Here is a 57,671-nt window from a genome sequence, read left to right on the forward strand (position 1 = left end):
AAACAACCCACCAACGGGCCGCCATCCGGGGCACCACACCCGACCACAACCGCACCGGGCACTTTTACTACGTTACCTCACCGTCTGGGGCGAGTCAAACCGGATTGTCCCGGTCCGTCACGCTTCAGGTGGTTCGGCACCCGTGATCGAGCGCAGCGGTCGCCCGCCTGACTCGGTCATCGGATTTGGCAGGCCGGCCGCTGCGGTCTCCCGCACGCTCGCCCGGTGCCCTGCCGGTCGTAAACCTTACCCGGTCGGTTCCGCCCCACCAAATCGGCCCCTCTGGCCGCTCGGTCGAGCACCACCCGGCCGCGTCCACAGAGGAGATATCCCCTCCACGAACCCGGTGCCTAGCGAACCTGGGCCTCAGGGTTTTCGCCCTGTTTGCCCCCGTTCCGCGTTGGCAGAGAGAAAGTTACGCGTCCGGTGGATTGATCGTCAAATCGGCGCGACGCGGTCCCGGTCACACTCTTGGGATCGGGGGTGTGACCGCCCGGCAGGCCCAGGTCAGACCAGCTGAGCCACTCCGGACGGTGACTCAACGCGTACCGCGTCGGGATGCCCGCCACCCACGGAGGCCGAGCAGCCCCACGGCCGTGCCGACGACCAACGACGCGGCGATGAGCAGCGCGTGCACCCACAGGAAGCCGGTCGCCGGCCAGTCCCCGACGTTCCCACTCGCCCACGACCTCGGGTCGTTCCAGATGGCCACCGCGAACCTCGGCCAGATCACCCAGGTCCACACCCCGACCCCGGTGAGGAAGACGGCCCAGCCGCGTGACAACACCATGGTCGGCGAGTATGCCAGCGGGCCGCACCGGGACGTCGGCGGAAGCATCCGATCGGTACGGTGGGTCGCATGAGCCCCCTGCTGAGCCGCACCAATGCGGAGGCACATCTCTACATGGATCTACACCCGTGCACCTGCGGTGAGACACGTTTCCCCCGGCAGAGTGCGGTCGTGGCGCTTGCCGACGGCGAACTGGCCAGCCGGTACACGGGCGCCTGCGCGGGGTGTGGGCAGGAACGGGAGTTCGTGTTCAGGCTGCCGCCCGAGCCGACTTCCACCGCCGGTGGGTTCCGCTACGGCGAAGACGAGCCCTCACAGCTGCTCGACCCAGGGGAGTGGCTGCTGGTCTCCGACGCGTACGCCGGGCAGGTGCCGGCCGACCCCGGGAGCGGCGAGGCCGCGCAGCGCGCTCGCGCCGTGCTGACCCGGGCCATGGCCGCGCTCGACGAGGTCGGCAAGTTCATCCCGCCGGACGCGGCCGTCGTCCCGGCGAACGCCTTCACCTCGGACCGGGGACGGCAGCTGCACCAGCGCGAGCCCGGTCGGTTCCGGCGGGACCGTCTCACGGCCGTGCACGACGCGTACGCCGAGATGCTAACGCGGCTCGCCTGATCCGTTACCTCGGCCCGTCCGCGTCGGTGCCGGGCTCCGTGATGGTTCCCGGCGGCACCAGCTGCGCCGGAGGCAGGTGGTCCAGCGCCATCGGGGTCAACCGGCCGACGAGGTGCCCGATCGAGTCAGCGACCACCCGCAGCGCCCGCTCTCGCGCTGCCGCGGCAGGTGAGCCGGGAGGCCCGACGAGATCCATCTCGTGCACGAAGTAGATGCTCTCGTCGCTCGGCTGTGCCGAGATGACCAGGAGGCCACCCGAGGGGTTGGCGATCACCAGCCAGTCCGGCGACAGCCAGGGATCCCGGTGTACGCGCTGCGCGTGCACCAGGTCGAACGGCGGGTACTCCGGATGCGCCCCGAGCAACGGACGTTCCGGCAACAGACTGAACGGCACGCCGGGAATGTGGTGCTCCACCTCGGGCTGCGCCCCGTTGTTCTGGCGCAGCCAGTCACGGTAGCTCGGCGACAGCCGCACCCCGAGGGAGGCTTCCAGCGACTGAAGTCGCGCCTCGTCGAGTTGCCCGTACGGGCGCAGCCGGGCCGGCTGCCAGAGCCGGCCGCTCGGCGGTTCCGCCACCTCGTCGGCGTCCACCCGCCGGAGCGTCACCTGCCACTCGTCCGCACTGGCCATGTCCAGGTCCGCGAAGCGCCAGGTTTCGTCGCCCACGGCGAAGGTCTCGCCGAGCGTCACCTCGTGGACGACATCCTCGTCGCTCCCGAGGGGCATCACGATGATCTCGGCACGGACCGGTGGCCCCACGTCGACCCACCGCGCCCCGAACCGGACCGGCCCGACGTTCGTTGTCGTGGTGTTCCGGACGGCGGCCACACGAGTAAACGAGCGCACCAGTCCCCTCCCGCCTCCTTCAGACACGACGAGGTGTCAGCATGTCGTACCGCCCCGACCTCAGTCGGACCTACCGGCTCATAGTTGCCCGTTCTCGTAGTTCCGGGGATCGGTGAACGTGCCGGCCGGGTGGATCTGAGCCGGTGGGAGGTGGTCCAGCTCCATCGGGGTCAGCCGACCGATGAACTCGTACATCGACCAGGCCACCGCCTTCAGCTTCCGTTCCCTAGCGGCCGTGGCGGCCGGGCCGGGTGGGCCGACCAGGTCGAACTCGTTGATGAAGTAGACGCTGTCGTTGCTCGCCTGCGCCGCGACGACCAGCAGGCCATTGACCGTGTTCGCGATGACGAGCCATTCCGGTGACAGCCAACGGTCCCGGTACTGCTGCTGGGCGTGCACCAGGTCGAACGGCGGATATTCCGGGTGTACGCCGAACAGCGGCCCCGACGGAAGCAGCGCGACCGGCATCCCGGGAATGTGGTGCGGCACCTCGGGCTGCGCACCGTTGTTGCGGCTCAACCAAGTGCGATAGCCCCACGGTAGTTGAACCCCGAGCGCGGCCTCCAGGGACTGGAGCTGGGCCTCGTCGAGCTGCCCGTAGGGGCGCAGTCTCGCCCGTTTCCACAGCCGGCCGGTCGGCGGCTCCATCACCTCGTCCGCGTCCACCCGACGGACGGTGACCTTCCAGTCGTTCGCACTAGTCATGTCGAGATCGGCGAAGCGCCAGGTCTCCCCGGCCACCGGAAAGGTCTCGCCGAGGGTGACCTCGTGGGCGAAGCTCTCGTCGCTCTGGAAGGGCATCACGATGATCTCGGCACGCACCGGTGGCCCCACATCGACCCAGCGCACCCCGAACCGGGCCAGCCCGACGGTCGTCGTGGTGTTGTTTCGGACGGCGGCCACATGAGTAAACGAGCGCAAGTGTCCTCTCCCGGCTCCCTCAGGCACGATCAGGTGTCCAGCATGTCGTACAGCGCCGGCTCGGCGGGAAGTGGGAAGCCGAGCACATCACGCGCGATCCGCTCGGCCTCCGCGCGCTCCACCGGCGCCGGTGTCGCCTGCCCCGGCGTCGTGCCCCCGGCCGTCCAGTGCAGTGAGCGTCCCTGGCCACCGATCTCCGACACCATCAGGCCGATCACCGTACCGTCAGCGGCGATCAACGCGAAGTACCCAATCCCATACCGATCGTCATCGAGATAGCGGCGACCGAGGGTGCGCGGTGGCGAGGCAGGCGCTGCCGGCGGACTGGGTTCGGCTATCGGAGCGCCCGGGGCTGGCACGACCAGCGGACGATGGACGACTCGCTCGGGTGACGATCGGGGCGACGGTACGGCCGGTTGGAGGTTCGCCGGGGGTCCGCCGCTCGTCGGCGGCTGCGCCGTTGCGGCGGCCGGTGACGGCTCCAGGTGCGCGCACATGGGCTGCATCAGATCGAGGAATGCGCGCACCGGCATCGAGGACGGATGCTGCCTGTTCCAGGGATTACGTAGCTGCACCTGGCCGTCCTGCACCGCAACGATTTCGTACACATGCTGCGCCTCGAGGCCGTAAGGCAAGGTGGTGCGCCCCGGATACAAGTCCATCGGCCGGGTGGCGATGGTGATCGGACTTCCGGCGGTGAGCAGAGCCGCCAGCTGCCGCTCGACCGCCGCCTCCCGACCCGGCGTGGCGTCGAGAAGCGTCTGGCGAGCCGGTAGGCCAGTGAGCTGGGTGAGCAACTCGGCCTGCAACAGGGGGGTACTGCCGACGTTGAGCCGTGCGTAGCCCATCGGCGCGGCACGGTGCGGATCGCCCTTGCCCTCCCATGCGCGCCACTCACGCTGCCACTGTTCGTGCCGCTCCTTGGTCCAGGTCCTGTCGACCGCAGCGAGCGCCTTCTCCAACACCGACGCCCATCCGACACCCACTGCTGACTGGTCGGCATACGCGGCCCAGGAACTGCCGGTGTGTACCGGGACATCGGGACGCACGTTGATCCGGATGCGCCGTCCAGTCGCCACCGACTCGTCGCCGCGCAGCACGGTCTCGTGCAGCAGGACATCCACCGTGCCGTCCGGTTTCGGCTGGAACAGCTGCGGAATGCGCTCCGGCCGGTGCCCGGCGAGGGCCGCCATCGTGGCCAGCATCCCGCAGTCACCCAGCATGCCCTGCTGCACCTGCGTCCGTAGGGGTGGGCCGTCGAAGAGCGGTGCCGGTTGGCCCGTTGCCGAGAGCAGCGAGCGGCCGTACTCGACCGGATTCTCGGGGTCTGGGTCGGGCAGGGTCACCCGGTCGGCGACCACCGAGACCTCGCCCGCGGTCACGGTCGGCGTGACCTCGGCTTCGACGTCCGGAGGCGGCGGCATCATCGCCTGCAGCGCCTGGGTGAGCGCCGTCGGCACCAGCCCCATCCGCCGTGCGCCCGCCAGATAGTGGAAGCTGTGCGTGGTGAGCACCGCCACGGCGGCGGGATTCGACCCGTACTCGGCGTTGAACGCGGCGTAGGCCCGCGTCCGGTCCTCCATCAGCAGCGCGTTCCGGCCGGCGGGGGTGGCCAGGTCGTATGCGGGGGCCGACGCGTCCAGGTTGAACTCGGGAGCGCCTTCGAGGGTGTAGGGGCGCAGGTCGAAGCGGCCGGTCAGGTCGACGTAGATGCCCTCGGCGGCGATCCGGTCGGCGAGGCGTGGATCGACCTGGCGTACCTGGTCGAGCAGGTTGGGCGGCAGTCCGATCAGCTGCCCGGCAAGAGCCGGCATCCGGGGCAGCGAGGATTGGCTCTGCTCCCCCTGCACGGCCAGCTCGCGCAGCTTCCCGGCCAACTCGGCGGCGGGCGGCGGTTGGAAGTCGGGGGCGAGGCGGCTGCGGTAGTCGATCGCCCGGAACCGTTCGACAGCTGTCTGGTTGGGGTTGACGGCCAGGGCATCGATCACCGCCTCCGGTGTGATCACCGGCAGACTCATCTGCATCACCTGGGTCCACACCTCGGTGGGCAGGACCGCGAGTCGCGCGGCTGCGTCGGGCGTACCCCAACGCAGGCCCAGCCGATCGACCAGGGCGTCGATCTCGGCACGCAGGACGAGTCGGGTGGCGGGGTCGACCTGCGCGTACCCGGCGGCCAGCAGGCGCAGCTCGGCCAACCGACCCCGGTCCCGGGCGGTGAGGCCGCCCGGGTCGATCGGCTGCTCAACGGCGCCCTGGTCGAAGAGCCCGACCTGCGCCTCACCGGTCTCGTGCCGGGCCAGCAGTTCCGCGGCCTCGTGCACCACCGCACGGTCGACCGTCCAGTCGGCGGCCCGGTCGGAGACGGTGAGGGTGAAGGTGCCGTCGAGGTTGCGGGTGGTCTGCGCCACGACGCCGTCGGCGAGCGTGCCGCCGGTGACCTGGACACGCAGCGGCGTCAGCCCGCCCGAGCGGATCTCGAAGACGTCCGGTCCGACGGCCGTCACCTGATCGGCGCCGATCGGCTCGGCCAGCAAGGGCAGGACCGTGCGGGCCCGCTCCACCACCGCCCGGGCGTCGGCGGTGGGCCGCCCTTGACCGTGGAACTCCGAGTCGGGCAACGCGGTGACCGTGCTGCGGGCCAGCTCGACGTGCGCGTACCAGGGGCTCATCAGGTCGAGGAAGGCACGCATCGGCATCGGTGCCGGGTGGTGGGAGTTCCACGGGTTGCGCAGTTGCACCTCACCGTTGGCCACCGACACGATCTCGTACGCGTGGCCCGCGACCAGCCCGTACGGTGGCTTGCCGCCCGGCTGCGCAGCGTAGGCGCTGGCCGGTCGGGTGCCGGTGATCAGCGGGCTGCCGGCGGCCAGCAGGGCGGCCAGTCGCGCCTCGGCGTCGGCTTCCCGGTTAGGAGTCGGATCGAGTTCGCTGACGCCGGTCGGCAGGCCGGTGAGCTGACTGAGCAGTTCGGCCTGCACCAGGCGGCTGCTGCCGTTGTTGAGCCGGGCATAGCCGAGTGGAGCCGCCTGCGCGGCGTCCACGTCCGGCCGGGCGGTCCACTGCTGCTGCCACTGGTCGTGGCGCTGCTGGGTCCAGGTACGGTCGATCGCCGCGATCGCCTTCTCCAGCAGCGAGGCCCACGAGGCACCGACCGTGGACTGGTCGGCGTACGCGCTGTGGCCGTTCGAGTTCGGGTGCAGGGGCACATCCGGGAAGACGGTCACCCGCAGTTGCCGCCCGGTCGGCGTGACCGTCCGACCCGGTCCGCTGGTCTCGTGCAGCACCACGTCGACCGAGCCGTCCGGGTTGGGGTGGAACATCTGCGTGACGGTGCCCGGCAGGTGACCGGCGACCGCCCCGATCACGGCGATCATGCCGCAGTCGCCGAGCGACCCCTGCTGGACGTCCTGGCGCTTCGGTGGCCCGTCGAACAGTGGTGGCGGTTGCCCGGTGCGGGCATCCACCGCCTGCCCGTAGACCGGACCCGGCTGGCCCTTCGACTCCGGTGGCAGGGTCACCCGGTCGGCCGTGACCCGGATCGTCCCGGATGCGTCCTGCGTCGCCTGGTTCTCCACGGAAGCGGCGGTCGTCGGCGGTACCGGAGTGATGCTGCGCAGTGCCTCGGTCAGGACGTCCGGCACCAGCCCCATCCACCTGGCCGTTCCCTGGTAGTGGAAGTCGTGGCCGGTGAGCAGGGACGCTGCCTGGTTGCCCTCGAGCGCACGTAGCGCGGCGCGGGCCCGTTGCCGGTCCTCGTGCAGTTGGGCACGCCGACCGGCCTCGGTGGTCAGGTCGTAGGCGGGGCGCGCCGCACCGAGGTCGATGGCGGGCACGTTCGTCACCATGTACGGACGCAGGTCGTAGCGGCCGGTCAGGTCGACGTAGATGCCCTCGGTGGCGAGTCGGTCGGCGAGTTGCGGATCCACCGCCCGGATCCGGTCGAGCTGTGCCTGCGGGATGCCGACGATCTGCCCGGCGAAGGCGGGCATCCGTGGCATACCGGATTGCGCGTGTTCCGCCTCGGTCGCCAGCTCCCGCAGCCGGGCGTCCAGGTCCGCCTGCTGGGGCACCTGGAAGTCCGGAGCCAGCCGGGCCCGGTAGTCGAACATCCTGATCCGCTCGACCTCGGTGAGGGTGGCGCCACCGGCCAGCACCGTGGAGACCGTGTCGGGCGTGATCGACGGCACGCTGAGCTGCATCAGGTGCGCCAACACGTCACGTGGGACGAGCGCCCACCGGGAGCGGACGTCCGGGTCGCCGAGACGTAGGCCGAGGTGACTGGCGAGAGCGTCGATCTCGGCGCGCACGGCGGATCTGGTGGCCGGGTCGGCGTCGGCGTACACGGCGGCGAGCAGTCGGATCTCCGCCATCCGGCCGAGGTCGTGGGCGGTCAGCCCGGCCGGATCGATCGGGCCCTGGACGTTGCCCGGGTCCAGCGGGCCGACCAGTGCCCGACCCGACTCGTGCAGGGCGGTCAGCTCGGCGACCTCGTGCGCGAGTGCTCGGGCCACCACCGCATCAGCGGCCCGGTCGGAAACGGTGACGGTGAAGGTGCCGTCCGGGTTGCGCTGCGACTGGGCCACCGTGCCGTCGGCCAACGGACCACTGGTCAGCCGTACGGTCAGCGGGAACTGCCCGGCAGAGCGGATCTCGAACAGATCCGGTCCGACCGCGACCACCGCGTCCACCTGGGCGAACCGTGCCACCTGCGGCAACGCGGCACGGGCGAGATCCAGCACCGCTGCCGGGTCGCTGACCGGGCGGCCCAGACCGTGGAAGGTGGAGCCCGGAACGGCAGCGGCGGTGATCGCGCCCTCCGTCGATACGCTGCCGTCATGGCCACGCCCGCCGACCTCTACGCCGCCATCCTCGCCGACCCCGACGACCTCGACCTGCGGCGACGCTACGCCGACGCCATCGAGCCCACCGATCCCGAGCGCGCCGAGCTGATCCGCCTCTACCTGGCCGGGGAGTACGGAACCCGAGAGTCGCTGTTCCTGCACCGACGGATCCGCCCCCGGCTCGCCGAGCCGGTCACCCACCTGCTGAACACCTGGCAGTTGCGTAACGGCCTGATCGAGTCGGTGACCATGACCGCTCGTACCTTCGTCGACCACGGGCACGAGGTCTGGGCCAGCCACCCCGTCCGCCACCTGGTCCTGGTCGAGGCCGCCGGGCTGATGGCCGACGTCGCGCAGGTCGCCTGCCTCGACCGTCTGGTCGCCCTCGACCTGGGCGGAAACCCGATCGGTGACGACGGGCTCGCCGCGCTCGTCGACTCCCCGCACCTGGGCCGGCTGCGGTGGCTCGGGTTGGCCGACTGCGACATCGGTCGGGCTGGCATCGAGGCGCTGGCCGCCACCCGCAACCTGCCCGCCCTGCGCTACGTCGACCTGCGACGCAACCCCGTCGAGGTCACCGCCCGAGGCCACGGACAGGACATCGACGGGAAGCCCATCTCCGTCGAGCTGCCCTCGCTCGGGCAGGAGCTGATCGAGCGGTTCGGCCCGCTGCCCTGGCTGGACACCCAGTGGGGCTGGGCCCTGCTCGGCATTGTCCGCTGGGACGAGGTCTGACGGCGAGTCCGGCCGGGCGGAGCCACCGTCAGTGGGCGACGGCGGCGGCGAGACGCCACGGTTCGACTCCGCAATCCGCTGGGCGTGGAAACGAATGCTGGGTGGAATGCCCCGCGAGTCGTCCGGCAGCCCCACGGCCTGACGCTGGACCGCTTCCGCCACGCTCCTGTCGACCTCGGCCATCAGTGCGCCAGCCACCGAGGCACCGCCGAGGACTCGCAGCTGACCACTGCCGTCCCGGAGCCCCAACACGTCGGGGACGGGGTTGTCCACGTCAAGCGACGGCCCCTCGAGCGCCGCCAGGTCCACCTCGGTCAACAGGTTGTGTACGCCGCCGGGCAGGCGTGGCTCCTGCCCGATGGAGAGCACCACCCGGTCGTACACCTGCTCGGTGCCGTCGCTGAACCCGACGACGAACGCCCCGTCGACGGTGTGCCGGATGCTGACGACGCTGCGCAACGACATGTCCGACACGCGCGCCCGCGCGGCGTCCGAGTACGCGCCGAGACCGGGCAGGTTGTTACGCCGGTTGTCACCGCCACTGAAGCTGAACTCCAGCTGTGCCCGGGCATCCGCCACCGGATCGCCCGTCACCCGATCGGCCGGTAGCGGTCTGGCCTGGGCCGCCCAGTCGATGCGCCCAGCCGGGGAGGCCGCGGCCTGCTCGATGTCCCACGCGCCGGATGCTCCCGCGCCGTAGACCAGCACCCGGTCGCCCGACTGGTAGGTGTCGGCCAGGTTCTGCCCGCCGAAGTCGACCGGTCGCGCGGCCGGGCGGGGATCACTGAACGAGCCGTCCGGAGCGTAGCCGAGTCGGGCGGCCACCTCCTCGGGCAGCGTCCGCGGATCCACCTGATCGCCGGACGGGTCGAGCACCTGCCCGGTCAGGACGTCGACGGCGTAACCGGAGGACGGGTCGACCACCAACGGATCCGTCGGCCGACCACCGAGGTCGGTGAGCAGCGGCAGGTCCGCGGCACCCGTGCCGGTGCCGCCGAGGACGGCTCGCACGGTCGGCGCAAGGTCGGCCGGATCGACGACCGCGCCCGTCGGGTCGCGGAACACCGGGGTGGTACCGGACCGATCCACCCGGTAGCCGCTGGTCGGGTCGAAGAACTGCCCGTCAGTGGTGGTCGGCGCGCTCGGCACCCGCGCTGGGCCGGGGCCGGTCGCGATGTCGAGCGACGCGGTGAAGAAGTCCCGCCCGCCGATCGTCACCCGGAAATTCGCGCCGTCCGGCCACCCGGCGGCGTCGGCCGGGCGAGGCGTGACCGAGGTGGCGAGCCCCTGGTAGGTGGGCATCCCGGTGAGTGCCCGGGCCGCTCCGACCGCGTCGGCGAAGACGTCGGACGGGGTGAACCCGGTGCCCTCCTCGGCCAGGTCGGACGGCTGGAACGGCAGCCCGGGAAGTTCCAGCTCGGAGGGAACCTGCCCCATCAGCAGCGCCTGCCGCTCCGCCCACGGGTCGTGCCCCTGCGAGACACAGAGCACCGGCGGCAGACCGGAACCGGTGTCGGCCGGAGCGCCCATGGTAACGAAGTCGGCGGTGGCCGCCCAGCCCCCACCGATCACCAGCCGACCGAAGACGTGGTCGGGCGCCGCGTCCAACGCGGAGTCCACCCTGGCCGTCAGGGCGAGGTCGGCCTCGTTGCGCAGGGCGGTGGCCTGCTGTGCCCAGGACCGGGCCTCGGCGCGTACGGACGACTGGGCGGCGCGCAGTTCGGCGACGAGTTGCTGCCCGTCGCTCGACGCGACCCCGACCAGGCTCTCGACCTCGCTGGCGAAGGTGCCGAGGTGGTTGCGGATCGCCTCGAGACGGGCCTGGGCGGCCTTCGGGCCGACCACCGGCACGTTGTCGCGGTGACCGTGGACGGGGGCGACGGGCTCCTGCTCCAGCAGACCGGAGGAGACGAGCAGACTCAGCGCCTCGGCCTGGAGTTGACCGGCCAGCGCCGAGTCTGACGTGGCGGCACTGTCGGCGAGCACGACCCGCAGTTCGGCCAGCCGACCGATGTCCTGTGCGGTGAGGGTCCGGACACCGTTGCCCTCCGGCCGGGCGCCCTCGGCGAGCGCCGTGGTGGCGTCGACGCGCAACCCCACCGCCCGTTCCTGCGCGACGGTGTCCACCTCGGCCAGGGTCGCGGCCACCGCACGGCGGACGTGGTCCGGGTGCGCCCCGGTGGACACCTGCACCACCGCGCCGTCGGCGGTGTACTGCACGGTGGCGACCGGCGCGAGCGGCGCGTTATGGGCGGGGGCAGCCAGTTCGATGCGTATCCGGTACGGACCGTCCAGCGTGTCCAGGGTGACCGTGCCGGTGGCCGGGTCGACGTGGGCACCGTCCGGCAGAGGTCCGCCGTCCAGGGCTGCCTGGACGGCCTCCCCGGTCCGCACCGGATCGGCGTCAAGCAGCGCACCGCCGAACGTCGTACCGGCGGCGGCCTGCCGAAGATCGGGCCCGGCCGCATCGGTCGCGGTGTCTACGTCCGGGCCCGGAGGGCCACCGGGACCAGTGGGTCCGGTCGCTCCGTCCGACGGCGGTTGGCCGTCGACCGAGGTCAGGCCGTCGGTTCCACCTCGGGCCACACCTGCCGGCCCTTGATCCGGCCCTCGCGTCGCGCCTGCGCGTACTCCTCCATCACCCGGCGCGGCGGCAGGCTGGTGTGTGCCGTGACCACTCCCGACCGGTCGATGATGTAGCTCCCCTGGCCCACGTGCATCCCCGAGGCTCGTTCCTGCTCCGAGAGCTTCTCCCGGGCCAGCCAGCCGAACTCGAACTCCCGAAGCATGATCGGATTCTCGGTCCGCAGCAGTCGGCTGATCAGTGTCAGCGCTTCGTCCTCGGTCAACTCGCCCCTCTCCGTCCGGCACCATCATCGCCCAGAGTGCGTGGGTTTCCCGCACATCGGCGGCGGGCATCTCCACCGTCGTCGTCCCGGTCTGCGGATCCCACCACACCGGCGCGTCGGCACCCGCCGGGAAGACGATCACGAAGGCGTGCGAGCCGTCGACCTCGGGTTGGCCGGTCTCGTCGAGGACCACGTTCCCCGCCCCGTCGAGGAGCAGCCAGTCCGCCACCACCAGCGCCGACGCCCCCGGCCCGGCCTCCGCCACCTGCTGATAGAGGCCCGCGTACTGGGCGGCCACCGCGTCGGTGCGTGCGGACAGGTCCGCCGGTAGGTTGCCGGGGCCGCCGAGCCACTCACCGCCGATCCACGCCTCGGCCCGCTCCAGTCCACCCCGCTCACCGGAGATACGGTCGATCGAACCGTCGACGGCCCGGTCCGCCCAACGGGGCACCGACACCTGCGGGTCGCCGTGGAAGCTGGCCAGTGCCGCCAGCGACGAGTCGAGGCAGTTGTTGCCCCGACCGGGCCGATCCGGCCCGCCGTCGTTGACCAGTTGTCCGTACGGGTGGGTGGACGGATCGGCGAAGACCGCGTACCCCTGCGGGGTGGCCAAGCTCGCCGCGAGGTCGTCCTGGAAGCGCGGGTCTTCCAGCGGTGCCAGCTCACCCGGGCCGAAGCGCCGGCTCTCCGGCAACGGCTGGGTGGCGGTGGCCGGGCCGTCCGTCGCTACGCTGCCGTCATGGCCACGCCCGCCGACCTCTACGCCGCCATCCTCGCCGACCCCGACGACCTCGACCTGCGGCGACGCTACGCCGACGCCATCGAGCCCACCGATCCCGAGCGCGCCGAGCTGATCCGCCTCGACATCAACGGAATCCGCAACACCCGGGAGGTCATGCTCCTGCACCGGCGGACCCACCCGCGCCTCGCCGAGCCCGTCGCCCATCTGCTCGTCGACTGGCGGATTCGCAACGGCCTGATCGAGTCGGTGACCATGACCGCTCGTGCCTTCGTCGACCACGGCGCGGCGGTCTGGGCCCACCATCCCGTCCGCCACCTGGTCCTGGTCGAGGCCGCCGGACTCATGCCGGACGTCGCCCAGGCCGCCTGCCTCGACCGTCTGGTCGCCCTCGACCTGCGCGGAAACCCGATCGGTGACGACGGACTCGCCGCGCTCGTCGACTCCCCGCACCTGGGCCGGCTGCGGTGGTTGGGCCTGGCCCGCTGCGGCATCGGTGCGGCCGGAGTTGAAGCCCTGGCCGCCACTGACAACCTGCCCGCCCTGCGCTACGTCGACCTGCGACGCAACCCCGTCGAGGTCACCGCCCGAGGCCACGGACAGGACATCGACGGGAAGCCCATCTCCGTCGAGCTGCCCCCGCTCGGGCAGGAACTGATCGCCCGGTACGGCCCCCTGCCCTGGCTCGACGTCCAATGGGGATGGCACTGGCTCGGTGTCGGCTGGGAGGAGGTGTGAAGACGGTAGGGATTCCGGAGACGTCGAGGTCCCAACGGTACCGACGGTGACCGGGCCGTCCGTCGCTACGCTGCCGTCATGGCCACGCCCGCCGACCTCTACGCCGCCATCCTCGCCGACCCCGACGACCTCGACCTGCGGCGACGCTACGCCGACGCCATCGAGCCCACCGATCCCGAGCGCGCCGAGCTGATCCGCCTCGACATCAACGGCGGAAGTACGCCACGACGTCTGCTGCTCCGGCGCAGAGTCGGACCGCGACTCGCCCGTCCGATCGCGCACCTGGTCGACGGTTGGCAGGTGCGGCGTGGCTTCGTCGAATCGGTCACCATGCGGGCCGACGCCTTCCTCAGCCACGGTACCGAGGTCTGGGGCAGCGTTCCCGTCTGTCACCTGGTGCTGACCGACGTCACCGGACGTTGCGCCGACATCGCCGCGTCGCCCCTGCTGAAGACTCTGGTCGGCTTGGACCTGGGTGGCAACCCCATCGGTGACGACGGCGTGCGGCAGCTCACCGGTTCCGGGTTTCTGGGCCGACTGCGGTGGCTCGGGCTGTCCCGCTGTGACATCGGCGCCGAGGGGGCCGAGGCGCTGGCCGCCAGCCGTAACCTCCCCCGCCTGCGTTACGTCCAGTTCGACCGCAACCGGGTCGACATCCTGCCGTACGGCATCGGTCAGGACATCGACGGCAGACCGATCGGGGTCGAGATGCCCGCTGTCGGGCAGCGTCTGCTCGACCGGTACGGACCGCTGCCCTGGCTCGACACCCGCTGGGCCTGGGAGGGGCCCCCGCGATACCACGACGTCTGAGGCGTCCGGACCAGACCGGGGACCGCCCCCGGTCGGGCCGTCGCCGGTGGCAGCAGGCGGCATCGGCCGATTCGCCTCGGCGATCCGTTGCGCGTGGAACCGGATGCTGGGCGCGATGCCTCGGGAGTCGACCGGCAGGGCCGCGGCCTGGCGCCGGACTGCATCCTCCACCGTCTCGTCGACCCTGCTGATGAGCGGACCGGCCACGCTCGCTGCTCCCAGAATGCGCAGCTGACCACTGCCGTCTCGCAGCCCCAGCACATCGGCGGGTCCTACCGGTGCGGTGGCTGGCCCTTCGATGGGGGCAAGGTCCACGTCGGCAACCAGGTTGGCGACACCGCCCGGGAACTCGGCCGCCTGGCCGATCGAGAGGACCACCCGGTCGTACGTCTGTCGGCTGCCGTCGGTGAACTCCACCTGGAAGCCGCCGTCGACGGTGTGCCGGAGGCTGACGATCTCCCGCAACGACCGATCGACCTGGCTCTGCACCGTGTCGGCGTAGGCACCGACGTCGGGCAGCGTGTTCCGCCGGTTGTAGCCGCCTCCGAAGCTGTGCCGCAGGCGCGCCTCCGCGTCCTGGACAGGATCGCCGGTGAGCTGGTCCGGCGGCGGGTCCATCGCGCGGGCCGACCAGTCGACGCTCGCGGCGGGCGACGCCACGGCCTGCTCGATGTCCCAGGCGCCGGACGCGCCCGCGCCGAAGACGAGCACCCGATCCCCGGGACGGTAGGCGTCGGCGAGGTTCTGCCCGCCGAAGTCGACAGGTGGCGCGGCGGGGCGGGGATCCCGGAAGGACCCGTCCGGAGCGACACCCAGCCGGGCCCCGACCTCGGTCGGCACGGCTCCGGGGTCCACCGGCGTGCCGTCAGGGTCGAGCACCTGACCGGTGGTGACGTCCACGGCGTACCCGGAGGTCGGGTCGACCACCAGCGGGTCGGTGGGTCGCCCGCTCAGATCCGCCAGCAGCGGCAGATCCGACCGGCCGGCACCGGGGCCGCCGAGAACCGCTCGTACGCCCGGAGGCACGCTCTCCGGTGCCACCGGATTGCCGTCCGGGTCCTGGAACCGCACCGCGTCGCCGGAGCGGTCAACGCGGTAGCCGGTGCTCGGATCGACGTAGGTGCCGGTGGTGTCGGCCGGGACGCTCGGCACTCGGGACGGGCCCGGGCCGCTGGCGATGTCGACGGAGGAGGTGTAGAAGTCCTGGCCGTTGACGGTCACTCGGAAGTTGGCGCCGTCGGGCCAACCCGTGGCGTCAGCCGGCCGGGGTGTGATCGAGGTCGCGGTGCCCTGGTAGGTCGGCATCCCGGCGAGCGCGCGGGCCGCGCCCACCGCGTCGGCGAAGACGTCGGAGGGGGTGAACTGGGTGCCCTCCTGCGCCAGGTCGCTCGGCTGGAACGGCAGGCCGGGGATCTCCAGCTCCGACGGGACCTGCCCCATCAGCAGCGCCTGGCGTTCCGCCCACGGGTCGTGCCCCTGCGAGATGCAGAGCACCGGCGGCAGACCGTGGCCGGCGTCGGCGGGAGCCCCCATGGTGACGAAGTCGGCGGTCGCGGCCCAGCCACCACCGATGACGAGTCGGTCGAAGACATGGTCGGGTGCCACGCCCAGGGTGGCGTCCACCCTGGCGGTCAGCGCGAGGTCGGCCTGGTCGCGCAGCGCGGTCGCCTGTTGGGCCCAGGCGCGGGCCTCGGCGCGGACGGCCGACTGCGCGGCCCGGATGTCCGCCACGAGCTGCTGCCCGTCGCCTTGTGCGAGCCCGATGAGGCTTTCGATCTCGGTGGCGAGCGGGCCCAGGTGATGGTGGATCAGGTCGAGTCGGGCGCGGGCCGCCTCCGGCCCGACGACCGGCGTGTTGCTGCCGAGCCCGTGCACGACGTGCGTCGGCTGCTGTTCGAGGAGGCCGGAGGCGACCAGCAGGCTCAGTGCCTCGGCGCGTAGCTGGGCGGCGGTTCCGGGATCGGTAGTGGTGGCACTGTCGGCGAGCACCACCCGCAGCTCGGCCAGCTGACCGATGTCGCGTGCGGTCAGCACGCGGGTGCCGTCGCCCTCCGGACGGGCGCCCTCGGCGAGCGCGGTGGTCGCGTCGAACCGAACCCCTTCGGCCCGTAGCTGGGCGATGGTGTCCACCTCGGCGAGCGCCGCCGCCACCGCCCGCCGGACGTGATCCGGGTGGGCGCTCGTCGACACCTGCACGACGGCCCCGTCGGGGGTGTACTGGACGTTGGCCACCGGTACGACCGACGCGTCCACCGCGACCGGGGTCAGCTCGATGCGTACCGGGTAGGGACCGTCGGGAGTGGTCAGGGTGACTGTGGCGGTGGCCGGGTCGGCGCTGGCCCCGTCGGGTAGTGGCCCGCTGGTCAGGGCCTCCTCGACCGCGATCGAGGTACGCCCGGGGTTGGGATCGAGGAGCGCACCGCCGAAGGTCGTACCGGCCGCCGCCTGCCACAGGTCGGGGCCGTCCGGGTCGGTCACGCGCCCGGAGTTGCCCGGCGGCGGGCCGTCCACGCCGGGTAGCCCGGTGTCTGCGGCCGTGTCGGCCGGGGGCGTCAGGCCGTCGACTCCTGCGTCGGCCAGACCTGTCGACCCGTTATCCGGCCCTCCCTGCGGGCCTGCGTGTACTCCGTGATCAGCAGCGGTACCGGCAGACTCATCTGCGCGGTGATCACTCCCGTCTGATCGATGATGTAGCTCCCGTGGCCCAGCTGCCTGCCCTCCGCCCGTTCCTGTGGTGACAGCTGCTCCTTCGCCAGCCAGCCGAACTCGAACGGATGAAGCTCGATCTCGTTCGCCGTGCCCAGCAGGCGTCTGATCAACGTCAGCGCCTCGTCCTCCGTCATCCGAAACCCTTTCCGCCATGATCTCCATCGACCACAGCGCATACGTCTGCGACAGGTACGCGGCTGGGGGCTGCGGCCACGTCGTCCCTCGTTGCGGATCCCACCAGACCGGCCCGTCGGCACCTTCCGGATACACCAGGACGAAGGCGTGTGAGTCCTGGACCTGCACCTGCCCGTGATCCAGGACGAGTTCACCGGTGCGGGGATCCGTCCTGACCCATTCGGCCACGACGAGGGCCGCAGAACCGGGACCGGCCTCCGCGACACGCTGGTGAAGCTGCGCGTACTGCTCGGCCACCGCCGCTCTGTGCTCGGCCGGTGTCGTCGGCAGTCCCTCCGACCCACCCGACCAGTCGACGCCGAGGAATTGCTCAGCTCGGTCGAGCCCACTCGCCTCGCCGGTCACCGTTTCGATCGAGCCGTCCGGGCGGACGTCCGGCCACCGGGGGAAGGACACCCGCGGATCGCCGAAGAAGCTGGACAGCGCCGAGAGCGAGGAGTCCAGACAGTTGTTGGCACGCCCCGGCTGGTTCGGTCCGCCGTCGTTGACCAACTGTCCGTACGGATGGGTGGACGGGTCGGCGAACAGCAGGTACCCGTTCGGGGTGCGCAGGCTCTGCTCGACGTCCCACTGGTATGCCGGATCCTCCAACGGTGCCAGCTCGCCCGGCCCGAGCCGCCGGGTCTGCGCCAACCCGTGGTCGGTGTCGAGCGGCACCGTCGAGGGCTGGCCGCCGGGCGGCTCGGTGTTCAGGTCGCCGAGCGGCAGATCTCCGTCAGCTCGTCCTCCGTCGGCAACGGAACCGTCGCGAAGTGCGCCACCTGGCGCTCGGCCGTCGCCCGGTCGACCTGCTGGATCTCGTGGCGTTCCGGATTCGCCCAGAGGATCGCCGCCGCCACGTCCGGCCGGAACGTCCACGCCCGCGTCGGCCGATCCCAGATCACCGCCTGGGTCGGCCCGGAACTGTCCGCCTCCGCTATCAGGTTGACCGGCGGGCCGTCCGGATCGTCCGGTCTCCGGAGGAGGAAGTATCCGAACGTCAGCGGTGCCATGCACGCCCCCCATCAGGTCAGGGTCCAGACCGGGCAGGTCGGACACGGCCAATCCTCGCGCGGCGAGCACGTCGGCGAACGTCAGGCCCTGCTGTCCGAGCCAGTCGAGGTACGCCTCACGGATGCTCGCCTGCCGAGGGGAAGACATCCACTTCGCGAAGCTGGTGTCCTTCGGCGTGTCGAACCGGGCGCTGCTCATGCCTGACGGCATGCTCGCCGCGATGCCGTTGGCCTTGTTGATCGCCAGGATGTCGAGGAACGCGTGTACGCGGGCGGCCGGTGTCTGCGCCGGGTCGCGCATCACCTCGTACTGCTCGTGGGTCTGTTTGCCGACGTTGTAGCTGGTTTCGGTCGGGAACTGCAGCTCGAAGGTACGCCCGGACGGCGCGGTCAACGTGCAGTTCAGACCGAAGAACCGGTTCCCCGGGTGCCAGAAGTTCTTCAGGTCCGTGACCTGGTAACCCTGCGCCTCCAAGGAGGTGAGCAGCGCGTCCACCGCCGGTCCGTACGCCTCGGACTCCGGCCCCCGCACCGAGAAACGCACCACGTCGTTGACGGTGTCCAGCGCCGAATCGATGTCGTACCCGAGTGGTTCCAGCTCGGTGCGGTACTTGCGGGCCAGCGACTCGGCGCCCTTGACCCGATGCTGCTCACCGAGCGTGCTGAGCGCATCCGTGCCGGTCAGCCCGAGCCGCGCGTTCACCTCGGCGTTGACGGTGTGCAGGTCGGCCAGGATCTGGTCGGCCGCCGTCTGCGCCTCGGCCAGGGCGTCGAGCAGAGTGGCCCGGTCGGCGTCCGGAAGCCCGTCCAGGTAGGGACTCGCGGCGGGATCGCTCTCCGGCGCGGTACCGGAGTCGCTCAGTCCGTCGGATCCGGGGCTGGCCAGACCTGCCGGCCGGTGATCCGTCCCTCCCGGCGTGCCGCCGCGTACCGCTTCATGATCAACGGTGGCGGCAGGCTGGGATGTACCGTCACCACTCCCGTCTGGTCGATGATGAAGACCCCCTGGCCCAGTTGCCGACCCTGCGTCCGCTGTTGCGGCGAAAGCGTCTCCTGGGCTGCCCAGCCGAACTCGAACGGGAACACTGCTACCGGGTTGTCCGTTCCCAGCAGCCGGGTCATCAGCTGCCGGGCTTCCTCCCTGCTCATCGACATGGCTGGGCTGCACCTCCATCGACCACAGGTTGTGCGTCAGTTCAACATAGTCGCCGGGTAGTGGATCGGTGGTGGTGCTGCCGAACTGCGGGTCCCACCACACCGGCCCGTCCGCGCCCTCGGGGAAGACCAACAGGAAGACGTGCTCACCGGCGGGTTGGGTGTTGCCGTCCGCGTCGAGCAGGGGATCCCCGGTGTTCTCGTCGAACAGGATCCAGTCGACGGCGACGACCGCCGCCGCTCCCGGCCCGGCGTCGAGAACACGCTGGTAGAGCTGCTCGTACCGGTCGGCCAACGCGTCCGACCGCTCGGCGGGCGTGACCGGCAGGGTGTCGCTGTCGCCGGTCCACTCGCCACCGATCCAGCTCTCGATCCGGTCGTAGCCGCTCAGTTCACCGAGCGTCGTTTCGATGCTGCCGTCGGTGAGCTGGTCCGGCCAACGCGGATACGACACCTGCGGATCGCCGTAGAAGCTGGCCAAGGCGGCGAGGACATTGTCGACACAGTTGTTGGCACGACCGGGCTGGTCCGGTCCGCCGTCGTTGATCAGCTGACCGTACGGGTGGGTCGAGGGGTCGGCGAAGACCGCGTACCCGTCCGGGGTTCGCAGACTGGCCTCGACGTCGTCCTGGTAACGCGGATCCTCCAGCGGGGCCAACTGCTCCGGCCCGAACTGGCGCGTGTCCGGCATCGGCCAGCCCTGCATGTCCGGCCAGACGCCCGGCTCGGGATTCCCGGCGGTGTTCGGATCCGGCTCGCCCTCCGGGCTCGGGCTGTCCGGCACCGCGTCCGGATCGCTCGGGTCGGGCAGCGTCCCGTCGGGGTTGTTCGGGTCGGCCGCTCCTTCCGGGTCATTCGGGTCGACACCGGCGTCGGTGTCCTGGTCCCGTCCTCCGGGCGGCGAATCCGCGGTCGAGGCCGGCGGGACCGGAGCCGGCGTGCTGGCTCCGGGGGCGGTGTGACTGACCGGGTCGCCTTCGGCATCCAGCACGATCGACCAGACACCGTCCACCCGTCCGGTGTGCAGCGGGCCGGTGGCGGAGATGATCTGGTTCTGGCCGTCGAGCCAGATGATGGTGCCGTCATGGTTGACGGCGTTCCAGGTATGCGCCCCGGTTCCGTCGTTCCAGCTAGTGACGATCAAGGCCGCAGAACCCGGACCTGCCGCGCGAAGGGCGTCGGCGACGTTGTCCAGGCCGCTTGTTCCGCTGCCCTCGTGCGTGAAGGGGGCCCCGAGCGCCTGCTCCTGCCGCGCCGTACTGCCCGCCTCTACGGCGGTAGACGGGGCAGTGGGAGCCGCCACCTCCGGCCGACCGAACCAGGTAGACAGAACGGAAAGTCCGACATCGGCACAGTTCGTGTCTCGGCCAGGCACGGTAGGCCCACCATCGTTGATCAATCCCGTCCACGGGCCACGTGGGTCCGGATGCACCAACGGTCGCCCGGTCGCTTGATCGCTTGGAACGGCGTCTTCCAACGCCTGCTGGTCCCTCGGGTCAGGCGGAACTAGACCCTGTGGCTGCCCGTAGGGGCGGCTGTCGCTGGGCAGCGGGCCAGTGCCCACTGCCCCCGGTACTGGTGGTTGATAACTGCTGACGTCCCGTTCCTGGTCCGCCACAGGCTCCACACCGAACTGTGGCAGGAAGTGCGCACACGATCGGCAAGGTGGTCGATAATGCCCGAGTTCATAAGTGACGCCGTCAGACCTAGCTGTCCTGATCTGGTGCGTGACGATCTTGGCGCCTTGCAGCGACTCCGAGGCGTACTGCTCGAAGGTGCCGGGCTTCCCCGCCTCCCGCCATTGCTGTTCAAGGTTGTAAAGCTGGTCGGAAACCAGGGCGACCTCGGCACACTTCCCGTGCCCACCGCCCACGCCGTCGGCGAGGCTCGCTGAAATCCGGTCCAGTGCGGCCTGCGCGAGAGGGTGCACCCGAGGTTGTGTGGGGGGTGAAGTGCTTCTGTCGGCGGTCATGCTGGTGTGCGTGGTGATGGTGCCGTTGGGCATCAGCAACGCGCCGGCCATACCGGGCTGCTTGCCCTTGGATATCGTCCCGGCCTTCACCTCCCGCCGGACAGCCTCGGCCAGGGTCCGCGACGCCTCGATCAGGGCGCGTTCCGCTTCGGGGCTGTTCGGATCGCCGTCGACCGACGTCGGATCCAGCCGCCAGCTGTGCGTACCGTCTCCGGTCTTTCCATCCGACCGCTTGAGGGTCTCCGGGTCGACCGGGCCGGTATTTGTCTCGGTACCGGGGTTCGTCGGCCCACCCTGGAGGGTCCCGCTACTGGTCGGCACCGGGACCACGACCGGCCCTTCGGCCGTCCGCTGAGCCGGATCGGTCGGCCCGGATTCCGGATTCGTGTCCGTGTCGGACGGGGGAGCGGCGTCGGGAGAGGGCGTCGTCGGCTCGACGCCCGCGCTCTGTGTCGGCACCGTCGGGGCGGCCGGGTCTCTTGGCGCAGGTGTCGTGTCCGGCTGAGCGGTGGACGGCGCGGGTTGGGCCGGGGTGGTCTGTTGGGCCGGCGTCGCCGGCGTACCCGGCTGGTTGGTGGTGGTTTGCTGCGTGGATCCGGCGGGCTGGGCCGGGTTGGTCGTGGTGGGGCCAACGGCCGGCGCCAGCGAGATCGAGCCTGCCGTGTTCGCCGCCGTCGGATTGACCCCCGGGGCGGCTGGCGTGTTCCGGCCCTGCGTCGGTTGCGTGGTGGTGTTGCCGGAGGGCTGTTGGGTGCTCGTGCCCGGGGTCGGTGTGCCGGTCGTGGTCGGCGTCGCGGCGGTGGGCGTGCTCGTCACCTGCGGACCGGTCGTAGCCTGGGGACCGGTGGTGGTGGGTGCACCGGTGGTGGTGGGCGCGCCGGTGGTGGGGGCGGGGTTCGTCGCGGTGGTCGGGCCGGTGGGTGCGACGGTGCCCGGCGGTGCTCCTGCCACTGGTCCGGTGGCGGGGGCCGTCACCGGACCGGCGACAGGTGTGCCGGGTAGCACGGCGGGCGGCGCGTCCGTACCGACGGACGGATCTGTGTCGACCGGTCCGGGCGCGGTGACGTCGCGGACCGGGGTGTCCGTCGTCGTGCGGGCGGGCCCGGCCGAACTGTCGCCAGGCGGGCTGGTGGTGACGTCCGCAGACGGACTCGCGACCGGCCCGGCGTCGGTCCGGACCGTCGTCTCGTTGGTCCTCCGGTCGCCGACGTTGGTGGTGGTGTCGGTGCCGGGTTGCGTGCTGGTGCTGGTCCGGTCGGTGCCAGGTGATTCGGCGACCGGCGCGCCTCGGCTTTCCGGAGCACTCTGCTGGTCGCTGGTGACGTTACCGGTGTCGCTGACGGCCGGCGTGCCCTGTGGTGTCGCGGCCACCGGATCGGCGGGAACGCTCACCTGGTTTCCGGTGGAGACGTCGGCGCGCGACGAGTCGGCGGCGTTGGGCGTGTCCGCGGTCGGCGCGCCGGTGCTGTCGCTCGTCGGTGCTGCGGCACCGTCCGCCGAGGGGGGCGCGAGGCTGATCGAACCCGCACCGCTGCTGGGGACCGTCCCGGTGTCGGTTTGGGTGGTGCCACCGCCCAGGTCGGTCGTTCCGGCGCCCGAGGTGGCACCCGCGCCGCTGGAACTGCTGCTGCCGCCCGCAGCGGAGTCGCCCGCTCCGGCCCCGGAGTTGGCACCTGCGGCTGAGCCACCATCCGTGGTCGAGCCCGTACCGCCGCCGGTCGCCCCCGCGCCATCGGTGCCGCCACCGGTCGCCCCGGCGCCCCCGCCACTGCCCGTCGAGCCAGCACCCGTGCCACCGGTGCCGCCACCGGTCCCTCCGGCGCCCGCGCCACTCCCAGTCGAGCCGGCACCCGTGCCACCGCCGGTCGCCCCCGCGCCCGCGCCGTTGGCCCCGCCGAGACCACCGAGGCCGTTCGTGCCGCCGACACCCATGCCCGGGTTGATCCCACCCGCTCCGAGGCCGGCACCGGGATTGAGCGAGATGCCCAATTTGCCGAGACCCCAGTTGGTGACCCGCCCACCCAGGTTGCCGGCGGCGCCGCCGGCCATCGTGGCTCCGGTACGGCCGGCACCGCTGGCGAAGCCACCCAGGAAGGCGTCCGCATCGGGCATGGCCCACTGCCCGTTGATCGTGCCGTTGGCGAGCACACTGGCTGCCGGCGAGATGATGGCGTTCTGGGCGCCGGAGGCGAGGCTCGTGCTGCCCCAGCGAACGATGCCGCTGCCCCGGAAGGAGAGCTGGGACGGGCTGAACGAGAACGGCATGCGGGGTGCGACCCGCCGGCCGGCCCAGTTCATGCCGGTGCCGAGCACCGCGCCGTAGGCCCCACCCACGCCAGCGGTGAGGGTCCGATTGCCGTCCCACTGCCGCCGCTCGCCGGTGTGCATCTGGTACGCCTGGGCACCGACGTCGATGATCAGCTCTTCGCCGATCTCCTCCAGCAGCTCACGGCCGAGGCGGTTGAGGCCCTGCCGGAAGCCCTGACTGGTGACCATCTGGCCGATCCGGGTGCCGGCCGCCCGCAGGGCGGCCCGCATTCCCGCCCTGGTCAGCAGTTGCCGCCCCATCTGGGCGATCAAGCGCCGGAAGGCGACCGTCACCGCCTGGCGTCCACCAGCCAGGATGCCCGGAATGGCACCGGCCGAGACCCCACCCAACCAAGCCATCAGGAGCGCGACGAAGACCGCGATGACGGTGATGATGACCGCGATCAGCACGGTCAGCTTCGCGTACTCGATCTCCAGGGCGGCCTGGTCGCATCCGGATGCGTACGCGGCGGAGATCTCCTGGATCAGCGGCAGGCCCTTGTTCGGGTCGACGCCGATCTGGTTCCACAGACCGCCGAACGCCTCGCCGGCACCGCCGCCCCAGCTCTGCAGGATCTTCATGACGGCCGGGTCGGCCTGGCCCAGCGTCTCGCTGACCGCGTCGGCCAACGCCTGCCACGCGTCGGCCAACTCCCGCATCCGGTCCTCGTCGCCGCTGGGCCACGCCTCTCCGGCGCTCACCCAGCAAATGGCGTCCCAGACCCACGCGTACTCGCCCAGCGAGTTCCTGGGATTGGGTATCGCCACCCCGAATGCCCCTCTGTCCGATGTCGACCCGTAGCGGGTGAACTGCTACTTGTCGTCGCCGCCGAACAGTGTCTTGACCATCTCGTCGGTGTCGACGGTGCCCTCGACCGCACCCTTGACGGTGGGCCCCAGCACCTCGACCAGCGGCACCAGATCCGCGAGCAGGTCGAGGACCTGCTGCGCCGGCTGATCGCCACCGAGGTAGTTCTTGTTGAACTCGTTGCCCGGCTCGTCGTCACCCCAGGGCTTGCCGCCGTTGAGGGTGTTGATGGCCGCCCCGACATTGCTCCAGGCCGAAGCGAGTTGCGCACCGGCCGCGCCGAGTTCGTTGGCGCCCTCCAGGGCAGCGTCGGGCTTGACGAAGGTGTCGCGCAGTTCGCTCACCGCTTCTCCTCCCCGGGTAGATCGCTGTCCAACTGACGGAAGATGCCGTCCAGGTCATGATCGATGTAGGCCTGGAACTGACTGTCCGGTACGAACGGTCGAACCAGCTTCTCGACCTCAGCCATGGCCTTCTCGGTAGCCCGCCGGATCGTCTCGGTGACCGTGGCGGAAAGCTCCTTCGAGTTGGGCCGGCGGTAGATGCGCGGATCGAACTCGACCTTCGTCACGTGACCACGAGGACCGACCGTCACAGTGACCAGGCCGTCATCGGAGGTGACGGTCGCCTTCACCGTCTTGAGTTGCTGTTGCAGGTCACCAACGCCGGAACGCATCCGCTCGAACTGCGCCATCAGTTCGTCGGCACGGGCGCGCAGCGCCTGTACGTCCATGGCGTGTTCCTCCCCGCGCAGGTCCCATCCGCCGCCCACGCCCGGGCGTGACAACCCGACCATACTGAATGGGCGCGACATCGGCGTCCCCTGGTCCGGCGAGCAGCCGCCGCTAGGATTCAGCGGGGCCGGTTGACGGGAGGCGTGCAGACATGTTCCGGGACCGTCCGGTGACGACGTTCGTGCTGCTGGGGGCGCTTCTTTCTCCGGTGTTGGCGATTCCGGTGGCGAGCCCGGCAGCAGCCGCACCGGCGATTTGCAACAATCCGAGCGATCCGGGAGAGATCAACACCGAGACGCCCTGGCATCTACGGTGGCTCGCTCCGCAGCGCGTGTGGCCGTTCAGCACCGGAGCGGGAGTACGCGTCGCGGTCATCGACTCCGGCACCGACAGCAACCACCCCCAACTGACGGGTCGGGTGACCACCGGCTTCGACGTCCTGCACGGCGCACCCGGCGGCGACGTGGACTGCGTGTCCCACGGCACGGCAGTGGCCAGCATCATCGCCGCCCGCCGGCAGGACGGGGTGGGTTTCCACGGCCTGGCACCGGATGTGACGATCGTGCCGATCCGGGTCAGTGAACGTAACGCCAACGACGGCCCGGGCGCCGGCGGCGACACCGTCACCGGAGCTCGTTTCGCCCAGGCCATCCGGCGAGCCGTCGACGACGGCGCAGACGTCATCAACATGTCGGTGACGCTCTACCGACCGGACCAGGACGTGGAGCAGGCCATCCGCTACGCGGTGGAGAAGGACGTCGTGTTGGTCGCCGCCGCCGGCAACCAACACCAGGACGGTGCCCGCCCCGATCCGGTGCCCTATCCGGCGGCCTACGACGGCGTGATCGGCGTCGGTGCCATCGACCAGTACGGTGCCCGCATCCGACAGTCCCAGGTCGGCCCGTACGTGGACATCAGCGCCCCGGGTGGCGCCGTGGTGGCCGCGACCCGGCTGATCGGCCACAACACCTACGACGGGACCAGCTTCGCCGCCCCGATGGTGAGTGCGACTGCCGCGCTGATCCGGGCAGCGGAGCCCAACCTCTCCGCTCGGGCGGTCACCAAACGGATCCTGGCCACCGCCGACCCGGCCCGGGGTGACGCCTACCGGGGCTACGGCAGCGGGGTGGTCAACCCGTACCGGGCGGTCACCGAACGGTTGACGACGGGAAGTCCCGTGGCGCAGCCTCCGCTGCCCGACGTGCCGCACGACGCTGCGGCGCAGGCACGCGCCGAGCGTTGGGCGCTGTTCGGCCGACTGGCCCTCTGGATCGGGCTGGCGCTGGCCGCGATCGCGGTCGCCGTCGCGGCGCTGGCCGCGCTGCTGCCGCGTGGTCGCCGCGCGCGGTGGCGACCCACCCGCCCGGCGGCACCGCCCCCGGCCGAGCCCGAGATCGACGAACCCGAGGAGATCTTCTTCCGGGTACCGAGCTCGACACCGCGCGGCTGACAGCGGCGTCGACGCCGAGCGGACCGTCACCGCTGCCTGCGGCGAAAACGGCGATGGCCCGGCGCAGGGGCCGGGCCATCACTACTGCGGGTCTCGGTTCAGCCGCCGAACTTCGCGCGGTTCGCCGCCTCGCGGGCCTGCATCTTCGCGGCCGACTCACGCAGCGCCTTCTCGATCCGACCGAGCAGGTCGCGAAGGTCGTTGGCGGCCGACTCCCACTCGCTCTGCCGCTGGAAGTACGCCTCCCGGGCGTCACCATCCCAGGTGGCCAGCAGCGGCGCGATGCCGGACTTGAGCCCGTCCAGCTCTCCGGTCATGTTCCGGACCGCTCCGCTGCAGCTGTCCGCTGCGGCGTTCAGCCCGGCGAAGTTGTACCGAATCTCCGTCATGAGTCTCTCCCCCGTCAGAGCTTCAGCGCCGCGGTGATCTGGCCGGCGGTGGCACCCGCGCTGTCCATGTCGGCCCGGATCTCCTCGTCGCTGACGTCGTAGTCCTTACCGGCGGACCCGACCGCCTCGGCGATCGCCCGAAGCGCGACGTTGAGTCGGGCCATGTCCTGGTCGAACCGCTCACGGACCTGGTGGAAGGAACCGGCACCAGCGCCCTTCCACTGGTCGTACAGCGGCGCGAGCTGGTCCATCAGCGAGTTGAGGTTGCCGGTGAGCCGATCGGCGACGGCATCGACGTCACCCTCGGTCTTCAGCATCAAGCCGGTGTCGGTGTTCATCGACATGGCGGAAGTCACCCCCGTCCTCAATTGATCGCCCCGTCTCGCCGGGGCGTCCTGTCAGTCGGTGCTCGCGCACCATCGTCATACGAACGGTAGCGGGTCGTGTCCAGCGCGCGCTAGACCGCCACCTGCTCCGCCTCTCCATTGTGGCTGGTCAGGTCACTCCGGGTCGAGCGCGAGTTTCGCCGTCGTCGGGTCGAGCACCGGCCCGGCGGGCAGCCGGACCACGAGGCTGGCGGGCAGCCGTACCGGCTGCACACCCGAGTAGCCGAGGATCGCGGGCACACCCTCGGAGGCCAGGGGGTAGCGATGCCCCAGGTCGGTGACCAGATTGAGGGTGCCCGACTCCTGGTCCGGGGAGGAGACCGCCGCGACGAGGACGCCGTGCCCCGGCTCGATGACGACCCGGTCGGCGAGCGGGATGCCGTCACCGGTCTGCTCACCGGTGCGTACCGGTTCACGCACCGGTTGGACCTGCGCGTCGAGCAGCAGCGTCGGTTCGTCCGCTCCCGGCTGGTAGGCCGCGCAGATCGCCGGTTGGTCGCCGGTCAACCTGGCGATGTCCGGCCGCTGCTCCGGCGCGCGATGCCGGCCCTGGGCCGGCGCGGACGCCTTGGGCGCGGCGGCGGCGGCACCGGCGGCGAGTTCGATCGGGTGGGGCCTGGCCTCGCCCGGGTACGCCGACTGCGTCTCCCCGTCGGCCATCACCACGTCCGCCTCAAGCGGGGTGATCGGCACCAGCCTCGACCGTTCGGCGAGGTAGTACTGGCGGCTACCGCCCTGGCTCTCCACCACGAAGACCTGGCCGACGCGGGCGTCCGGCAACGCGCTCGAAGGCGTGCCCCGGTCGGCGACCCGGCGGGGAGCGATCGGTTCTCCGGCGGGCAGCGCGTTCAGCCACGCCCCACCGACCTCCACCACCGGCTCGGCGCTCATGGTGAGCCCTTCCAGCACGATCTTCTCGTTGCGGATCTCGTACCGATGGTCGCGCCAGATCAGGTGCAACCGCTCGGTCTTGCGGTCCCGCACCAGCAGCCCGCTGTCGCCCGGTTCCCGGCCGCCGTCGGGCGGCCGCCCGACGGTGAGCACGGTGGTGGCGACGACACCACCGGCCGCATTGCGAGCCGGCTGGGTGCAGAGCGTCCACGGCCCGTCCAGGATGCGGTTGGCGGGAGGCAACGCGTCCGGGGCGAACGGAATGCCGATCCGTGGGCCACGCGGGGTGCCCACCAGCGAGTTCCGGGAAACCGAGACGGTCGGGGCCGCCGTTTCCATGGCCAGCAGGGCGGACGCGTAGTTGAGCACCGGGTGCAGCCGGCCCTCCCGGTAGAGGTAGCGGGTGCCGGTCTCCTTCTCCAGGATGACCGCACCCCCCTCTTTCCACTTCGTCGCGCCACCGGGACGCAACAGGCCGTACACGCCCACCGCGGCCAGGCAGAGGACGGCCACCATGACGCTGGCGAAGCCGGCACCGCCCAGTCGGCGGAACGGCGCTGCCTCCGGGTCAGGCTCACGTGCCACCAACGCGGAGGTCATCCGCTGGACGAAGAACTGGTACGACTGAACCTGGTCCCGCCGCGACGGCATGGCACCCCTCCCCTGGCGTACGCCGGCACGGTCACGAACTCGGGACCGCGGTGCCTACCATAGGCACGGCGTCGAGCCGCCCGGTGTCCGCATCCGGCGTTGGCCGGCGGAGCCGACGACCGCAGCCCGAGGAGTCCTTCGATGATCAGCCGCGACGAGGCCCTCGCCATCGCCCGCGAATGGGCCGACGAGCGTCAAACCCCTTTCGACGTGACCCTGTTCGAGTTCGACCTCGGCTACGTTGCCTGTCTCGTCGAACCGGTCGCCGCGGCGACCGATGGTCCGCCCATGCCACCCCCTGCCACCGGGTACCCCCGAGCCGTCATCGACCGGGAAAGCGGCGAGGTCTCCCAGTGGCCGTCGCTGCCGTGGCAGACCATCGCCGAGCGGTACACGCAGCGCCGAGCCGCCGAGGGACGCTTCCCGCCCGACGTCCGGCACGTGCTGGAGCAGGCCGGCTGGTTTCCCGGCCGCGATTTCAGCGCAGCGGTCGACCACTGGATGGTCCGCTTCGCCGACGAACTGGCCGGGCTGGAATGCCCACCGGTGGTACGCGCCGCACTGGTGGAATTCGGCGGCTTGCGACTGCCCCAATTCGGTCGGAGCGGCCGACCGGGCGGCGGCTTCATGAGCTTTATCCACCCCACCCGAGGTGGTGTCGTTACGGACGCGGCCCGCGATTTCGCCGAGGAGTTCGACAACCCGGTCTTTCCCCTTGGCAACAACGAGGACGGGCCGTCCGAACTTGTCGCCGACGCGCAGGGCCGCGTCTTCATGCTCCACTGGGCAGATTACTTCTTCGTCGGCCCGGACATCGACTCCGCCATCGGCAAGCTGATCCGCGGGGGCCCCATGCCCGAGGCCCACGACCGCGACTGGTAGGAACTCCGTCAGCCGTTGATCGCGCGCATGAAGGCGTACAGGCCGAGCACACTGCACGCGACCGGCACCACGGCCAACTGGAGCAGGATGTCGAACATGTCACCCAGCCGGGCCAGTCGGGGCGACGGGGGACGACGGCTGTAGGCGAGCCCGGCCGCTGCCGACAGCCCGGCCGCGACCAGCGCCACCGGCAACACGGCCAGCACCCGGGCACCGGTCGACGCGTCGGTCGCTCCGACGAGGGGCAGCAGACCCAGGCCCACCAGCCCGACGGCGAGCATCGGCACCCGGTGCCGGACCGTCGACACCAGTCGGGCCCGCAGCAGGTAGCCCAGCGAGATGATGCCGGCGAGCAGCAGCGCGGAGAGCGTGCCGGTCGCGGTGAGCACGATCAGGCCGGCGATGGTGACCACGAACGCCCCGAACACCATGCCGGTGAAGACCTCGTCAGCCCGCGCGGTGGCCTGGTAGACCACTTCCCGTTTCGGCTGCGGCTCGTCCCGCAGCAGGTCGGCAGCGGTACGCGGCAACGCCGGCATCGGCATCTTCCCGAGGCGTACGGAGAGCAGCGGCATCGCCGGCAGCAGCAACACCACCGCACCGACCACGATCGCGCTGCCCTGTGCGGCGTCCATGGAGCCGAGGGTGATCAGGCCACCGACCATGCCCCAGAAGCCGACGAAGACCGCGGCCACGAAGACCCGCGTGGCGTCGCCCACACCGAGCAGCCCCAGCAGGCCGAAGAGCAGCAGCACGGCGGAGCCGAGCAGCACATGCGGGGCACCGAGCGCCCAGACCGACTCGCCTGCCCCGATCACCAGCACGCCGCCGACGAAGGCATAGGGCAGGCCGGCTGCGGCGACGACCGCACCGGCGAGGGAGTCGGCCATCGCCCGGGACAGCACGATCCCGCAGACCAGCAGCAGAACGGCCGCACCGAGCGCGACCGCGCCACCGAACCAACCGGGCTGCTCGGAGGTCACGATTACGACAAGACCGAGCAGGAGCAGCACACCGGCCACGATCAGGCCGGTGAGCCGGGTCGCGAACGGGCTCCAGGCCACCCCGCGCCGCCGGGCACCGTCGGCGACGGCCTCCATCAGATCGTCGTACGCCAGCTCCGGCCACTCGGTGCGCCTCGGCACCAGGTGCAGCGTCTCGCCGTCGCGGACGTTCTGCGCGGCCAGCGTACGGGTCAGATCGATGGTGCTGCCGTCGCTGCGCCGCAGCATCCAGCCACCGTGACCGGTGCCGTCCGAGGGTTCCTCGTCGGCCTGCCGCAGCACGGCGGGCAGCAGCCCGACGAGGGGCAGGTGCTCCGGCAGGGCAAGGTCCAACCGTCGGTTGGGAGCGACGACTGCGATGCGCGCGAGTCCGGTTCCGGCCTGGGTGACCACTAACGACCCCTCGGTACGAGGAGCGGGCCGAAGGCCCGCGGCTGTCCTGACGGGCAAAGGCTACCTACCATGTGCCGGTGACGCGGGGGGCGGTTCACCGCGGCGCGCCCAGACCGAGGAGAGGCAACGGAGGTCTGTCACGTGAGCACGGTGGTCGTCAAGCGACCCGCCCGCCAGCCGGAGCCGGAGTACCCCTCCGGCGAGGTGCTGCTGGATGCCCCGCCCGAGGTGCCCGCACCGAGCGGCAAGGCGTGGGGGCAGATGCTGATGCTGCTGCCGATGCTCGCCGGTTCCTTCGCCATGGCCCTGATGTTCGCGGGCCGGGGCGGGTCGACCCTCGGTTATGTCACCGGCGGGCTCTTCGGACTCTCGGCCATCGGGATGCTCGGGTCGCAGCTGGCCAACAACTCCGGCGGGCCGAGCAAGCAGGAGATGTTGCAGAAGCGCCGGGAGTACATGACGCACCTGTCCCGCCAGCGGCGGCGCGTCCTCAAGACGGTCCGCAAGCAGCGGGAGGCCGCTTTCTACCGGCACCCTGATCCGGATGTCCTGTGGTCCCTGCCGCTGGGGCCGAGGCTGTGGGAACGCCGCCGCGGCGACGCGGATTTCGCCACCGTACGGATCGGCCTGGGGCCGCAGGAGTTGGCGACGCCGTTGGTGCCGCCGCCAGCCACATCGTTGGAGAAGCTGGAACCGATGTGCGCGCTCGCGCTGCGTCGGTTTCTCACCACCTACGGCGAGGTGCCGGACCTGCCGGTGACCATGGCGCTGAACGGATTCGCCCGGGTGCACCTACGTGGCGACACGGACGCGGCCCGGGGCATGGTCCGGGCGGTGCTCGCCCAGGCCGTCGCGTTCCACGCGCCGGACGACATGCTCGTCGCCATCTGCGTGGCACCGGATCGGCGGGCCGACTGGGAGTGGACGAAGTGGCTGCCGCACGCCCTGCACCCGTCGCGCACCGACGCGCTCGGCCAGTTGCGCCTGGTCTCGCCCTCGGTGACCGGCCTGGAGGCGATGCTCGACGACGTGCTGGCCAGCCGGCCACGCTTCAACGCCAGCGGTGGTTCGCCGCAGGTCCCCGGGCCGCACGTGCTGGTGGTCATCGACGGTGGCGACACCGCGGGCTCGGATCACCTGATGACCGAGGGCGGTGTGGAGGGCGTGACCCTGCTCGACCTCTCCACACCGGCACCGCGCCTGCTCGATCGGGCGCGCCTGGTGTTGGAGGTGTCGGCGGACCGTCAGTTGCACAGCGTCACCGTGGACGGCCCGGCGGAGATCGGCCGGGCGGACGACTGCCGGGTTGTCGAGCTTGAGGCGTTGGCCATGCAGTTGGCCCCGCTACGCCTCTCCGCCGCTTCCCGAGGCGGCGGCGACACTCCCCTGACCACCGAGTTGGGCCTGGCTGACCTGCTCGACATCGGCGACCCGTACGAGTTCGACGTGGATCGGGCGTGGCAGCCGCGTCCCAACCGCGACAAGCTGCGGGTGCCGATCGGGGTGGGTGCCGACGGTGGGCCGGTGGAGTTGGACCTCAAGGAGTCCGCCCAGGACGGTATGGGTCCGCACGGCCTGCTCATCGGCGCGACCGGTTCCGGTAAGTCCGAGCTGCTGCGCACCCTGGTGCTGGCGTTGGCGGCCACACACTCGTCGGAGAGCCTCAACTTCGTGCTCGTCGACTTCAAGGGTGGTGCGACCTTCACCCGGCTGGACGGTCTGCCGCACACCAGCGCGGTGATCACCAACCTCGCCGACGAACTGCCCCTGGTGGACCGGATGACCGACTCCATCAACGGTGAGTTGGTCCGCCGGCAGGAGTTGCTCCGCGCGGCCGGCAACTACGCCTCGCAGCGTGACTACGAGAAGGCGCGGGCGGCGGGCGCGCCGCTGGCTCCGCTGCCGAGCCTGCTCATCATCTGTGACGAGTTCTCCGAGCTGCTGACCGCGAAGCCCGACTTCATCGACATGTTCGTGCAGATCGGCCGGGTCGGCCGGTCGCTCGGCGTACACCTGCTGCTGGCCTCGCAGCGGTTGGAGGAGGGGCGGCTGCGGGGCCTGGACACCCATCTGTCGTACCGGATCGGTCTGCGAACCTTCTCCGCGATGGAGTCCCGGGTGGTGCTGGGGGCCACCGACGCGTACGAGTTGCCCCGGTCGCCGGGCCACGGCTACCTGCGGTTCGGCACCGAGCCGTTGGTCCGGTTCAAGGCCGCGTACGTCTCCGGCACCTATCGCAGCAAGACCGCGGCGGCGGTGGCGGCCGGCGACGGTGAGGACCGGGTCCGCGAGTACACCACCAGCTACGTCGCGCCGCCGGTCACCCGTACGCCGAAGGAGGAGGTCGCACCGGAGCCGACCGACGGGGTCGGCGAGAGTGTGCTGGACATCCTCGTCGGTCGGCTCGCCGGTCGGGGCAAGCCCGCGCACCAGGTGTGGCTTCCTCCACTGGCCGAGCCGCCGACACTGGATCAGTTGCTGCCACCGATGACCGCCGATCCGGCCCGGGGCATCACCGTCGCGCACGCCGGTCTGCTCGGCGAGTTGCAGGTGGCGGTCGGCATCGTCGACAAGCCCTTCGAGCAGCGACGCGACGTGCTCTGGTTCGACCTGGCCGGTTCGGCCGGCCACGCGGTCATCGTCGGCGGCCCGCAGAGCGGCAAGAGCACCCTGCTGCGTACGGTCGTCACCTCGCTGGCGCTGACCCACACCCCACGGGAGGCCCAGGTCTACTGCCTCGACCTGGGCAGCAGCGCGCTGTCGTCGTTGCGCGACCTGCCGCACGTCGGTTCGGTGGCGACCCGTCTCGACGCCGGTTTGGTGCGGCGCACCATCGCCGAGTTGCAACTGCTGATGGGGGAACGGGAGCGGCGGTTCGCCGAACGCGGCGTGGACTCGATGGCGGAGTACCGGCGGGCGCGGCGGCACGGCCAGCACGACGACGACCCGTTCGGCGACGTGTTCCTGGTCATCGACGGTTGGGCGACGCTGCGGGCGGAGTTCGAGGACCTGGAACCGACGATCAACGACATCGCCAACCGTGGGTTGTCCTTCGGCATCCACCTGATCGTGACCGCGAGTCGCTGGATGGACCTGCGGCCGGCCATTCGGGATGTCTTCGGCACCCGGCTGGAGTTGCGACTGGCCGACGCCAGCGACTCCAACCTCGACCGGCGGGCGGCGATGAACGTGCCGGAGAAGTCACCGGGCCGGGGCATCACGCCCGACGGTCAGCAGTTCCTGGCGGCGCTGCCGCGAGCGGACAGCGCGCAGGAGGCGGAGAGCCTGTCCGAGGGGGCCCGGAAGCTGGTCACCGATCTGGCCGCCGCGTGGCAGGGGCCGGGCGCACCGCCGATCCGGTTGCTGCCGCCCGTGGTGCCGTACGGCAGCCTGCCGAACACGGGCCGCCCGGGCATCCCGATCGGCATCGCCGAGGTGGACCTTCAGCCGGTGCACCTGGACTTCGCCGCCGATCCGCACTTCATCCTGTTCGGCGACGGCGAGTCGGGTAAGAGCACCTTCCTGCGGGCGATGGCGCAGACGATCGTCGACCGCCACGAACTGACCGAGGCGCGACTGGTCCTCGTCGACTACCGACGCAGCCTGCTCGGCGACATCGACACCCCGCACCTGATCGGCTACGGCTCGACCGCGCAGGTCACCGAGAGCATCATCTCCGAGGTGGCCGGGGTGATGCGTGACCGGCTGCCGCCGCCGGACATCAGCGCCGAGCGGTTGCGGGCCCGCGACTGGTGGAAGGGTCCCGACCTGTACGTGCTGGTCGACGACTACGACCTGGTGGCCGGGGCCGGCAGCAACCCGCTGACGCCGCTGCTGGAGTTCCTGCCCCAGGCGCGGGACATCGGCCTGCACCTGGTCATCGCCCGGCGTACCGGCGGTGCCAGTCGAGCGCTCTACGAGCCGGTGCTGATGCGGCTCCGGGAGATCAGCACACCGGGCATCGTGATGTCCGGCAACCGGGACGAGGGGGTGCTGCTCGGCACCGTCCGACCCGGGCCGCTGCCACCGGGCCGGGGCTGGCTGGTGTCGCGGCGTGGCGGTACCCGGCTGGTGCAACTGGTGCACCTTCCGCCGCGCTCCTGAGGCCGTACGGGGTTGCCTGATCAGGCTACTGTCGGCCAGAGTGGATCCACGGTGCGCGGCTGCATGACCCCCGACATGTCGGGGTTGGAAGCAGTCGCGCCGCCATCGTGTGAGCGGACGGGGGAGGGAACATGGGCGACGAGTGGCTCGTCGACGAACAGATCGACGTCGACATCCAGCAGCTGAAGGACTTCGCGCTGGCCATTCAGAAGGAGATGGAGACCAACTTCCAGCCCAGCTTCGACAACGGGCTACGTCCCATGCTCACGGTGCAGGCACCGTTCGGTGGTGGCGGGCTCAAGGAGGCGGCTTTCTTCCGGGGCCGGCACGACGAGAGCCGCATGGCCGTCTCGCATCTGATGGGCGACGTGATGAAGGGCCTCACCGCCCTGAGCACGGCTGCCATGTCCATCTCCGCCGAGTACCTCACCGGCGACGCGCTGGCCCAGGCCACCAACGATGACGTCTACAACGCCTTCTCCGCCGTGAACGGCCAGGACACTCTCAGCGGCCGGTGGCAGGAGAGCCAGGAGGGCCAGGAGAACCCGGCCAACTCGGTGCCGACGGAGGCCCTCGACCCGAACACCTACTTCGAGCCTGAACCCTCATCCAGCGGCGACCAGCGCGAGGAGACCCCGGAGTGGGCGAGGACGGATGTCGTCGGTGAGGGCCCTGGCCGGTACGTGATCCCGGGCGACAACGAGTACATGCATGGCGAACATCTTCGACTGGACCAGTCGGATCTCGGGTGACGGTGACACAGACGAGGCCTGAGGAGCGGGGATGAGCGACGACTACTACGGCTGGCGACCCGTCAGCCACCCATACGCCGGGATTACCGATGACTACGCGGCCGAGCGCGCCTCCCAGGCCTCGCCGTACGAACCCACGGCGTGGGATTCGGTCAACATCGAGCAGATGTGGGAGTACGTCCGCAAGGAGAGCGACGAGCGGACGACGGCACTGGCCGACATGTGGCGACGTGCGGCAAGCCTGCTGCAGACCACAAGGGACAATCTCAAACGTCATGCCGACGCGCTGGACGCCCGCTGGCAGTCGCCCGCGGCGCGGGTCTTCATGGGCCGGGTAGGTGCCACCCTGCACTCGCTCGACGAGTGGAAGGAAATAGCCACCAACAACGCCGCCGGTCTGGACCAGCTCGCCAGCAAGATCGAGACTGCCCAGCGGGACATGAAGGAGCTCTGGCAGGAGTACCAGGCCGAACAGACCCGCCAGGGCGAGCGCCGCCGCAACGACGAGGGCTTCCAGGCGTCCGACCTCGTCGACTGGATTCCCGGTGTCACCGGCAATGACGGCAAGTCGTACGAGGACGTCCAGAAGGAGTTCCACCAGCGGGCCAAGAACATCACCAAGCCGCTGGCGGACATGTACATCGACGTCTACATCCACAACATCTCGCGCGGCGGGAAGTTCAAGGGCCCGACGGACGCGGTCATTGTCGCTCCGACCCTCGCTCCCGGCGGCCCCCGCCCGCCGGGAGCGCCACGGCCCGGCGCACCCGTGCGGGGTGCGGCACCGAATCGGCCGGACATGCCGAACCGGCCGAATCTGCCGACCCGGCCCGGTGGCGAGGCACCGGCTCAGCCGACGACACCACCGCCTCCCAACCCTCCGGACGGCGTCGGTCTCGCCGGTGGCGCCGCGGCGCCGGTCGCCCCACCGCCCACCGCCCCACCGGTGACCACCGCACCCAACGCCCCCGCCGCGCCCGGTCCGGCGGTGCCGCCGGTGGCCCCACCCGGGCCACGGCCGGTCAACCCCAACCTGACCACCCCGAACTCGGCGCGGCCGAACGCACCACGGACCACCCTGCCGGGATCGGGTGGTCCCGGCGCACCGGGTAGCCGTGGACCGGCGCCCAACCGGCCCACCCTGCCCGGTGCCGGAGGCCCGGGCAGCGGATCCGGAGCACCGGGTGGGGGCCGGCGGGGCACCGCCGCGCCGAACCGTCCGACCCTGCCCGGCAACACCGGCACCGGTGCGCCCGGCGGCGGCCGGGGCCGGCCCGGAATGGGTGGCCGTCCGGGCGCTCCGACCACCCCACCGGCGTCGAGTCCGCGACTGCCCGGTTCCACCGCCGCCCGCCCCGGGCAGCGCGGTACCACGCCCGGCCGTCCCACCGCGCCACCGCCGAGTCTCGGCGGTCAGCGGGGGGCCACGCCCGCCAGCCCGGCCCGGCCCGGCTCGCCACTGACCGGCAAGCCCGCCACCGGCAAACCGACCACCGGCAAGCCGTTGACCGGTGGCGGCACCGCCGGCCCTCGGCCGGATCTGGGCGGACGCACCGGTGCGGGCACTGGTCGACCCGCGCCGACCACCGGACCGGCCCCGTCGCTGGGCGGTCGACGCGGTGGGCCGACCGCTCCGCCGCCGCGTAAGGCTGCGCCCCGCGACGACGCCGAGGAAACCTGGGAGTACGGCGACGGTGACGACGAGTTGTGGGTCACCGAGTCCTCCGCCGTCGGTGTGGTGGAGGCTCCCGCCGAACACCGTCCTCGGGAGCAGGGCAAGGCGCTCGGCCAGAACTGACCTCGTGCGGGCCGGTCACCCAACCCTGGGTGGCCGGCCCGTACCATGCGGTGACCGTCCATTCACAGCCGCTCGACGTGTCGGCACGACAGAGGAAGGCTGACGGGTATGCCTGTCCTGACCCGATCGGTGGCCGCCGCGCTCGCGGGCGTCCTGGCCGCCGTCGCCCTGCCCGCCGCGCCCGCCCTGGCCGACTCCGTCCGCGACAGGTCGTGGCAGGTCGAGAGCCTCGAGCTGGCCGAGCTTCACAAGATCACTCGCGGTGAGGGAATCACCGTAGCGGTGATCGACACCGGGGTGGACGCGGCGCATCCGGACCTACGCGACAATGTGCTGCCCGGTGTCGACCTCTACGACGACAGCAGCAAGGGCCACCTCGACCGGCAGGGGCACGGGACCGCCATGGCCTCCCTGATCGCGGGGCACGGACACGGCAAGGGCGGCCGGGACGGCATACTCGGCGTGGCCCCGAAGGCCAAGATCTACCCGGTGACGGTCCAGAAGGACGGTGCCGGGCTGATCGCCCCGACGGCACTCGCCACCGGCATCAACCTGGCGATCGACGCCGGAGTCGACGTGATCAACGTCTCCCTGTCCAGCAGCTTCAACGACGAGTTGAACCGGGCGGTCGAGCGCGCCTACCGGAACAACGTGATCGTGGTGGCCGGGGCCGGTAACTCGGACCAGATCCTCGTCGGGAGCCCGGCCTCACACCCCGGCAGCATCGCCGTCAACGCCATCGACCGCAACGGCGTCATCAGCAAGCAGGGGTCGGTCCCGGGCACCCCGGACCTGCCGATCAGCATCGCCGCCCCCGGCCAGGACATGATGGTCGCCTATCCCGGCGGAAAGTACACCAGCGCGACCGGCAGCAGCGCCGCCACCGCCGTCGTCTCCGGTGCGGTGGCCCTGATCAAGACCAAGTACCCGGACCTCGACGCGTACCAGATGTTCCGGCGGCTGCTCGAAACCACCCGTGATGTCGGCAAGCCCGGACACGACGAGCACTACGGCTGGGGCGTACTCGACCTGCGGGAGGCCCTGACCGGCGAACCCGACGGCCGTGGCGACCGCAGCGCGCCGGCCGGTGAGCCCGGACTCGACGACGCACTCGCCGATGTCGGTACGTCGCAGAACGACGGGCCCGACTTCGCCGAGATCGCGATCGTGATGCTGGTCTGGCTGGTCTTTCTCGCCCTGCTGATCGGTGCGGTGGTGGTCATCGTCAAGCTGCGTCGACGGCGGGCAGCGCCCAGCCCGGCCCCGGAGGCGGCCTACTCCGGCGGTGCAGCGCCGCCACCGCCGACTGCGGGCACCGGGCCGACCGATCCCCCATATGCCGCCATCGACACCGACGACGCCGCCTGGCGCCGTCCGAACGGATGACCAGCGAGGGAGGGCCGGTACTGGGCCCGTCACCACCGCCGGACGCCGGAGTCGCCGCCGCACCACCCACACCTCGGCGGCCCCCCGTCGTCATCGCCGCCGTGCTGCTGATGGTGCCCTCGATCGTCATCTGGCTGATCGCCGGGTTCGGCTTCTTCGCGGCGATGCTGCGTACCGAGGGCGACGGGCTGGGCAAGCTCCTGGTGGTGGGTATCGGTGCCGGCGTACTCGCGATCGCACTGCTGATGGTGATGTTCGCGTCGCTCGGGATCCTGATGGCGTGGACCGGCGACAACGCGGCAGGACTCGCCGTCCCGGCCGGGTTCACCTTCGCGCTCTTCGTCGTCGTGATCGTCACGCTGCTGGCGCAGGGAAAGCTCAGCTACCACCCGACGATGGTCACGCCGCTCGTCGTGGGTGGGCTGGCCGGTGTGTCACTCGCCCTGATCAAAAGCCCACCGGCCCGGGCCTGGTTCGCCGGCCGTACGCGCTGAACCGACCGGCCGCTTCTGGTGGTGGCCCGGAGCGGGCCGACGAACCGCCCGGTCGGTAGCGCGGGTCAGGCCGGTGACCAGCGACGACCGGCAGCGTCGAAGCGGGCGAGCAGTTCGTCGCGGCCGTCCGCGTGCAGGCAGTGCAACTCGGTTCCGTCCGGTACGACGATCGACTCCATCCGCGGCTGCCCCCGCCCCCACTCCTCGGGCGTCTCCTCGCCGGGCGGCCAGCGCAACACGGCCACCCACTCGTCGGATTCGTCGAACGGGGAGCCCTCGCCGAGCAGCCCCAGCCGTCGGTACAGCCGGATCGGGGTGTCCCGGCCGGGTCCGTGCCAGGCGTGCACCAGCCCGGCCGCCCGGTCGTACCCGTCGTCCAGATAGGACGTCAGGTAGCGGTGCGGGATGGCCAGTTGCAGCAGCAACGGCGCGGTGGGATCGGGCTCGTCGTCGGCGGCGAGATCCGCCGCCGGACGGGGCACCGGCACCCCCACCGAGGACGGGTCGGCGAACCGGTTCGCGTCGCGCCGCAACCGCTCCTGCTCGGCCGCGTCGTTGATCACCTGCCGAAGCTCGCCGAGCCAGTCCCGCAACGTCAGCAGCGCCTCGCCGGGAAGTGCCGCCATCAGCGGCGTCTCCGGGTTGAGCAGCAGTTGCCAGGAGAGATCCGGCCAGTGGTCGGTGAGCTGGAGGCTGTTCACCACCACCAGGTCACGCTCGCCGAGTGCCTGTCGCAGTCGGGCTTCCGAAGTGAACACGGGCAGGTTGGCCCGCCCCTGCTCGTCGGGGACGACCCACCACGGGAAGTCCGGGTCGGACAGGTCACGCGTCTCGGCGCCCTCCGGGTCCACCGGCAGCACCAGTTCGGCCCGGAGCAGGGCGGCCATCAGGGCGTTCGAGTCCTGCCGCACGATCGCCTCGCGAAGTGGCCGCTCGGCCTCCTCGACCGGCGCGGCCAGGGCCCGAAGCTCGTCGGCGGTCAGTCGGATGGCGATCGGCAACCCGGCGTCGACCGCCAACATCCATTCGTCGTCCGGCCATTCGACGGCGACGTCGACCAACCCCATCACCCGGTAGCTCACCGATCGACCGGGCACCCCGGCGGCGATCGCCGCCGGTGAGGTGTACGCGAGCACATGGGTGACGCCCTCGTGGTGGGCGGTCGGCCACGCCATCGGTGCCTGTCCGGCCGCCGCCTCGGGCGACACGGGCAGCAGCAGCGGACCGGCGGCGAGTTCGGTGAGGAAGCCCTCCCGGTCGTCGGCCTCGACGGCGGCCAGCAGCGCGCGTTCGGCGGCGGTGGTGGGCTGCCAGCCGGTCACCAGGTGCCGTCCGCGCGTACCTTGGCGGGGCGGCGCCCCAGCACCAGCGTGGTGAGCGCCTCATCGAGGTTCTCGCCGAGGAACCAGTCACCGACGTGGTCCAGCACGAACACCCGGCCGTGCTGGTCGATGGCCAGGATTCCGGTGCCGTCGCCCTCCTCACCGAGCGGGCTCAGTGGCGCGCCGATCGCCTCGGCCAACTCGGCGAGGGTCTCCACCGAGTGCCGCACCAGGAACGGGTCGAGGTGGAAGCTGCTCGGTGCGACCTCCTGGTCGCCGTCGGCCTGCGGATCCACCCGCAACCCGCCGAACTCGGCGTACGCCTTGATCGCCCGGTCGGTGACGGTGTGCTGGCGGCCACTCGGTGTGGCGTGCGCGGCCATCCGCAGCCCCCACTCGCGGCCCCGACTCTCGTCGGAGTGGTCGGGCCGCCAACCGGCGGCGGCGAGAGTCTGCGCCACCGAGGGCGGAAAGCGTTCGCTCATGTCAGCGCCTCCACACCGAACCAGTCCAGCAGCGCCGCGCAGGAGCGGCAGGGCGGCTGGACCTCACCGTGGCGCGGGTCACCTTCCTCCCGTACCCGGGTCACCCGAATCTTCGCCCCCCACAGCAGCGCCCGGGACCGGGCGGCGTCCAGCGGCGGGCCGTCGGCCTCGGCGGCGTAGAGCCGATCGGAGATCAGCACCGCCTCGGCGCACCAGCCGATGTAGCGCTCTCGCTGTTCGGCGGGCAGCCCGTGCAGGAACCGCCGGACCACCGGATGCAGGTCGGGGGCCAGGTCGCCGCGTACCGAGGTGTGCGTGTGGACGGTGCCGTCGGTCAGCAGCGCACCCGCTGCCAGCGGCAGCATCCGTGGCTGCGCCATCCGTCGTCCTCCCGAACCGTCGAAAGGGAGCACCGGCGAGGTTCGCCCGCCCCGAACGCGAGCCTAGTCGTCGGCGTCCGCCCGAGCGGGCGGGGCGTGTGGGTGCCACTGGCATCGAGGGGCTCACATCACCTCGACCGCCTGGGATATCGTCGGTCCAGCCCCCTTCTTCGCCATCCAGAGCCGGAGCCATGACGCGCACCCTTCTCGTCTCCCCGGATCAGCCCGGTGCCTACCCCTCCATCGGGGAGGCGCTGGCGGTGGCCAGTGACGACACGGTCGTCTCGGTCAGCCCCGGCACCTACCACGAGGCACTGTTCGTCAACGACCGTGGCGTCAGCGTGGTCGCCGCGCAGGGACCGGGCACGGTCACCATCGACGCGTCCGCCGGGCAGTACCCGACGGTGTCCTGCAACTCCGGTCGGTTGGAGTTGCGCGACCTCGTCCTCAAGGCGGGTGACGCGCCGGTCGTGGTGGCCGACGGAGCACGGCTGACCATGACCGGGTGCGAGCTGAGCGCCGGCTTCGGCGCGGCGATCCAGGTCGCTGGTCGTTCGGAGTTCACGCTCAGCCGCTGCCGGGTGACCGGCGGTCGGTACGGCCTGGTCGTGGAGGACTCCGACGGCAGCGTCGAAGGGTGCGAGTTCAGCGACCTCAGCGAGGACGGCATCATCGTCCGGATCGGTGCGGCCCCGACCATCCGCACCAGCACGATCACCCGCTGCGGCAACCGTGGCATCTACATCTACCAGTACGGCCGACCCACCATCGAGACCTGCGACATCTCCCAGACCGGGCAGGCCGGCGTGGCGGTGGCGCACCAGAGTGCTCCGGTGCTGCGCCGGTGCCGGATCCGCGACACCCGTGGCCCGGCGGTCTCCTTCGGCCGGGGATGTCGTGGCTCGGTCGAGGAATGCACCACGGAGAACACCGGCCTGCCGGCGATCGAGATCGCCGAGGGTGCCGAACCGACGGTCGTCGAGGGCACCGTGAACCGGAAGGCCGCCTTCGGCGCCGACGCGGCCCGCGCCGCCGCCGGCCAGGACGACGCTCGGGTGGAGAAGTTGCTGGCCGAGTTGTCCGCGATGGTCGGTCTGGAGACGGTGAAGGAGGAGGTCCGCGCCCTCATCGACGAGATCCAGGTCAACGAGTGGCGGCGCAGCGCCGGTCTGCCCGTCGGCGCGGTCAGCCATCACCTGATCTTCGCCGGTGCTCCCGGCACCGGTAAGACCACCGTCGCCCGCATCTACGGTGACCTGCTGGCAGCCCTGGGCGCGTTGCCCGGCGGCGCCTTCCGCGAGGTCTCCCGACGTGACCTGGTCGGCCAGTACATCGGCCACACCGCCGAGAAGACCGCTGCGGCGTTCGAACTGGCGCGTGGTGGCGTGCTCTTCATCGACGAGGCGTACACCCTGTCCCGATCGTCGGGCACCGGCGGCGACTTCGGGCAAGAGGCCATCGACACGCTGGTCAAGCTGATGGAGGACCACCGCGACGAGATCGCGGTGATCGCGGCCGGGTACACCGGCGAGATGTTGCAGTTCCTCGACGCCAACCCCGGTCTTGCCTCCCGATTCGCCAAGACGGTGGAGTTCGGCAACTACTCCCCGGAGCAGTTGGTGGTCATCGTGGAACGGATGGCCGGCGGCGACGAGTACCTGCTCGCCGACGGCGTCTCCGAGGTGCTCCGCGAGCACTTCGGCACCATCGAGCGGGACCAGAACTTCGGCAACGCCCGGGAGGCACGCAAGCTTTTCGAGGGTGTCCGCAAGGCGCAGGCGCAGCGGCTACGGCAATCCGGCCAACGCCCGAGCCTCGACGAGTTGCGGACCGTGACCGTGGACGACGTGCGCGCCGCGATCGGGCGATGACGGTGCCGCGCCGGTCGAGGAGGGACGTGCGGTGACGCATCCGGGTGCGGCGCAGCCGGGCACGCCGGGTTGGCAGCATCACCCGGGTGCGGCGGCACCGCCGCCACAGCAGCGCCCGGCGCAGCCCCAGCAGCAGGGTGCACCACCGGCCCCGACGCTGGGCGGCACCGGGCCGGGCCACAACTGGGCGGCCCAGCGCGGGCAGGGGCGGGCCACCGTCGGCACCGCGTACACCAGTCAGGCCGCTGCCGCTACGGCGTCGGCCGCCGTCGCCGCGCCCACCCAAGCTGCGCAGAGCCGGGTCGCGGCACCGGCCACGGCCACCCCGGCGCGACAGCCCGCCGCCGAGGTCGCGGCGGCCGAGGCGGCGGCGACCCCGGTCGTACGCCCACACCGACGGCAGCCGCGCGTCGGTGGGATCCACGTGGCCCAGCTCGTGGCCTGGCAGGCCGGTGCGGCGGCGGTGCTGGCGGCCACCCCGCACGGCATGCCGGTGACGGTCGCCGTGGCCGCTGTCGCGGTGCTGGTGCTCGCCCCGACGGTGGTACGTCACCGGGGCCGTTGGCTGCACCAGTGGCTGGCGGTGTGGTGGGCGTACCGGGGACGGAGCCGACGGCTCGACGGCGGCGGTTCCGACGGCCCCTGGCAACTGTTGAGCCAACTGGAGAGCACGGTCGAGCTGGATCAGGTCGAGATCGACGACCAGCCCGCCGTGCTGCTGACCCACCGGGGTGGACTCAGCGCCGTGCTGGAGGTCGACCCGACCGAGGGGGCGCTGCTCATGGGCGCGCCGCAGGCCCTGCCGTCGCCGGTGGCGTTGCTGCCGGCGGCCGACCCGAAGACGCCCGTCGTGACGGTGCAGGTGCTGATCCAGGTGACCCCGGCACCCCGTGCCCGGGCGGCGGCGGTCGACCGGGCGTACCGCGAACTCACCAACGGAGGCGTCCCGGCCAGCCGGCAGGCGTGGGTGGTGCTCCATGCGCCGCGTACCCCCGATTTCCACGCCGACCGCGATCTGCGGCCGGCGCTCACCGCGGCGATCCGGCGGACCCGGCGTCAGTTGCGGCAGGAACGGGCGACCGCCCGCCTGCTCAATCGCGACGAGGTGCTCGCGACGGTCGCGCAACTGACCCACCTCACCGGTGGCGCGGTCGGCACGGATCAGCCGTTGGCCCGGGAGACCTGGCGGCACTGGTCGGTGCAGGGCGTCCCGCAGAGTTGTCATCGACTGCTCGACTGGCCCAGCCGAGCCTGGGAACTGGACCCGCTGCTACGCGGTCTGCCTGCCGCAGCGGGCGTGGTGTCCATCTCGGTGGCCCGGGAGAACGACCGCCCGGGTGACGACGACGCCCTGGTGGAGGTGGCGTTCCGGCTCATCGGCACCGACTCGGCCGCCCTGGCCACCGCCGACCGTGCGCTCGACCAGGCGATCCGTGAGCACGGTGGTCGGCTCCAGAGACTCGACGGCGAGCACGCCTACGGGGTGGCCGCCACCCTGCCGTTGGGAGGCTTCCTACGATGAACGGTGTCGCCTTTCCCGGCAGTCGGATGGGTCTGCACGTAGCCGACGGGGCGGCCGTCGCCGGGCTCCAACTGGTCGCCGGCGGCGGTGGGCTGGTCGTCGGTCGCAACCGGCAGCAGGAGCCGGTGGGGTTGCGGGTGTTCCGGGCCGAGCCCACCCGACTGATGCTGACCGGCGGGGTACGCGCGGCCGAACTGCTCGCCTTCCGGTCCCTGGCGCTCGGTGCCCGGCTGTTCATCCAGACCGCGCGGGAGCAGGAGTGGGACGCCTTCCTGCGGCGCTGCGTCATCGGCCGGGAGATTGCCTCGTTCCTGCCACCCGGGGTGGCTCCTCCGGTGCCGGCCACGCCGACCGAACCGCAGCTCGTGGTGATCGACACCGGTCCGGTGACCGGGCCGGACACCAGCCTCAGCGCACCCTGGCGGGCCACCCTGGTGGTCCGCGACGACCTGGCCGGCTGGGACGTCGAGGTGCTGGTACGCAGCGACATCGTGGTCCTCCAGCGGCTCACCGAGGCGGAGGCCGCCACCGCCGCGAGCGCGCTCGGCCTGGCCAGCGTGCAGAGTTGGTTCACCCAGTTGCATCCGGAGATGGTCGGCCTGATCACCAAGGGCAAGGTGCAGTGGGTGATGCTCAGCATGACCGGCACCGAGCGCCAGTTGATCGGTCCGGTCGCCCGGGGCGGCTGACCGGAACCGGCACCCCGACCAGGCTCCCCGGCCACCGGTAGGCGCGGCTGAGCAGTCGCCACGGCCCAGGTCACGGTCTTTGCCGCATTGGTACACCCGGTGGCTCCCCACCGGACACCGGGGCCGCTTATCCTCCGACGGTCTACTCCTTCGGAGGCCGCTTACATGCAGCGCACAAGAAGTTCCCGACTACTCACAATCCCGGGCGTACTGGTCACCGCCACCACGCTCATCCTCTCCAGCGGCACCACCGCGTTCGCGGACCCGGTGCCCACGACGCCGTTCATCAGTGAGATCCACTACGACAACGCCGGCACCGACACCGGCGAGGCGATCGAGATCGAGGCGCCGGTCGGCTACGACCTGACCGGCTGGCGGATCGTCCTCTACAACGGCGCCAACGGCTCCGCCTACAGCACCCGGACGTTGAGCGGCGCGGTGCCGGCGACGGGGGTGGTCGTCGAGTCGTACCCGACCGACGGCATCCAGAACGGCTCACCCGACGGCGTCGCGCTCGTCGCGCCCGACGGGGACGTCGCCGAGTTCCTGACCTACGAGGGCACTTTCACGGCGGTCGGCGGACCGGCGGACGGCCTGACCGGTGTCGACATCGGCGTGCAGGAGACCGGGTCGACCCCGGTGGGCCACTCCGTCCAGCGGATCGAGGGCAGCTGGCAGGCACCGGCACCGAACACCTTCGGGGTACGCAACACCGCGTCGGACCCGGACCCGGACCCGGACCCGACCGGCTGCACCGTGACCGTGGACCACACCATCGCCCAGGTGCAGGGCAGCGGTGACGCCACCCCGCTCGCCGGCAGCCGGGTGACGGTGGAGGGCATCGTCACCGCCGACCACCGCACCGGTGGCTACAACGGTGTGTACGTGCAGACGGCGGGCAGCGGTGGGGAGCGCCCCGTCGCCGCCGGAACCGCCTCCGACGGCATCTTCGTGTACCTCACCACGAACACCGCCAACCACCCGTCGGTCGCGATCGGTGACCGGGTACGGGTCAGTGGGACGGCGAACGAGTACAACGGTCTCACCCAGCTGACCATCGGGGCCCGGACCGACGTCCAGGTCTGTGCGCAGGGCGCACCGCTGCCGGCACCGGTCCCGGTCGAGTTCCCGCTGGACGACGCCGCCCGTGAGTCGGTCGAGTCGATGCTGGTGGCGCCGGTCGGCGCGTACACCGTCTCCGAGGTGTACAACACCAACCGGTACGGCGAGGTGGTGCTCGCCGCCGGTGACCAGCCGGCCCGGACGCCGACCGACGTGGCCCGGCCCGGCTCGGACGCCGCGCGGGCCCAGGCCACCGAGAACAAGCTGCGCCGCGTGCTGCTGGACGACGGTAAGACGACGAACCTGGCCACCGCCGGGCTGCTGCCGCCCTACCTCTCGCCGACCAGCCCACTGCGGGTCGGCGACTCGGTGGAGGCGTTCGGCCCGTCGGTGCTGTCGTACGGCTTCGACGAGTGGCGTCTGCAACCGACCCGCCCGGTCGACGCGGACACCGCACCGGCCGACCGGACCACGTTCAAGGCCACCAACCCGCGTACCGGCGCTCCCGTCAACGTCGGCGGTGACCTGCGGGTGGCCAGCTTCAACGTGCTGAACTACTTCGTCCACTTCGGTGGTGACGCCCGAGGTGCCGCCGACGAGGCGGCGCTGGCCAAGCAGGAGGCGAAGATCGTTTCGGCGATCAGTGCGCTGAACGCCGACGTGGTGGCGCTGGAGGAGATCGAGAACTCGGTCCGGTTCAACACCACCGACCCGCAGCAGGCGCTCAAGCGCCTGGTCGCCGCCCTGAACAGCAAGGATGGCGCGGGCACCTGGGACTACGTCCGCACCCCGGCCGAACTGCCCGGCGCGGCCCAGCAGGACTTCATCACCACGGCGATCATCTTCAAGCCGGCCAAGGCACAGCCCAAGGGCCCGTCACGGTCGGTGAACGACGAGACGGTGTGGTTCAACGCCCGCGAGCCGATCGCGCAGACGTTCACCGCCGGCTCGGTGGACTTCATCGTGGTGGCCAACCACTTCAAGTCCAAGAGCGGTGCCGGATCCGGCGACAACGCCGACACCGGTGACGGTCAGGGCGGCTGGAACGGCGACCGGATCCGGCAGGCCACCGCGCTGGCCGCCTTCGTGGACCAGGTGAAGGCGGACAGCAAGACCGACAACGTGCTGCTGCTGGGTGACTTCAACGCGTACACCCACGAGGACCCGATGCAGGTCCTCTACGGCAAGGAGTACCGCAACCTCAACGACACCGGGAAGACCAGCTACGTCTTCAACGGCGAGTCGGGCTCCCTGGATCACGCGCTGGCCTCGCCGTCGCTGGCGGCGCGGGTCACCGGGGTCGACGTCTGGCAGATCAACGCGGTCGAGTCGTACGCCTTCCAGTACGACGGCCTGGCCGCCTTCTTCGCACCGGACGCGTACCGTGCCAGCGACCACAACCCGCTGGTGGTGGGCATCGACACCGGGACCGGCACCGGCCCGGTGGACCTCCAACTGCTGAGCATCAACGACTTCCACGGTCGGCTGGAGTCCCCGGCCACCGTGGACGGTCAGCCGGTCGGCGGCGCCGCCCAGCTCGCCGGGTTGGTCGATCAGCTGCGGGCGGAGAACCCGAACACCGCGTTCGTCTCCGCCGGTGACAACATCGGTGCCTCCACCTTCATCTCGGCGATCGACGACGACAACCCGACGATCGACGCGTTGAACCAGGCCGGCCTGCTCGTCTCGGCAGTGGGTAACCACGAGTTCGACAAGGGCATGGCGGATCTGACCGGGCGGGTGACCGACCGGGCCGCCTTCCCGCACCTGGGTGCCAACGTGTACCGGGGCGACACCCGGGCACTGCCGGCGTACTCGGTGAACACCATCGGCGGTGTCCGCGTCGGCTTCATCGGCGTGGTCACCGAGCAGACCGCCTCGCTGGTCAGCCCGGACGGCATCGCCGGGCTCACCTTCCGCGACCCGGTCGCCGAGGCCAACGTGGTCGCCGGCCAGCTCAAGGACGGCAACCCGGACAACGGCGAGGCCGACGTGGTGGTGCTGCTCGCCCACGAGGGTGCCGCGACCGAGAACATCGACTCCGCCGAGGCCTTGGCGAGCGACCCGGTCTTCGGCGAGTTCACCCGGGTCGACGCCACCATCGACGTCATCTTCAGCGGGCACACCCACCAGCCGTACGCCTTCGAGGTGCCGGTCCCCGGCACCGACAAGCTGCGGCCGATCGTCCAGGCCGAGGACTACGGCAAGCGTCTGGGCAAGGTCACGCTGACCTTCGACCCGGAGACCGGCTCGGTCACCTCTGCCGACGCGTCCCTGGTGGATGTCGTGGGCGCGCCGCAGGACGCGGCCGTGGCGCAGATCGTGGCCGACGCGAAAATCCGGGCCGAGGAGCTGGGTCAGCGCAAGCTCGGTGAGATCACCGCCGACATCAAGCGGGCCTACACCGACGGCAACGAGGACCGGGGCAAGGAGTCGCCGCTGGGCAACTTCATCGCCGACGTGCAGCTCGCCGGTACCCGTGACGAAGGCCGGGGTGGAGCGCAGATCGCGTTCATGAACCCGGGCGGTCTGCGGGCCGACCTGCTGTACGGCGACGACGGCACGGTGACCTACTCCGAGGCGTTCGCCGTCCAGCCGTTCGCCAACGACGTGGTCACGAAGACCTACACCGGCGCCGAGATCAAGCAGACGCTGGAGCAGCAGTGGCAGCCGGAGGGCGCGTCCCGCCCGGTGCTCTGGCTCGGTGTGTCGAAGGGCTTCAACTACACCTACGACCCGCAGGCCCCCCAGGGCTCGCGGATCACCTCGATCACGCTGAACGGCACGCCGATCGACCCGGCGGGCAGTTACCGGGTCACGGTGAACTCGTTCCTCGCCGCCGGCGGGGACAACTTCACCGCCCTCGGTGGTGGCACCAACCCGGTGACCACCGGCGACAACGACCTCACCATGCTGGTGAGCTACCTCGCCGCCAACTCGCCGGTGACCCCGGACACCGGGCCGCGTTCGTCGGTCGGCCAGGGCGGGCCGGAGTGCACCACCACGATCACCGGGAAGTACTCCAAGCCGCTGATCGTGACCACCGGCCTGACCTGCGTGGACGAGGCGACCATCGCGGGCCCGGTGTCGATCGCCGCAGGTGCTTCGCTGCGGGTCACCGGCGGCACCATCAACGGTCCGGTGTCCGCCACCCGACCGGCGCTGTTCGAGGTGTCCGGCACGAAGATCTCCGGACCGGTCACGGTGGCGGGCACCACCGGCGACCTGAAGATCAGCAAGGCCCGGATCAACGGGCCGCTGTCGCTGGTGTCCAACCTCGGTGGCGTACGGGTCGACGAGGTCACTGTCAGTGGCCCGGTGAGCGTGACGGGCAACTCCGGCAGCCAGCCGGTGGTCGTCGCGGCGAACACCGTCAGCGGGCCGTTGGCCTGCTCGGGCAACACCCCGGCCCCGGTCAACGAGGGTCGGGCGAACACAGTGCGCGGCCCGGCCTCGGGCCAGTGCGCACGCCTGTGACCGGTAGGTGACAAAGCCGGTCCGCGATCGGAGCGATCCGATCGCGGACCGGCCACCGTCTGCCCCGCGGTCCCGCCCGACCGGGTGAGGCGCGCACCGGCACCCGATCGGGCGGCATCTGCGCACCTCGACTGGGTAACCAGGCTGGAGACGACCTATCGAGGAGCGGGGCATGGCGGTGCAGGTGTCGGTCATCACGACGTCGTCCCTCGGCGACCGCAGCTACCTGGTCGACGACGGCCGCTTCGCGGTGGTGGTGGATCCGCAGCGGGACGTCGACCGGGTGCTGTACCGGGCGGGTGCGGCCGACGTACGGATCACCCATGTGGTCGAGACACACCTGCACAACGACTACGTATCCGGCGGAGTCGAGTTGGCCCGGCTGACCGGGGCGCGGCACCTGATGGCCGCCGCCGACGAGGTCGACTTCGACCGGGTGCCGGTCGACGACGGCGACGTCATCGAGGTGTCGGACACGCTGCGACTGAGAGCGGTCGCCACCCCGGGTCACACCTATCACCACCTGTCGTACCTGGTCGACGAGGCCACCGAGGACGGCTGGGCCCCGCTGGGGGTCTGCACCGGCGGGTCGCTGCTGTTCGGCACCACCGGTCGTACCGATCTGCTCGGTGCGGAGCACGCGCACGAGTTGGCCCGACGGCAACACACCTCGGCAGGGCGACTCGCCGACCTGCTGCCCGACGGGGCACAGGTGTGGCCGACCCACGGCTTCGGCAGCTTCTGCTCGGCCGGCCAGTCCGACGCGCCGGACTCGACGATCGGCCGGGAGAAGCAGGTCAACCCGGTGTTCCGGCTGGCCGAGGCCGAGTTCGTCACCGAGACCCTGGCCGGTCTGGACGCCTACCCGGCGTACTACGCGCACACCGGGGCGGTCAACGCCGCCGGCCCGGCACCGGTGGATCTCACTCCGGTGGCGCGGGCCGACGCCGCGCAGTTGCGGGAACGCATCGCCGCCGGGGAGTGGGTGGTCGACCTGCGACACCGCAAGGCGTACGCCGTCGCACACCTGGCCGGAACGATCAGCCTCGGCCTCGACGGCCCGATGTCGACCTGGCTCGGCTGGCTGGTCGACTGGGGTGCCCCGATCACGCTGCTGGCCGAGACTCCCGAGCAGATCGCCGACGCCCAGCGCGAGTTGGTCCGGATCGGCATCGACCGGCCCGCCGCCCAGGCGACCGGCGCACCCCGACAGTGGGCCGGTCAGCCCACCGAGCTGCGGAAGCTGCACGTCGCGGACTTTCCGGCGTTGGCCGCCGCGCAGCGCGGTAACCCGCCTGACGGGCTGCCCGCCCCGCAGGCCGTCCTCGACGTCCGGCTGGGCAACGAGTGGCGCGGCGCTCACATCGCTGGTGCCGTGCACGTACCGCTGCCCGAACTGCCCCGCCGGATGGCCGACGTTCCGGCCGGCGCGGTCTGGGTGCACTGCGCGTCCGGCTACCGGGCTGCCCTCGCCGCCAGCCTGCTGGCCAACGCCGACCGCGACGTGGTGCTCGTCAACGACCTCTTCGACAATGCCGAGGCGGCCGGCGTACGGCTGAGCCGCGACGCCTGACCACCCGTCGGCGGGCAGGCGCGGCGCGGGGTGCCTCACCAGGCACGTATGCCTCACCGGCGACGCTGCCGGCATTGTTGATGGCTCGGGCCCCGCCGTTGCGGCCGTCGAGGAACACCGGGCTGGTGTTGCCGCGGAACCAGCGCACGGGGGCGGAGAGGTCGTCGCTGCTGGCTCCAACCGCCACCCAGGTGCCCACATCCTGCCAGGCTACGGTGACCGGCGGCACCAGGACAGCGGTCCGGCTACCCGTGCCGGGCGCGACGCGCCCGCTCCAGCAACGCCCGGCGCTCGGCCTCGCCGGGCACCCGGTCCGCCGCCGCCCGGAACAGCGCCGCTGCCCGTTCCTGGTCGCCCTGCCGGGCGACGAGGTCCGCCTCCACCGCCAGGGTCAACGGATAGCCGTCGAGCCCGCCACCGGCGCGTGCCTCGGCGAGCAGGGCCAGTCCGGCCGCCGCACCGTACGCGTACCCGTGGGCGACGGCCCGGTTCAGCGCGATCACCGGGGTGGGCTGCGCCTGGACGAGGTGGTCGTAGCAGTCGGCGATCCGTCGCCAGTCGGTCTGCTCGGCGCTGGGCGCGGTGGCGTGGCACGCCGCGATTCGGGCCTGCCAGGCGTACGGGCCGGGCTGTGTCAGCTCGGCGAGCAGCCGGTCGGCCTCGGCGATCGCCGCATGGTCCCACCGGCTCCGATCCTGATGATCGAGCGGGATCAGGTTGCCGTCGAGGTCCCTTCGGGCGGCACGGCGAGAGTGCTGCAACAGGCACAGCGCCAGCAACGCCCGCGCCTCCTGCTGCTCCGGCATGAGCCGCACCAGCAGCCGGGCCAACCGGATCGCCTCTTCGGCGAAGGCCGGCTCCCCGTCCGCGTCGTACCCCTGGGTGAACAGCAGGTACAGCACGCCCAGCACCCCGGGCAGCCGCTCGGTGAGGGCCCGGCCGCGCGGCACCCGGTACGGAATGCCCGCGTCGGCGATCTTCGCTTTGGCCCGGGTCAACCGGCGGGTCATGGTCGACTCGCTGACCAGGAAGGCGCGGGCGATGTCGGCGGTCGGCACCGCGCAGATCGTGCGGAGGGTCAGCGCGACCCGCGCCTGTGGTGCGAGGGCCGGATGGCAGCACGTGAAGATCAGCCGCAGCCGGTCGTCCACCACCTCCTCGTCCGGCACCGGTTCCGCGGTGGCGGCGGTGAGCGCCAGCACCGCCACGTCACGCAGCTTGCGCCGTTCGACCGAGGCCCGCCGCAGCACGTCGAGGAGCCGGTTACGGGCAACCGTCATCAGCCAGCCGACGGGGTTGACCGGCACCCCGTCGGTCGGCCAGCGTTCCAGCGCTCGGGCCAGGGCCTCCTGGGTGCAGTCCTCGGCCAGCGTCCAGTCACCGGTGATCCGGATCAGCGTCGCCACGATCCGTGGGTACGCCTCGACGGCGGTGGCCGCGACGGCTTGCGCCGCCGCGGCCCGTCCGGCCGCCGGACCCCCGTTCTCGGCGGGCCGCCGTGCCACCGCGTCATCGCCGCCGGTCGCCTGCGGCACCGCCGGCCCGGCGGCCGGATCGGTCACTGCTCGAAGTCGGCGAACGGGCGAAGTTCGATCCGCCCGGCCCAGGCCATCGGATGCGACCGGGCCACCTCGATCGCCTCGTCCAGATCGGTGCACTCCAGCAGGTCGAAGCCGACGATCATCTCTTTGACCTCGGCGAACGGCCCGTCGGAGACCAGCAGTTGGTTGTTGCGGACCCGTACCGTGGTGGCGGCCGACGCCGGTGCCAGTTGGGCGCCCTGGAGACGCCGTCCGGTCGCGTCGTGCTCCGCCACCCACACCTCGACGTCGGGGTGGTTGCTCGGGTCCGGGTCCGGCTCCGGGTCGGTGCAGACCAGCATCAGGTACTTCATGTCAGTGCCCTTCCGTTGATTCGTCCGGTGGTTGCACCGACATGACGAACGGCGAACCCGGCATCCGGACCACCGCAGGGTTTCACCTTTCGTGCGGCTCCACCCGACCGCTCGGCGTACCCCCGGTGGCTGGAAAGCCGACCCCCCTTCCGGAAAAGATTCACACGAGTGGATACGATGGGTACTATCGCGCTTGGGAGCCGCCGAGCCGCCGCAGGCAACACAGTCACCTGCCTGCCCTGAGATCGTCATGTCGATCGACGCATTCCTCCCGGGACTGGGCATCCCGGGAAGTGACACCGGCGTCGGCGGATCAACTGGAGCATTGATGAAACTCGCACGAACAGCACGTCGCCTGGGACTCGGCGCAGCCGCAGTCCTCGCTGCGGCGTTCACCATGGTCGTGGTCAACCAGCCTGGCCCGGCCTCGGCGCACGGTTCGGTCACGAACCCGCCGTCGCGCAACTACGGCTGCTATGAGCGCTGGGGCGGTGACCACCTCAACCCGGCGATGGCGCAGAGCGACCCGATGTGCTGGCAGGCTTTCCAGGCCAACCCGAACACCATGTGGAACTGGAACGGCCTGTACCGCGAGAACGTCGGCGGCAACCACCAGGCCGTCATCCCGGACGGGCAGCTGTGCAGCGGTGGCCGCACCCAGAACGGGCTGTACGCCTCGCTGGACGCGGTCGGCGCCTGGACCGCCAAGCCGATGCCGAACAACTTCACCCTGACGCTCACCGACGGTGCCCGGCACGGTGCCGACTACATGCTCATCTACATCACCAAGCAGGGCTTCGACCCGACCACGCAGCCCCTCACCTGGAACAGCCTGGACCTGGTGCTCCGCACCGGCTCGTACCCGACCACCGGGCTCTACGAGGCTCAGGTCAACGCGGGCAACCGCACCGGGCGTCACGTGGTCTACACCATCTGGCAGGCGTCGCACCTCGACCAGCCGTACTACATCTGCAGTGACGTGATCTTCGGCGGGGGCGACAACAACCCGCCGCCGACCACGCCGCCGCCCTCCAACCCTCCGCCGACCACGCCGCCGCCGACCACGCCCCCGCCGCCCACCACGCCCCCGCCGGGTAACGGTGCCTGCACCGCCACCTACCGCGTGACCAACGAGTGGCCCGGTGGCTTCGGTGGCGAGGTCGTCGTCCGCGCCGGCAACGCCGCCATCTCCGGTTGGACGGTGAACTGGACCTGGCCCAACGGTCAGAGCATCACCAACTCCTGGAACGCGACGATCACTTCGAGCGGATCCTCGGTCACCGCCTCGAACGTCAGCCACAACGGTTCCCTGAGCGCCAACGGCACCGCCACCTTCGGATTCAACGGATCCTGGAACGGCACCAACGGCGCACCGACCCTTTCCTGCACCGCCCGGTAACAGCCCGTCCCGCAGGGGGTGGCGCACCAGCGCCGCCCCCTGCGCGCTGTCCACCCACGGTCCTGCGGCCCGCGTTCACGGCCGCAGCACCCGCTCGACCTGCCCGCCGGTTCTGATCCACCGGTCGAGGGACCTGCCGCCTCCCCTCGCGCAATCCCCTCCGCCGGGCACAGGCGGCCACGTACCGTCGAGGCAGGCCGGCCGTCCCACGGGCCCGACGGTCGGGGAGGAGGACCAGTCGACCTGCCGACGCCCGCCGGGACACCCGGACGGACGTGGGGGCGAGCATGACATCGGAACGTGATGTGCGGCATCAGCGGTGAGGCGAGGTTCGACGGCGCGAGCCCGGACGTAGCCGCGGTGACCCGGATGACCGAGGCCATGCGGTCCCGAGGCCCGGACGGCGAGGGTCTGTGGAGTGACGACTGGGTGGCCCTCGGGCACCGCCGGTTGACCGTGATCGACCTGTCCGAGGCGGGCGGGCAGCCCATGGTGCGTGAGGATCTCGGCCTCGCGCTGGTCTTCAACGGCTGCGTCTACAACTATCCGCAGCTGCGCGAGGAGCTACGCGCGGCGGGGCACACCTTCCGCTCGACCAGCGACACCGAGGTGATCCTGGTGGCGTACGCGCAGTGGGGTGAGGACTTCGTCGACCACCTGGTCGGCATGTTCGCCGTGGGCCTGGTCGACCGCGTCCGTCGTCGGCTCGTGCTGGCCCGGGACCGACTCGGCATCAAGCCCCTCTACCTCGCCGGGACGCCGGGCCGGCTGCGGTTCGCCTCGACGCTGCCGGCCCTGCTCAAGGCGGGCGACGTGGACACCGGCGTCGACCCGGTGGCGCTGCACCATTACCTGTCGTGGCACTCGATCGTGCCCGCGCCCCGGACCATCCTGCGCGGCGTCCGGAAACTCCCGCCGGCGACCGTGCGGGTCGTCGAGGCCGACGGTGGTAGCCGCGACCGCGTCTACTGGCGGCCCGACTACGTCCGCGACCCCGCCCACGCCGACTGGGACGCCCGGGACTGGCGAGCCGCGATCGGTGACGCCCTGCGGACCGCAGTACGACGGCGGCTCGTCGCCGACGTCCCGGTCGGTGTGCTGCTCTCCGGAGGACTCGATTCGAGTCTGATCGTGGCGCTGCTCGCCGAGGCCGGGCAGCAGCACCTCCGCACCTTCAGCATCGGCTTCGACAGCCGGCACGGCGAGACGGGCGACGAGTTCCACTACTCGGATCTGGTCGCCCGTGCGTACGACACCGACCACGTCCGGATCCGGCTCGCCAACGACGACCTGGTCCCAGCCGTACGCCGCACGATCGACGCGATGACCGAGCCGATGGGCAGCCACGACGTGGTCGCCTTCCACCTGCTCTCCGAACAGGTGGCGGCGCATGTCAAGGTGGCGCAGTCCGGCCAGGGGGCCGACGAGGTGTTCGCCGGGTACGGCTACCACCACCCGCTGACCGAGGTGCCCCGGGCTGACGCGGCGCGGACCTTCGCCGCCGCCTTCTTCGATCGGGACCACGCCGAGCTGTCCCGGGTGGTCGGGCCGGCACATGCCGTCGACGCCGACGTCAGCCGGGAGCTGCTCGTCGCCGAGTTGAACGCGCCGGGGGCGGACACCGCACTGGACGCGGTGCTGCGTCTGGACACCCATCTGATGCTGCCCGACGACCCGGTCAAACGGGTGGACAGCATGAGCATGGCGTGGGGGTTGGAGGTGCGTACGCCGTTCCTCGACCAGGACCTGGTCGCCCTCGCCGCGGCCTGCCCGCCGGAACACAAGATCACCCAGGGCGGCAAGGGCGTACTCAAGGAGGTCGCCCGCGAGGTGCTGCCCGCCGAGGTGATCGACCGGCCGAAGGGCTATTTCCCGGTGCCCGCGCTGCGCAACGTCGACGGTCCGGTCCGCGACCTCGTCGTGGCGGCGCTGCGGACGCCGCAGGCGCGGGAGCGGGGCCTGTTCCAGCAGGCGTACGTGGACGAGTTGCTCGCCGACCCGGAACAGGCACAGGCCGCCGCGGGCAGCAACAAGTTGTGGCAGCTGGGCCTGCTCGAACTCTGGCTACAGACCCACGGTATCCGCTGACCGCCGGGCTCAGCCGGCGGTGGTCTCGGCGGCGAGGTGGTCGAGGACTACGCGTACGTCTCCACCGGTGCGCGCGATGACCCGCCGCTGCCGGGCCGCGCCGGTGCCGTCTCGGCGCAGCCGGGCCAACTGCTTCAGCACGTACGGCAGGTCCCCGTGCCGGACCAGCGCGGGTGTCACCAGGGCGAACAGGTCCTCGACGAGGTCCCAGGCCGGTCGCGCACCGCCACCGCGCAGGTCGATCAGTCGGCCGTCCAGCCCTTCGTGGGCGGCCCGCCAGTGTGCCGCCGCGAGCAGGCAGTTACGCAGCCGGGGTGCCGGCACGCCAGCGCGCACCTGGTCGACCATGGTGGCGACCAGGGCTCGTACCAGGGCCGCGACCAGCACCGTGTCGTCCACCCCCGGGCAGACGTCCCCCACCCGGACCTCCACCGTGGGATAGCTGGCCGACGGTCGGGCGTACCAGTAGACCATCGCCGCGTCGAGCATGATCCCCGCGTCGACCAGCTCCGCCACCGTCGCGTCGTACTCGGCGGCGGAGGCGAAGTACGGCGTCGGCCCGATGCTCGGCCAAC

The 57,671-nt window shown here is 71.3% G+C and carries 34 protein-coding genes and 2 pseudogenes (1 of these 36 running past the window's edge); 18 read left to right on the forward strand and 18 right to left on the reverse strand.

Annotated features, from left to right (window positions below):
• Positions 1-538: 538 nt before the first annotated feature.
• Entirely contained in the window at positions 539-790 is a 252-nt protein-coding gene (locus FF096_RS23400) for an SCO4848 family membrane protein (RefSeq protein ID WP_155221721.1), read from the reverse strand.
• Positions 791-859: 69 nt separating this feature from the next.
• On the opposite strand from FF096_RS23400, the gene FF096_RS23405 reads away from it, so the two are divergent.
• Positions 860-1,402 (forward strand): hypothetical protein, encoded by a 543-nt coding sequence (locus FF096_RS23405; protein WP_155221722.1) that lies wholly within the window; start codon positions 860-862, stop codon positions 1,400-1,402.
• A 4-nt stretch (positions 1,403-1,406) separates the two neighbouring features.
• Here FF096_RS23405 and FF096_RS23410 read toward each other — a convergent pair whose 3' ends face one another.
• The 3 genes from FF096_RS23410 to FF096_RS27565 all read right to left on the reverse strand — a co-directional run bounded on the left by FF096_RS23410 (position 1,407) and on the right by FF096_RS27565 (position 7,540).
• Entirely contained in the window at positions 1,407-2,231 is an 825-nt protein-coding gene (locus FF096_RS23410; RefSeq protein ID WP_309223831.1) for a DUF6406 domain-containing protein, read from the reverse strand.
• A 96-nt stretch (positions 2,232-2,327) separates the two neighbouring features.
• Positions 2,328-3,152: a DUF6406 domain-containing protein gene (locus FF096_RS23415; RefSeq protein WP_309223832.1), complete on the reverse strand. Its 825-nt coding sequence runs from the start codon at positions 3,150-3,152 to the stop codon at positions 2,328-2,330.
• A gap of 47 nt (positions 3,153-3,199) precedes the next feature.
• The gene (locus FF096_RS27565) at positions 3,200-7,540 is read right to left on the reverse strand and encodes a hypothetical protein (RefSeq protein WP_375335378.1); all 4,341 of its coding nucleotides are present in this window, start codon (positions 7,538-7,540) and stop codon (positions 3,200-3,202) included.
• A gap of 810 nt (positions 7,541-8,350) precedes the next feature.
• Here FF096_RS27565 and FF096_RS27570 point away from each other — a divergent pair.
• Entirely contained in the window at positions 8,351-8,746 is a 396-nt protein-coding gene (locus tag FF096_RS27570; RefSeq protein WP_375335379.1) for a hypothetical protein, read from the forward strand.
• A 2,946-nt stretch (positions 8,747-11,692) separates the two neighbouring features.
• Here FF096_RS27570 and FF096_RS27575 read toward each other — a convergent pair.
• Positions 11,693-12,640 (reverse strand): annotated as a pseudogene (locus FF096_RS27575) (toxin glutamine deamidase domain-containing protein); the annotation flags it as partial.
• 39 nt (positions 12,641-12,679) lie between these two features.
• Here FF096_RS27575 and FF096_RS27580 point away from each other — a divergent pair.
• Positions 12,680-13,072 (forward strand): hypothetical protein, encoded by a 393-nt coding sequence (locus FF096_RS27580; protein ID WP_375335380.1) that lies wholly within the window; start codon positions 12,680-12,682, stop codon positions 13,070-13,072.
• Between the two features lie 330 nt (positions 13,073-13,402).
• Complete coding sequence (locus tag FF096_RS27585; RefSeq protein ID WP_375335381.1) at positions 13,403-13,882, forward strand: hypothetical protein; 480 nt, start codon at positions 13,403-13,405, stop codon at positions 13,880-13,882.
• Positions 13,883-16,822: 2,940 nt separating this feature from the next.
• Here FF096_RS27585 and FF096_RS27590 read toward each other — a convergent pair.
• The 3 genes and pseudogenes from FF096_RS27590 to FF096_RS23430 all read right to left on the reverse strand — a co-directional run.
• Positions 16,823-23,872, reverse strand: a pseudogene (locus FF096_RS27590) (toxin glutamine deamidase domain-containing protein); the annotation flags it as partial.
• Between the two features lie 153 nt (positions 23,873-24,025).
• A complete protein-coding gene (locus tag FF096_RS23425) occupies positions 24,026-24,364 on the reverse strand; it encodes a hypothetical protein (protein WP_309223833.1) in 339 nt (112 codons plus the stop codon).
• Entirely contained in the window at positions 24,361-24,753 is a 393-nt protein-coding gene (locus tag FF096_RS23430) for a YbaB/EbfC family nucleoid-associated protein (protein WP_155221725.1), read from the reverse strand. Before FF096_RS23430 ends, FF096_RS23425 begins: the two co-directional genes overlap by 4 nt.
• 152 nt (positions 24,754-24,905) lie before the next feature.
• On the opposite strand from FF096_RS23430, the gene mycP reads away from it, so the two are divergent.
• Positions 24,906-26,204: a type VII secretion-associated serine protease mycosin gene (mycP, locus tag FF096_RS23435; protein ID WP_155221726.1), complete on the forward strand. Its 1,299-nt coding sequence runs from the start codon at positions 24,906-24,908 to the stop codon at positions 26,202-26,204.
• Positions 26,205-26,302: 98 nt separating this feature from the next.
• On the opposite strand, the gene FF096_RS23440 is transcribed toward mycP, so the two are convergent.
• The 3 genes from FF096_RS23440 to eccB form a co-directional block, all read right to left on the reverse strand.
• Positions 26,303-26,593: a WXG100 family type VII secretion target gene (locus FF096_RS23440; protein WP_155221727.1), complete on the reverse strand. Its 291-nt coding sequence runs from the start codon at positions 26,591-26,593 to the stop codon at positions 26,303-26,305.
• A 14-nt stretch (positions 26,594-26,607) separates the two neighbouring features.
• Positions 26,608-26,937, reverse strand: coding sequence for a WXG100 family type VII secretion target (locus tag FF096_RS23445; protein ID WP_155221728.1), 330 nt, complete (start codon positions 26,935-26,937; stop codon positions 26,608-26,610).
• 156 nt (positions 26,938-27,093) lie between these two features.
• The gene (gene eccB / locus FF096_RS23450; protein ID WP_155221729.1) at positions 27,094-28,521 is read right to left on the reverse strand and encodes a type VII secretion protein EccB; all 1,428 of its coding nucleotides are present in this window, start codon (positions 28,519-28,521) and stop codon (positions 27,094-27,096) included.
• Positions 28,522-28,662: 141 nt separating this feature from the next.
• Here eccB and FF096_RS23455 point away from each other — a divergent pair, with 141 nt between their 5' ends.
• A complete protein-coding gene (locus tag FF096_RS23455; protein ID WP_155221730.1) occupies positions 28,663-29,403 on the forward strand; it encodes an SUKH-3 domain-containing protein in 741 nt (246 codons plus the stop codon).
• 8 nt (positions 29,404-29,411) lie between these two features.
• Here the strand turns inward: FF096_RS23455 and eccD are convergent, their stop codons facing one another.
• Positions 29,412-30,800, reverse strand: a complete 1,389-nt coding sequence (eccD, locus tag FF096_RS23460) for a type VII secretion integral membrane protein EccD (RefSeq protein WP_309223834.1) — start codon at positions 30,798-30,800, stop codon at positions 29,412-29,414.
• 141 nt (positions 30,801-30,941) lie between these two features.
• Between eccD and eccCa the strand changes: the two genes are divergently transcribed.
• The 5 genes from eccCa to FF096_RS23485 all read left to right on the forward strand — a co-directional run bounded on the left by eccCa (position 30,942) and on the right by FF096_RS23485 (position 39,334).
• Positions 30,942-34,904: a type VII secretion protein EccCa gene (eccCa, locus tag FF096_RS23465; protein WP_309223835.1), complete on the forward strand. Its 3,963-nt coding sequence runs from the start codon at positions 30,942-30,944 to the stop codon at positions 34,902-34,904.
• A gap of 131 nt (positions 34,905-35,035) precedes the next feature.
• On the forward strand, positions 35,036-35,656 hold the full coding sequence (locus FF096_RS23470; RefSeq protein ID WP_155221732.1) for a hypothetical protein: 621 nt from the start codon (positions 35,036-35,038) through the stop codon (positions 35,654-35,656).
• Between the two features lie 31 nt (positions 35,657-35,687).
• A complete protein-coding gene (locus FF096_RS23475) occupies positions 35,688-37,454 on the forward strand; it encodes a hypothetical protein (protein WP_155221733.1) in 1,767 nt (588 codons plus the stop codon).
• A 108-nt stretch (positions 37,455-37,562) separates the two neighbouring features.
• Entirely contained in the window at positions 37,563-38,840 is a 1,278-nt protein-coding gene (locus FF096_RS23480; protein ID WP_155221734.1) for a S8 family serine peptidase, read from the forward strand.
• On the forward strand, positions 38,837-39,334 hold the full coding sequence (locus tag FF096_RS23485; RefSeq protein WP_155221735.1) for a hypothetical protein: 498 nt from the start codon (positions 38,837-38,839) through the stop codon (positions 39,332-39,334). The genes FF096_RS23480 and FF096_RS23485 overlap by 4 nt, the downstream gene beginning before the upstream one ends.
• Before the next feature lie 65 nt (positions 39,335-39,399).
• Here FF096_RS23485 and FF096_RS23490 read toward each other — a convergent pair whose 3' ends face one another.
• From FF096_RS23490 to FF096_RS23500, 3 genes are read right to left on the reverse strand one after another with little or no spacing between them, the layout of a single operon-like run.
• Positions 39,400-40,659 (reverse strand): SseB family protein, encoded by a 1,260-nt coding sequence (locus tag FF096_RS23490; protein ID WP_155221736.1) that lies wholly within the window; start codon positions 40,657-40,659, stop codon positions 39,400-39,402.
• Positions 40,653-41,141 carry an SUKH-3 domain-containing protein gene (locus FF096_RS23495; RefSeq protein WP_155221737.1) on the reverse strand — a complete coding sequence of 163 codons (489 nt, stop codon included), beginning with the start codon at positions 41,139-41,141 and terminating at the stop codon, positions 40,653-40,655. The genes FF096_RS23490 and FF096_RS23495 overlap by 7 nt, the downstream gene beginning before the upstream one ends.
• Complete coding sequence (locus tag FF096_RS23500; protein ID WP_155221738.1) at positions 41,138-41,521, reverse strand: YwqJ-related putative deaminase; 384 nt, start codon at positions 41,519-41,521, stop codon at positions 41,138-41,140. Before FF096_RS23500 ends, FF096_RS23495 begins: the two co-directional genes overlap by 4 nt.
• Positions 41,522-41,712: 191 nt before the next feature.
• Between FF096_RS23500 and FF096_RS23505 the strand changes: the two genes are divergently transcribed.
• The 5 genes from FF096_RS23505 to FF096_RS23525 all read left to right on the forward strand — a co-directional run bounded on the left by FF096_RS23505 (position 41,713) and on the right by FF096_RS23525 (position 51,715).
• Positions 41,713-43,392, forward strand: coding sequence for a right-handed parallel beta-helix repeat-containing protein (locus FF096_RS23505; RefSeq protein ID WP_155221739.1), 1,680 nt, complete (start codon positions 41,713-41,715; stop codon positions 43,390-43,392).
• A 31-nt stretch (positions 43,393-43,423) separates the two neighbouring features.
• Positions 43,424-44,914: a type VII secretion protein EccE gene (gene eccE, locus FF096_RS23510; RefSeq protein WP_155221740.1), complete on the forward strand. Its 1,491-nt coding sequence runs from the start codon at positions 43,424-43,426 to the stop codon at positions 44,912-44,914.
• The gene (locus FF096_RS23515; RefSeq protein WP_155221741.1) at positions 44,911-45,603 is read left to right on the forward strand and encodes a hypothetical protein; all 693 of its coding nucleotides are present in this window, start codon (positions 44,911-44,913) and stop codon (positions 45,601-45,603) included. The genes eccE and FF096_RS23515 overlap by 4 nt, the downstream gene beginning before the upstream one ends.
• 165 nt (positions 45,604-45,768) lie before the next feature.
• Positions 45,769-50,142 carry an ExeM/NucH family extracellular endonuclease gene (locus tag FF096_RS23520; protein WP_230462893.1) on the forward strand — a complete coding sequence of 1,458 codons (4,374 nt, stop codon included), beginning with the start codon at positions 45,769-45,771 and terminating at the stop codon, positions 50,140-50,142.
• Positions 50,143-50,314: 172 nt separating this feature from the next.
• Complete coding sequence (locus FF096_RS23525; protein ID WP_155221742.1) at positions 50,315-51,715, forward strand: MBL fold metallo-hydrolase; 1,401 nt, start codon at positions 50,315-50,317, stop codon at positions 51,713-51,715.
• Between the two features lie 245 nt (positions 51,716-51,960).
• Here the strand turns inward: FF096_RS23525 and FF096_RS23530 are convergent, their stop codons facing one another.
• Positions 51,961-53,220, reverse strand: a complete 1,260-nt coding sequence (locus tag FF096_RS23530) for an RNA polymerase sigma factor (protein ID WP_375335382.1) — start codon at positions 53,218-53,220, stop codon at positions 51,961-51,963.
• A 53-nt stretch (positions 53,221-53,273) separates the two neighbouring features.
• Positions 53,274-53,609: a YciI family protein gene (locus FF096_RS23535; protein ID WP_155221743.1), complete on the reverse strand. Its 336-nt coding sequence runs from the start codon at positions 53,607-53,609 to the stop codon at positions 53,274-53,276.
• A 328-nt stretch (positions 53,610-53,937) separates the two neighbouring features.
• Between FF096_RS23535 and FF096_RS23540 the strand changes: the two genes are divergently transcribed.
• Complete coding sequence (locus FF096_RS23540) at positions 53,938-55,008, forward strand: lytic polysaccharide monooxygenase (RefSeq protein WP_155221744.1); 1,071 nt, start codon at positions 53,938-53,940, stop codon at positions 55,006-55,008.
• A 303-nt stretch (positions 55,009-55,311) separates the two neighbouring features.
• Entirely contained in the window at positions 55,312-57,096 is a 1,785-nt protein-coding gene (locus FF096_RS23545; RefSeq protein ID WP_155221745.1) for an N-acetylglutaminylglutamine amidotransferase, read from the forward strand.
• A gap of 9 nt (positions 57,097-57,105) precedes the next feature.
• On the opposite strand, the gene FF096_RS23550 is transcribed toward FF096_RS23545, so the two are convergent.
• A protein-coding gene (locus FF096_RS23550) for a glutamate--cysteine ligase (protein WP_155221746.1) crosses the window boundary here: on the reverse strand, positions 57,106-57,671 show its 3' portion. Its footprint extends 580 nt past the window's final position; the window shows 566 of its 1,146 coding nt (coding positions 581-1,146); the start codon falls outside the window, past its right edge; its stop codon occupies positions 57,106-57,108.

The sequence above is a fragment of the Micromonospora sp. CP22 genome, from assembly GCF_009712475.1.
Classification (GTDB): domain Bacteria; phylum Actinomycetota; class Actinomycetes; order Mycobacteriales; family Micromonosporaceae; genus Micromonospora.

Excerpts from the sequence above, each read along its gene's own strand:
- FF096_RS23445 (WP_155221728.1), bottom strand. The coding sequence starts at position 26,937 with ATGTCGATGAACACCGACACCGGCTTGATGCTGAAGACCGAGGGTGAC.
- FF096_RS23515 (WP_155221741.1), top strand. The coding sequence starts at position 44,911 with ATGAACGGTGTCGCCTTTCCCGGCAGTCGGATGGGTCTGCACGTAGCC.
- FF096_RS23455 (WP_155221730.1), top strand. The coding sequence starts at position 28,663 with ATGATCAGCCGCGACGAGGCCCTCGCCATCGCCCGCGAATGGGCCGAC.
- mycP (WP_155221726.1), top strand. The coding sequence starts at position 24,906 with ATGTTCCGGGACCGTCCGGTGACGACGTTCGTGCTGCTGGGGGCGCTT.
- FF096_RS23485 (WP_155221735.1), top strand. The coding sequence starts at position 38,837 with ATGACCAGCGAGGGAGGGCCGGTACTGGGCCCGTCACCACCGCCGGAC.
- FF096_RS23400 (WP_155221721.1), bottom strand. The coding sequence starts at position 790 with ATGGTGTTGTCACGCGGCTGGGCCGTCTTCCTCACCGGGGTCGGGGTG.
- eccB (WP_155221729.1), bottom strand. The coding sequence starts at position 28,521 with ATGCCGTCGCGGCGGGACCAGGTTCAGTCGTACCAGTTCTTCGTCCAG.
- FF096_RS27580 (WP_375335380.1), top strand. The coding sequence starts at position 12,680 with ATGCCGGACGTCGCCCAGGCCGCCTGCCTCGACCGTCTGGTCGCCCTC.
- FF096_RS23540 (WP_155221744.1), top strand. The coding sequence starts at position 53,938 with ATGAAACTCGCACGAACAGCACGTCGCCTGGGACTCGGCGCAGCCGCA.
- FF096_RS23480 (WP_155221734.1), top strand. The coding sequence starts at position 37,563 with ATGCCTGTCCTGACCCGATCGGTGGCCGCCGCGCTCGCGGGCGTCCTG.
- FF096_RS23440 (WP_155221727.1), bottom strand. The coding sequence starts at position 26,593 with ATGACGGAGATTCGGTACAACTTCGCCGGGCTGAACGCCGCAGCGGAC.
- FF096_RS23535 (WP_155221743.1), bottom strand. The coding sequence starts at position 53,609 with ATGAAGTACCTGATGCTGGTCTGCACCGACCCGGAGCCGGACCCGGAC.
- FF096_RS27565 (WP_375335378.1), bottom strand. The coding sequence starts at position 7,540 with ATGGCGGAGATCCGACTGCTCGCCGCCGTGTACGCCGACGCCGACCCG.
- FF096_RS23520 (WP_230462893.1), top strand. The coding sequence starts at position 45,769 with ATGCAGCGCACAAGAAGTTCCCGACTACTCACAATCCCGGGCGTACTG.
- FF096_RS23545 (WP_155221745.1), top strand. The coding sequence starts at position 55,312 with ATGTGCGGCATCAGCGGTGAGGCGAGGTTCGACGGCGCGAGCCCGGAC.
- FF096_RS27570 (WP_375335379.1), top strand. The coding sequence starts at position 8,351 with ATGGCCGACGTCGCGCAGGTCGCCTGCCTCGACCGTCTGGTCGCCCTC.
- FF096_RS23470 (WP_155221732.1), top strand. The coding sequence starts at position 35,036 with ATGGGCGACGAGTGGCTCGTCGACGAACAGATCGACGTCGACATCCAG.
- FF096_RS27585 (WP_375335381.1), top strand. The coding sequence starts at position 13,403 with ATGCGGGCCGACGCCTTCCTCAGCCACGGTACCGAGGTCTGGGGCAGC.
- FF096_RS23430 (WP_155221725.1), bottom strand. The coding sequence starts at position 24,753 with ATGGACGTACAGGCGCTGCGCGCCCGTGCCGACGAACTGATGGCGCAG.
- FF096_RS23500 (WP_155221738.1), bottom strand. The coding sequence starts at position 41,521 with ATGGCGCAGCCACGGATGCTGCCGCTGGCAGCGGGTGCGCTGCTGACC.
- FF096_RS23495 (WP_155221737.1), bottom strand. The coding sequence starts at position 41,141 with ATGAGCGAACGCTTTCCGCCCTCGGTGGCGCAGACTCTCGCCGCCGCC.
- FF096_RS23505 (WP_155221739.1), top strand. The coding sequence starts at position 41,713 with ATGACGCGCACCCTTCTCGTCTCCCCGGATCAGCCCGGTGCCTACCCC.
- FF096_RS23405 (WP_155221722.1), top strand. The coding sequence starts at position 860 with ATGAGCCCCCTGCTGAGCCGCACCAATGCGGAGGCACATCTCTACATG.
- FF096_RS23475 (WP_155221733.1), top strand. The coding sequence starts at position 35,688 with ATGAGCGACGACTACTACGGCTGGCGACCCGTCAGCCACCCATACGCC.
- FF096_RS23525 (WP_155221742.1), top strand. The coding sequence starts at position 50,315 with ATGGCGGTGCAGGTGTCGGTCATCACGACGTCGTCCCTCGGCGACCGC.